Below are 56,990 nucleotides of genomic sequence, written 5' to 3' on the forward strand. Positions count from 1 at the left end.
AGCGTCGTGGTCTGGGGCACCGGCACGCCGCGGCGCGAGTTCCTCTATGTCGACGACATGGCGGACGCCTGCGTGCACCTGATGAAGACCTATTCACAAGCGGAGCTGATCAACATCGGCACCGGCGAGGACATCACCATCGCCGAATTCGCCCGGCTCGTCGCCGAAATCGTCGGCTACCGCGGCGAGATATCGTTCGACACTTCGCGGCCTGATGGGACGCCGCGCAAGCTGCTCGACGTCGGCCGCCTGGCAAAACTTGGCTGGCGCGCCACGACCTCGCTCGAGGATGGTTTGCGACGCGCTTATGAGGCGTATCGCCGCTCGGCCGAACAGTCCTGAGCGGCGGAATCCTACCGCTCGTCCGCGATCACCTTGCCGTCGTTCGGCAGCGTGCCGGGGCTGACCAGCTCGACTGCGCCGCCGAGTTTTGTCACCGTGCGCAGGCTGGCCGCGATCTCCTCGCGCAGTGCATCGCTCGCCGCCTCGGTTTCCACCTTCAGCGTCATCGCGTCGGTCTCGCCCTGGCGTGTGACGACGAGGCGCAGTCTCCCGAGCGTGGGATGGCGATTGCCGATCTCGGCAACCTGCTCGGGGCGGACGAACATGCCTTTGACCTTGGTGGTCTGGTCGGCGCGGCCCATCCAGCCCTTGATGCGCATGTTGGTGCGCCCGCAGGGACTCCTGTTCGGTAGCGCCGCGGTAAGGTCGCCGAGCGCGAGCCGGATCCAGGGATGATGCGGATCGAGCGAGGTCACCACGATCTCGCCGACGTCGCCGGGTGCGACGGGATCGCCGGTGCCGGGCTTGACGATCTCCATGATCAGATCCTCGTTCACGACCATGCCGTCGCGTGCTGGGGTCTCGAAGGCGATCAGGCCGAGATCGGCGGTGCCGAAGGCCTGGTAGGCGTCGATGCCGCGGGCCTTGATCTCGGCCTGGAGCGAGGGCGGGAAGGCGGCGCCCGAGACCAGCGCGCGCTTGATCGAGGAGACGTCGCGGCCCGCGCTTGCGGCGGCATCGAGCAATATCTTCAAAAAGTCCGGCGTACCGCTGTAGCCGACCGGCCGGTAGGCCTCGATCAGCTCGAACTGCTGCTCGGTATTGCCGGGGCCGGCCGGGATCACCGCGCAGCCGAGCGCGCGCGCCGAGGAATCAAAGATGAAGCCCCCGGGGGTGAGATGGTAGCTGAAAGTGTTGAGCAAGACGTCGCCTTCACGGAACCCGGCCGCGAACAGCGCCCGCGCCCCTCGCCAGGGATCGGCCTGCCGCCCCTCTGGCTCGAAGATCGGACCCGGGGAGGTGAAGAGACGGGCGAACGACCCCGGGGCCGCCGCCACGAAGCCGCCGAAGGGCGTGGAGGCCTTGTGCAGGGCCGGCAGTTCCGATTTGCGCAGCACCGGCAGGCCTGCCAGGGCCGTTCTCGAGGTCACGGCGGCCGGATCGACGCCCTTGAGCCGCGCAGCATAGGCGGGCGCGGCCATCGCGCTGCGCAGCACGCCCGGCAGGCGGGAAAACAGTTCGGCCTCGCGCGCGGCTTGCTCGCGCGTCTCGAGGGCGTCGTAATGGGCGGTCATGGCTGGTCTTTCCGGGTTGGCATCCGTTGCGCGCCGCCGCTGGCATGGGTATCAGACGGCCATTGTCGGGGCGCGGAGAGAACGCGATGGCGGACGAAGGCAACATTGCGGCGGACGAGACGGTTGATGTCGTCGCGCGCCTGAAGCGCCGCATGATCGACGAGGCGCTGCCGCTGTGGTCGACGGTCGGCTGGGACCACGCCGCGGGCGGCTTCATCGACCGGCTGCATCGCGACGGCACGCCGGATGCGGCCGCGCCGCGGCGCGTGTTCGTGCAGGCCCGCCAGATCTGGTGCTACGCCAAGGCGGCGCAGATGGGCTGGTATCCGGACGGCCGCGCCGTGGCGCTGAAGGGGTTGGAGCACCTCCTGGCCAAAGCGAAGGCGCCCGACGGGCGGCCTGGCTACGTGCACCGGCTGATGCCGGACGGCGCGGTCCTCGACGCGCGGCGCGACGCCTACGACCACGCCTTCATCCTGTTTGCACTTGCGACCGTCTACGCGCTCGACAAGGACGCGCAGATTCGCTCCGAGATCGACGCGCTGCTCGCTTTCCTCGATGGCCATCTGCGCTCGCCGCATGGCGGCGTCCACGAAGGCCTGCCGATCTCGCTGCCGCGCCGGCAGAACCCGCACATGCATCTGTTCGAGGCGATGATCGCCTGCTTCGACGCGACCCACGATTTGTCCTTCCAGAACCGCGCCGGCGAGTTCTTCGCGCTTTTCCTCGCCCATCTCTACGACAAGCAGAAGCGCGCGCTCGGCGAATATTTCGAGGAGGATTGGTCGAAGATCGCGCCAGTCAGCGTCGAGCCGGGCCATCAGGCGGAATGGGTCTGGCTGCTGAAGGGGTTCGAGCGCATCACGGGCTGCCCGACCGGACAGCGGCGCACCGAACTGCTGGCGACCGCGCTGCGCTATCGCGACGAGGCGACGGGCTGCCTCATCGACGAGGGCGACGACACCGGCAACATCCGCCGCGGCACGCGACGGCTGTGGCCGCAGACCGAGATGGCGAAGGCGTGGATTGCGCAGGCCGAGTCCGGCGAAGCGGGCGCGGCAGACGAAGCGCTTGCGGCGTTGGTGCGGCTCGAACGGCATTATCTCAGCCATCCAGTGCGGGGCGGCTGGTACGATCAGTTCGATCGCAACGGCAAATCGCTGGTCGACACCATTCCTGCGTCGTCGTTCTATCATGTTCTCTGCGCAGTCACGGAAGCGGAGCAGGTGCTATGAGAATTAGAGCCAGCGCTTGCGCCGCTTGAAGCTCTTGAGGTTCTTGAAGCTCTTGCGCTGGTCGCCGGCGCCGCCGAGGTAGAATTCCTTGACGTCCTCGTTGTTGCGCAATTCGTCCGCGGTGCCGTCGAGCACGACCTTGCCCTGCTCCATGATGTAGCCGTGGCTCGCCACCGACAGTGCGGCGCGCGCGTTCTGCTCGACCAGCAGGATGGTGACGCCGAGATCGCGGTTGATCTTCTGGATGATAGCGAACACCTCCTTCACCAGCAGCGGCGACAGCCCCATCGACGGTTCGTCCATCAGGATCATCTTCGGGCGCGCCATCAGCGCGCGGCCGATCGCGAGCATCTGCTGCTCGCCGCCGGAGAGATAGCCGGCCAGACCCGTGCGCTCCTTCAGGCGCGGGAAATAGTTGAAGACCATGTCGAGATCGGCGCCGACCTCGCGGTCCCTGCGGGTGAAGGCGCCGAGCTTGAGGTTTTCCAGCGAGGTCATGTCGGCGACGATGCGCCGGCCCTCCATCACCTGGAAGATGCCGCGGCGGACGATCTTGTCGGGATCGATGCCATTGATACGCTCGCCCTCGAACAGGATCTCGCCGCGCGTGACCTCGCCGTCCTCGGTCTTGAGCAGCCCGGAGATCGCCTTCAGCGTCGTCGACTTGCCGGCGCCGTTGGCCCCTAACAACGCCACGATCGCGCCCTTGGGCACGTCGAGGCTGAGGCCGCGCAGCACCAGGATGACGTCGTCATAGACAACCTCGATGTTGCGCACGCCGAGGAGCGGCGGCGCGGGCACGATGCTGGGCGAGGGGCGAGCTGCTTCGTGAATTTCGGTCATTGGGTGTGCCGTCAATTTTGGTACTCCCGTCATGCCCGGGCTTGTCCCGGGCATCCACGTTCTTCGTGCCAAGTGGTCAGACGTGGATGGCCGGGACATCTGCGCGAAGACGCGCTTCGCGCTTTTGCCCGGCCATGACGTCAGAGATTGCCATCACCACCCCAGCAATTCCGGCTTGCGCGGCAGCTCGACGGTCTTGACCTTCTCGAGCTTGATCACGCCCTTGGCCATGAGGTCGTTGAGGTCGCCGTCGGTCGCCCCTGTGATCTTGGTGCGATAGAGGTCGACCTTCAGCGTGCCGCGATGGTCCTTGTCGGTCCAGGTCGAGGGATTGCAGACGCCTTCCATGCCGGCCGGCACCCAGTCCTTCTTCTGGTAGAAGCCCTTGGCGACGTTGTCGCCGGTGGCGCCACCGTTCTTGGCAGCCCAGTCGATCGCTTCCTTCATGTAGAGCGCCGAGCAGACGGCCGCGATGTAGTGCACGGGGCGATAGACCTTGCCGGTGGGATCGGACATCTTCGAGATCTCCATCACCGTCTTCATGCCGGGCGCATCGCCGCCCCAGCTCACCGCGGTACGCAGCGGGAAGATCACGCCGTTGGCGGCATCACCTGCGGTCTTGGCGGCGTTCTCGTCCATGCCCCAGACATTGCCGAGGAACTGCGCCTCGGCGCCGGCGGTTTTGCAGGCCTTCATCACCGAGATGTTGGAGGCCGCGGTGTTGCCGAGATAGGCGTAGTTGGCGCCTGATGACTTCAGGCTCAGGCACTGTGCGCTGTAGTCACCCGGCGCCAGCGCGAACACCAGCGGCGGCAGCACCTCGAAACCGAGCTCCTGCGCCATGGCTTCGCCGGCGGCCTTCGGTGCGTTCGGATAGGGGTGGTTGGCGCCCATATGCACGAATTTCGGCTTGCCCGGCTTGCCCTTGGCCTTCCAGTCCTCGGCCGCCCACATCAGCATCGCGCGGAGCGAGTCCGAATAGCTCGGGCCGTAGAAGAAATTGTAGGGCGCGGGCTTGGCCTTGCCGCTGGTGCCTTCGGGATCGGTCAGCGCGGCGGCGTAGGAGCCGGACATGTCGGGGATCTTGTCCTGGGCGAGGAAGCCGGTCAGCGCCTCGGTGTCCGCGGTGCCCCAGCCCATGATCGCGGCGACCTTGGAGTCCGGCGCCGACCACTTCTTGTAGAGCGCGATCGCGCGCGGCACCTGGTAGCCGTAATCGTTGGTGTCGACGCTAAGCTGCTTGCCGCCAACGCCGCCATTCTTGTTGACCCAGGCGAAGGTATCGGCGACAGCCTGGCCGTAGGGCGTGCCGACGTCGGAGGTGCCGCCGGAATAATCGGCGAGATGCCCGATCGCGATCTGTGCCTGCGCGCTCGCCGAGAATGCGGCGATTGCCAGCGCAAGCGATGCGGTGCTCAAAAGGGACTTTGTCTTCATTGGTTGCATCCTCCTGTTTATTGTTTAAGTGACGTTGCCGCGCTCAATGCGAGAACGGGTAGAGTTTCCAGTAGGCCTTGATCTGCCGCCAGCGATGCGCGAGCCCGTCCGGCTCGAACATCAAAAACGCGATGATGATCACCCCGATCGCGATCTCGCGCAGGAAGGTGATGTTGTTGTTGAGCGAGAGCGCCTTGTCGATCGCGCCGCCCTTCAGGGTCACGCTGAGGAATTCCATCGATTCCGGCAGCAGTACCACGAAGGCGGTGCCCATCAGCGTGCCCATGATCGAGCCGGTGCCGCCGATGATGATCATGGCCAGGAACAGGATCGAGCGCTCGATGCCAAAGCCTTCCTGGGAGACCACGAGCTGGTAGTGCGCATAGAGCGCGCCGGCAATGCCGGCGAAGAAGGCGGCGAGGCCGAACGACAGCGTGCGGTATTTCGTGAGGTTGATGCCCATGATCTCGGCGGAGAGATAATGGTCGCGGATCGCCACCAGCGCGCGGCCGTCTCGCGTGCGCATCAGATTGGTGACAAGGATGTAGCTTGCGAGCACATAGGCCAGCACGACGTAGAAATATTGCCGGTCGCCGCGCAGCGCGTAGCCGAAGATCGAGAAGGGCGCGGCGCTGGCCGGCACCGAGCCACCTGAAAACCATTCAGCGCGGGAGAAGAAGTCGAGCAGGATGTATTGCGCGGCGAGCGTCGCGATGACGAGGTAGAGCCCCTTCAGCCGCGCCGCGGGAATGCCGAAGACCAGCCCGACCAGTGCAGTGACGACACCCGCGAGCGGGATCGCGAAGAACACCGGGATCGGTGCATTGTTGGAGATGTAGGCCGAGGTGAAGGCGCCGAACAGGAAGAAGGCGGCGTGGCCGATCGAGATCTGGCCGGTGAAGCCGACCAGAATGTTCAGCCCCAACGCCGCGATCGAGAAGATGCCGATCTGGATCAGGATGCTGAGCCAGTATCCGCCAAGGAATTGCGGAACGAGGCAAAGCAGCAGCATCCCGGCGATCGCAAAGTTGCGGCTGGTCGTGGTCGGGAAGATGGTGGTGTCCGCGGCGTACGTCGTGCGGAAATCACCAGCAGGGATAAGGGCAGGGCCGGCCATGGGTCAGATCCGCTCGATGTCGTGGGTGCCGAACAGGCCGTAGGGCTTGATCATCAGCACGATGATGAGGACGTAGAACGGCGCGATCTCGTAGAGATTGCCCCAGTGCAGATACTCGCTGTCGACATATTGCGCGATGTTTTCGAGCAAGCCGATGATGATGCCGCCGAGCACGGCGCCGCCGACAGAATCGAGCCCGCCGAGGATCGCCGCCGGAAACACCTTGATGCCGTAGGCCGCGAGCCCCGAGGACACGCCGTTCACCACCGCGACAACGACGCCCGCGACCGCCGACACGGTCGCCGAGATCGCCCAGGCCATAGCGAACACGCTTTTGACGGAAATGCCGAGCGACTGCGCCACCTGCTGGTTGAACGCGGTGGCGCGCATCGCAAGGCCGTATTTTGACGCGCGGAAGAACCAGGCCATGCCGATCATCATCGCGACCGACACCACGAGGCTCATGACGTAGACGGTCTGGATCTGGAGCCCGAACAGGCTCACCGACTGGCTCTCGAACACGCGCGGGAACGGCTGCGGATTGACGCCGAACATCCATTTCAGCGTCGCCTGGAGCACGGTCGAGAGGCCGATCGTCACCATGATCACCGAGATGATGGGCTCGCCGATCATCGGTCGCAGGATCAAGACCTGGATCGCGATGCCGAACACGAACATGAACACCAGCGTCATCGGCATGCCGATCCAGAACGGCACCTGGTATTTTGCAAGCAGCGTCCAGCACACCCAGGCGCCGACCAGCAACAACTCGCCTTGCGCGAAATTAACGACCTGCGTCGCCTTGTAGATCAGCACGAACGACATCGCGACCACGCCATAGAGCGTGCCGACCACGAGGCCGTTGACCAGGAGCTGGATGAGGAAGGCGGTGTTCATGTCGGCTGACCCAGCTCGTCATTGCCGGGCTTGACCCGGCAATCCATCAATGTGGACGGAAGCTTGTTCGGAAGAGGATGGATGCGCGGGTCAAGCCCGCGCATGACGATCAGGTGTATCACTCCGCCGCCTCCGCCATGGGGCCGTGCCCGCCCAGATCCACCACCCGCAGCGTCGTTCGCACGCGCTGCGTGGTGCCGTCCTGGAAGCGGATCATGGTGTCGACGGGGATGTCGGCGTCGCCGCGGTAGATCGCGTCGATGATGCCGGCATATTTCTCGTTGATAACGCTGCGGCGGACCTTGCGGGTGCGGGTGAGCTCGCCGTCGTCGGCATCGAGCTCCTTGTAGAGCAGCAGGAAGCGCGAGATGCGCTGCGCCGGCGGCAGTGTGGCGTTGACGGTCTCGACCTCTTTCCGGAGCACCGCATAGACCTCCGGCCGCGAGGCGAGATCGCTGTAGGTCGTGAACGAGAGGCGGTTCTTCTCGGCCCATTTCGAGATGATCGAGTAGCGGATGCAGATCATCGCCGCGAGCGCGTCGCGCCCCGAGCCGAGCACCACGGCCTCGGCGATATAGGGCGAGAATTTCAGCTTGTTCTCGATGAACTGCGGCGAGAAGCGCTCGCCGCGCGAGGTCTCGGCGAGATCCTTGATGCGGTCGATCACGACGAGCTGCTGGTTGTCGTTGAAGTAGCCGGCATCGCCCGAGAGCATCCAGCCATCCCTGATGTCGGCAACGCTCGCCTCCGGGTTCTTGTAGTAGCCGAGGAACATGTTGGGATGCCGCACCACGATCTCGCCGACGCCGTGGACGTCGGCGTTGTCGATGCGGATCTCGACGCTCTCGGCCATCGGCACGCCGGTGGTGTCAGGATCGACCTTGCCTTCGGGATGCAGCGTGTAGGCACCTAACAATTCCGTCTGGCCGTAGAGCGTACGCAGCGGCACGCCCATCGCCTGGAAGAACTTGAAGGTGTCGGGACCGAGCGCCGCGCCGCCGGTTGCGGCCGAGCGCAGCCGGGTGAAGCCGAGGCGGTCGCGTAGCGCGCGGAACAGGATCGCATCGCCAAAGCCCGAACGCTTGCCTTGTTCGAGCGCGGCCAGCCCGCTCTTCATGCCGACATCGAACAGGCGCTGCTTGAACGGCGTTGCGTCCATCACTTTGGCGCGGACGTCGGCCGCGATCGATTCCCACACGCGTGGCGCAAACAGCACGAACGTCGGCGCGATCTCGCGCAGATCGTTCATCATCGTGTCCGGCTCTTCGACGAAGTTGATCTTCATCCGGCAGAGCAGGCCTTTGCCGAGGACATAGACCTGTTCCATGATCCACGGCAGCGGCAGCACCGAGACATATTCGTCGTCCGGCCCCTTGGGGTCGAACGTGAGATAGGTTGCGCAATGGCCAAGCACACGGCCGGCGGCGAGCATCGCAAGTTTCGGATGTGAGGTGGTGCCCGACGTGGTGCAGAGGATCGCGACATCCTCGCCTTTGGTGGCGTCTACCAGCTTGTCGTAGAGCTTCGGCTCCCGCACGGCCCGCGCGCGGCCAAGCTCGGCGAATTTTTCCGCCGACATCAGCCGTGGATCGTCATATTTCCGCATCCCGCGCGGGTCGGAATAGATGATGTGCTTGAGCCGCGGCACGCGTTCGGCCAGCACCAGCAGCTTGTCGACCTGCTCCTCGTCCTCGGCAAAGACGAGCTGCGCCTCGCCATAGTTGAGGAGATAGGAGGCCTCTTCATCGAGTACATCGCGATAGAGCCCGAGGCTCAATCCGCCGATCGCATGGGTGGCCACTTCCGCCGCGACCCAGTCCGGCCGGTTGTCGCCGATGATGCCGACGACATCCTCGCGCCCCAGGCCCAATTCGATGAGGCCAAGTGCAAAATCGCGCACGCGTGTCTGATAGTCGTTCCAGGTGAAGATGCGCCACAGCCCGAGATCCTTCTCGCGCAGCGCGATTTCGTTGCCGTGCTCCTTGGCATTGAGCCGGAGCATCTTTGGATAGGTATCGGCCCGGGCGACGCGGCCTGCGTAATCCATCATGCCGCGCTCTCCTGCGCCGGCGGAGCATCGTCGGGATCGACCAGCACCTCGTCTTCTTCGCCGAGATAGGCGCGCCTGACGTGGGGATCGGCAAGGACCGCAGCCGGATCGCCTTCGGCGATCTTGCGGCCGAAATCCAGCACCATGACGCGATGGGAGATGTCCATCACCACGCCCATGTCGTGCTCGATCATCACCACCGTCATGCCGAACTCCTCGTTGAGATCGACGATGTAGCGGGCCATGTCCTCCTTCTCCTCGAAATTCATGCCGGCCATCGGCTCGTCGAGGAGGATGAGGCGCGGCTCCAGCGCCATGGCGCGCGCGAGTTCCACGCGCTTGCGCAGGCCGTAGGAGAGGGTGCCGGCTGGCGCCTTTCGCACCGACTGGAGGTCAAGGAAGTCAATGATCTCCTCGACCTTGCGGCGATGCGCGAGCTCTTCCTTGCGTGCGCCGGTGAACCAGTACAGCGAGCCCGTGAGGAAATTGTTCTTCAGGAGGTGATGGCGGCCGACCATGATGTTGTCGAGCACGCTCATATGGTGGAACAGCGCCAGATTCTGGAAGGTGCGGCCGATGCCGAGCGAGGCGCGGGCGTTGGGCGTCAATCCGGTGATGTCGCGGCCCTGGTAGAACAGCTGGCCTTCGGTCGGCTTGTAGCGGCCGGAAATACAGTTCACGATCGAGGTCTTGCCGGCGCCGTTGGGGCCGATGATCGAGAACAGCTCGCCGTCCCTGATGGCGAAGCCGACATCGGTCAACGCACGGACGCCGCCGAACCGCAACGACACGCCGCGCACTTCAAGACTGGTGGCCACCAAACAAAATCCCTCCCCGGTGATGGCGCTTGATTGGCGCTCTTCGTCCGTTCCTGTCGGGCGATCCTAGTACGGTCGCGCCGGTGAGGCCATGCAGCAGATGGTCTCGACCGGGCCGCGCAGCTCTCATTCCCGATCGGGATCAAAAGCCGCATCGCCCGAGGTGGTCCTCAATAGGGGAAAGCGCTATTTTGAAATGTCTCCCGCCTGACAATTCTGCGACAAAGTTTTTCGGGCGGCAGCGGCCTTCATCTTTCGTCGGAGGGTGGCTGAACTGGTCATGTTGCGGTGCAGCACAAGGATGGAGTGACGAAACGGTGCGGCTGGCTTCGGGATCATGATTTCAGAGGATCAACTGAAGCGCGTCGCCGCCTGGTCGCGCGAGCTCACCGAGCGGGAGATCGAGGTCGCTCGTGCCGGAATCACCGAGCGGTCTTACGGCACCGGCGAGACCGTGTTCATGCGCGGCGACAAGTTCGACTATTGGGCCGGCATGGTGGGCGGCCTTGCCCGGATGGGCGGGGTCTCGCGCGACGGCAAGGAGACGAGCCTTGCCGGGCTGACGGCCGGCGCCTGGTTCGGGGAGGGCAGCGTGCTCAAGAACGAGCCGCGGCGCTACGATGTCGTCGCACTGCGCGACAGTCGCCTCGCGCTGATGGAGCGGACCGCCTTCATGTGGCTGTTCGAGAACAGCGTCGGCTTCAACCGCTTCCTGGTGCGCCAGCTCAACGAGCGGCTCGGCCAGTTCATCGGCATGCTCGAGGTCAACCGCACGCTGGACGCCACCGCGCGCCTCGCGCGCGGTATCGCCTCGCTGTTCAACCCGATCCTCTACCCGGAATCGACCGCGCATCTGGAGATCACCCAGGAGGAAATCGGCGCGCTCTCCGGCATGTCCCGGCAGAATGCCAATCGCGCGCTGAACCGGCTGGAGAAGGAGGGACTGCTGCGGCTCGAGTATGGCGGCGTCACTATTTTGGATATCGAGCGGCTAAGGCGATACGGGGAGGAGTGAAGCCGCGTTCGCGGCCGCAACTGCGAGCGCCCAACCACCGCTTGCTCTTCCGGCGCGACGAGCCCATCCTTGCCAGAGATCCTGGGCTCATCTAGCCGGGTCCAGCAGACCGCGCCATCGCGGCTCCCGCGGGGTCTCGACCCATGAACTGCTCTTGTTGCGGTTCCGAGGTTCAGAGCAGCTTTGCCTTCTGCCCGAAGTGCGGCACGAAGCAGCCGAACGCGTGCCCCAGCTGCGGCTATGTGTGCGCACCGGATTTCGCATACTGCCCGAAATGCGGCGCCCTCGTCAGTGAGGCCCCCAAAGCCGGCGGGCCGGCGACGATGCGGACGAGCCCGGTGACCTTCCCGATCAGGGCCTCCTCACCACAGCCGGTGCCGAACGCAACGGTCGACGCGCAACAAGCATTTCGATCGCAGCCGGACAAGATCGACAGCGAAGCAAACCGCCGCACCATCACCGTGCTGTTTGCCGACCTTAGCGGCTTCACCACGATGAGCGAGCGGCTCGATCCTGAAGTCATGCAGACGCTTCAGAACGAATTGTTCGAGGAACTGACGGCAGCGGTGCAAAGCTTTGGCGGCTTCGTGGACAAATTTATCGGCGATGCGCTGCTTGCGCTGTTCGGGGCGCCGGCCGCGCACGAAGACGACCCTGAGCGGGCCGTCCGCGCGGCGCTCGACATGATCGGCCGAACGGCGCACCTCAGCGAACGTGCGAAGGCGTATGCCGGTTCACCGCTCCTGCTCCATGTCGGCATCAACACCGGGCACGTGGTTGCGGGCGGACTGGGTGTTGGAGTTGCCAAATCCTATTCGGTCACGGGCGATACGGTGAATACCGCTCAACGATTGCAGTCGATGGCTTCCCCGGGCGAGGTGCTGGTCGGGCCGCTGACCTACCGTCTTACGCGGCATGCATTCTCATATGAATCGCTTGGCGAGGTCTCGCTCAAGGGCAAGATGGGCAGCGTCCTGGTCCACCGTCTGAACGGACCGCTCGACACACCGCGTGCGGCCCGCGGCCTCGATACGCTGGGCCTGAGTGCGCCGGTGATTGGGCGCGACGCCGAGCTTGCCCGTCTGGTCGACAGTCTTGATCTCGCGTGTGGCGGTGCGGCCCAACTGGTGCGGCTGGTCGGTGAAGCCGGCATCGGCAAAACGCGTCTGGTGAACGAATTCGTTGCCCGCGCCCGCGATGAAGACCGTTTCGCAGGCGTGGCGATCCGGCGCGCTGTCTGCTCGCCGCTGGGCGAACAATCCTACGGCACCCTTGCCGCTGTGCTGCGCAGCGCCTACGGCATCGCGCAGAAGGCGACCGTCGCAGAGGCCCAGGCCAAGCTGGCTGCAGCACTGTTGGAGCTTGGCCTTGCGGTCGAAGAGGCCGATCGCCTGATGCCCCTCTATTTCCACGTTTTCGGCCTCGGCGATCCGGGCGCCGCGTTGCAGCACGTCGAGCCCGAGCAGCTTCGGCGGCAGATCTTCTTTGCGATTCGCACCGTCTTCGAACGGCGCCTGGTCCTGTCGCCGCTTCTGATCATTGTCGAGGATCTGCACTGGGCCGATGCCGTGTCTCTTGAAGCGCTGCGGTTCCTGATGGACCGGCTGGAGCGTACGCGGCTGATGCTGTTGTTTACGCATCGACCCATGCTGGAACTGGATCAGTTCGGTTCGGGTCGGATCAGCCATACAACCCTTCGATTGCCTCCGCTTGGCGATGCTGACGGACAAAGGCTGCTCGCGGCCTACTTCAGCCACGGCTGGAGTGAACCGCCGGGAAATCTGTTCAGTCGAATCCTTGAGCGCGCGAGCGGCAATCCGCTCTTCTTTGAGGAAATCATCCGCGGTCTCATCGAAGCTGGCGCCTTGGAGCGTGACGGCTCACGGTGGCGGATCAAGTCAGATGAAGTCGCTGCCGATATCCCGGCAAGCATTCAGGCCCTGTTACTGGCGCGCCTGGACCGGCTGCCGCATGAGGTGCGCCGTTTAGCCCAGGGGGCCGCGGTGATCGGTCCGTGTTTCGATGCGGCTCTTCTCGGTGCGACGGCACCTGAGCGGACGAAGGTGGAAGCGGGGCTCGAACTGCTGTGCGATGCCGAGATTGTCGAGGAGGTCGCGGGCCCGAACTCGATCTCGCTGCGATCCTATCGCTTTACGCAAACCATGCTTCAGGACGTGATCTATCAGAACCTGCTCTTGCAGCGCCGGATCGAGCTCCATGGAAAAATTGGCGCCGCGCTGGAGCAGCTCTATGGCAACGAGCCCGAGCGGCTCGAAGACCTCATACTGCTCGGACATCATTTCAGTCTGAGCGCGAGCAAGCCGAAAGGTGCGCGCTATCTGCGCGCAGCCGGCGATCGCGCCCGCGCGACCTATGCCAATGACGATGCCATCCGCTTCTACCAGCAGGCGCTTGCCGTGTTGTTGACCGGCGGGGAACGGGAGCCCGAGCGCCTGGTCCTGTACGAGCGGATCGCGGAGCTGTGTGCCGCGGCCGGCCGGAGAGTCACGGCCGAGGAGCACTACCAGAGTGCACTGGAAGGTCATCGCAGTGCGGAGGACCGCATCGGCGAAGCGCGAATTCTCCGCAAGCTTGGCCGATTGTTGTGGGACGCCGGCAAGCGGATCAAGGCAGAGGCGCATTACGCCGAGGCGGCCGAGCTGCTTGGAGGGACCGACGCGCCCATCGAGTGGGCGCACCTCCTGCAAGAGCGCGGCCGTCTCGCGTTTCGCACGGGCGATCACGTGGCCGCCGCGAGATGGGCGGACGAGGCGCTTGGCTACGCCCGAAGCGTGCCGGCGGACGCCGACAGGCAAGCCGGACTCGAGGCGGCGCGCGCCATTGCGGAGGCGCTCAACACCAAGGGGGTTGCACTGGCACGGCTTGGACGACACCAGGAGGCGGTGCGCGAGGTGGAGCAAAGTGTCGCAGCAGCCGAGGCCGCCGGTCTCCTCAACGTGGCCTGCCGCGGCTACACCAATCTCGGTGTGCTCTACACGATCGTCGACCCGGCGAAATCCGTGGAGGTTTGCCGGCGCGGAATCGATGTCGCGCGTCGAATCGGCGATCTCGGGTTCCAGGCGCGCCTTCTTGCCAATTTTGCCGTTGCCTGTTGCACCTTCACGGACAAATGTACCGAGGAGGGGGTGCCGGCTGCCGAAAAGGCGATCGAAATCGACCGTGCGCTTGATCAGCGCGAGCATCTCTCCGTGCCCTTGATTGTGCTCGGGCAAATCCATCAATGCCATTTCAGGCCCGATCTGGCCGCTCGCTGCTACAATGAGGCAATCGAGGTGGCGAGCGAAACCGGCGAGCCGCAGCAGCTCTTTCCGTGCTATGATGGTCTTGCGACGCTGAACCTTGATCGAGGCGATATGCCCGAGGCCGAGCGATATTTCGCGCTGGCACAGGACGTCTGCACGCGGCACGGGCTTGATCCTGCAGGGCTGATCGTACTGCCGTTTCTTGACTAGGTCATGTGAAGGAGTTCAATCATGTCTGAACGTCACGTCGATGGACCGCTTCAACCGGGTGATCGTGCACCGAACATCGTGCTGGACGCGATCACACGCGACGGAAAGGTTGCGCTCGAAGACTTTCGCGGACAAAGCCCGATATTAATCGGCTTGTTTCGGGGGCTGCATTGCCCGTTCTGCCGCCGCCATATCGCGGCACAGGCGCAACTTGACGCCGCCCTGCTCGAGAAAGGCGTCGAAAGTCTCACGGTAGTCAACACGCCGATCGAGCGTGCGCGACTCTATTTCCGTTACCATCCGTTGCCCAACCTGCTCGCCGCGTCCGATCCCGAGCGGATCTCGCACCGCGCGTTCGGCCTGCCCACTCTCGAGTTCACGGAGAATGAGACCGAGTGGCCGCATAAGGTGGGTATGGACGTGGTGATGAGCATGCAAGTGGACATTCCCGGAGAATTGTCCGGGCCGATGAATCGATTGGCGGCTGCCGAGCAGCTCAACAAGAAGGATGGCTACGAGATGATGGACGCCGATCAGCGCATGGCGGCAACCGGAGAGGGCCAGCTGTTCGGCCAGTTCCTGCTCGATCGGGAAGGGATCGTGCGCTGGACCTTTACCGAGGTGCCCGAAGGCGGCCAGCGCATGTTCGGGATGCCGAGCCCGCAGGAGTTGATGTCGGCTGCCTCGCAGGTGGCAGGTTAGGCATCGTCGCTTGGTTGGCGTGCTGCCGTTGGCTGCAGAAAGCACGAGCCTGTGCGCTTGTAGTTTTGCCGCCATTTCCCGATCACGCCTGCATATGACCAACGTATGACCTGGGTGCACAATGACCGACATTCAGGAAAGGCTCCTCGAAAGCAAGATGACCGAGATAGAGCAGGCCCGATCCTGGAGCCCGCGCGTGATCTCAAAATTCGAAACGCTGATCAGGAGTGGTGACGATTTATCCCTCTACCGCGTCAATCCTCTGGCGTTCGCGCGCGACCGCGCCATAGCAGAGCCGGAAAGCATAGACCTGTTTCTCTATGCGACGAGAAGCGGGCTATTCGAGATGAGCTGGGACGTTGTTTGTCCCCAATCCGGCATGGTGCTCGATAGCTTCGGCGCCTTGCGTACGCTCAAAACTCACTACGTTTGCGGTTTGTGCGACGTCACTGGTGAAACCAATCTCGACGACTTCATAGAGGTCACGTTTACGGTATCGCCGCAACTCCGGCGACTTCCGTTTCATGATCCTGGCTCCCTCTCGGTCGAGGATTTCCATTGGAAGCTTCGATTTCTGAATGACGCGTGGATACCAGGCCAACGGATCCGATTTCTCGACTATTTGCATGGGTTCGTTCGCGGCCTTTCGTTCTTGCCGCCAGGCTCCGCCACGACCATTCGCTGCGAACTCGGTCCTGGTGCCCTGGCGGGGGTCAATATTCAAACCCAGGCTGCGTTCGTCGTTTCGGTGGCCGGCGAGCCGACAACCACCCCGACGGTCTTGCGAATTAGATACGATGGGCAGCGCTTTTCTTCTTCGCTGGCCGCCGTGCCGCCCGGCCCCGCCGTTATCGAGGCGGAGAACCCCGGAGCCGTGCGAGGCTCCTTGCTCCTGATCAATTGGCCACCTGAAGTATTGGCTCAAGCGATCAAGCCGCCCCTTGATTTCGAGCCCTACATGTCTGGCGGAGCCTTGCTTGCGAGACAGACGTTCCGCCGCCTGTTCCGGTCAGAACGCGTGGACGAAAGTGAGGGCCTCGGTATCCGGCAGGTGACCTTGCTGTTCACGGATCTCAAAGGTTCGACCGCCATGTACGAACGGCTCGGTGATCTCAATGCCTACGCGCTGGTCCGCGAGCATTTTGCCTTGCTCGGTGCAACCGTCCAGGAACATTGCGGGGCCATCGTTAAGACGATTGGCGACGCGGTCATGGCTGTCTTCTCCCGCCCAACGGACGCGGTTTCGGCGGCGCTACACATACTGGGGGAAATTGAACGCTACAATTCCGAGCATGGCGATCCGAGCATCATCCTGAAGATTGGAGCCCATTGCGGCCCTTCCATCGCCGTAACCCTGAACGACAACCTGGATTATTTCGGTCAGACCGTAAATGTTGCCGCACGTGTGCAGTCGCTGGCGGACGCGGGCGAGATCTGTATCTCGGAAGCGTTGTATTCAACGCCAGGAGTGAGCGATCTCCTTTCCGGGCATACAATCGCGGAGTTTGACGCTCCTCTGCGCGGCGTTGAAGGAAACGCCAGCGTGTATCGTGTTGTGCGCGCGTAGGACGCTTACGTTTCTTGCGAGGGCAGCTTCTCCGCGAGCGCTGCCGCCATCGCCGAGATCAGTGGCCGCATGAAATAGGCCTCGTCGGCCGGCGAGATGTCCGTACGCAAGCCGTGCGCGGCGAGTTCGCCCGACACCGCCGGCCCGACTGACGCGATCAGCGTGCGCTCGAATCCTGTACGCAACTTCGCCTCGCTGCCATGGGCCTTTGCCGCCTCGATCAGGCGGCGGACTTGCCCGAGATTGGTCAGCGCAATGGAATCGATCCGTCCCTCCGCCATGTCGTCGATGGCGGCGACGATGTTGGCATCCGCCGCCTTTGAATCATAGGCGTAGGGCAGCACGGTATCGGCCTCGGCGCCTTGCGCCGAGAGCGCGCCGATCAGCGCGCCGTGGTCCTTGTCCGGATAAAGCTGAAGGCCGAGGCGATGTCCCTTCAGGTCGAGCTTGCCCAGCATCTCGATCACACCCTCGGTGGTCGGCTTCTCCGTGGTCTGCTGTGCCTCAAGCGAAATCTCGCGCAGCGCCTTGCCCGGCTTCGGCCCGCGGGTGAATTTTCGCGATTTGGCGAGGGCTGCGACAAAAGCCTGGTCGAGCCCGCGTGCCCGCGCGAGCTTCATCATCCGCCGCAGGCCTTCGCCGGTCATCAGCACGAGATCGTCAAAGGGCCTGTCGATGGCGCGACGAATCCAGGCTTCGACCGGAGCCGAGTCCGGCGCATCGCAGATGGTGAACATTGGACATTGCACGACCTCGGCGCCCTGTTCGGCCAAGAGCTTCGAAAATTGCGCCTCCTCGCGCGTTTCCAGAATCAGGATGCGGTAGCCGTTCAAGCGGTCGGCCATGGGTGTGCTCCGGTCAGAGATGGCAATCGTCCGTTCATCCTGACTCCGCGGTCGGGATTGGCGCAAGGGTGGGTCGGTGATAGAGCAGGGCGCAAATCGCGGGTCGTTCCGCACCCCTTGCACAAACCTTCATCAAGAGCCAATGCCCGATCATCAATATGTTCTGACCCTGTCCTGTCCGGATCGTCCCGGCATCGTCTCGGCGGTGTCGACCTTTCTGGCCCACAACGGACAGAACATTCTCGATGCCCAGCAGTTCGACGACATCGAGACCAAGAAGTTCTTCATGCGAGTGGTGTTCACCGCGGCGGACCTCGCGGTGGAACTGGCGGCGCTCCAGACCGGCTTTGCCGCGATCGCGGAACGCTTCGGCATGGAGTGGCAGATGCGCGACCGCGCCGCGCATCTCAAGGTGATGCTGCTGGTATCGAAGTCGGACCACTGCCTGGTCGACATCCTCTATCGCTGGCGCACAGGTGAATTGCCGATGACCTTGGCTGCGATCGTCTCCAACCATCCGCGCGAGGTCTATGCCGGGCTCGATTTCGGCGGGATCCCGTTCCACTATCTGCCGGTCACCAGGGAGACCAAGCGCGAGCAGGAGGCGCAGATCCTGGATCTCGTTGCGAAGACCGGGACCGACCTCGTGGTGCTCGCCCGCTACATGCAAATCCTGTCGGATGATCTGTCGGCCAAGCTTTCCGGCCGCTGCATCAATATCCACCACTCGTTCCTGCCGGGCTTCAAGGGCGCAAAGCCCTATCACCAGGCCCATGAGCGCGGGGTGAAGCTGATCGGCGCCACCGCCCATTACGTCACGCGCGACCTCGACGAGGGCCCGATCATCGACCAGGACGTCGAGCGCATCAGCCACCGCGATACGCCGGAAGATCTCGTCCGCAAGGGCCGCGACATCGAGCGTCGCGTGCTGGCGCGTGCGATCCGCTACCACCTCGACGACCGCGTCATCCCCAACGGCCGCAAGACCGTGGTGTTCATGGATTAGCCAATGGCGAGGGGCGAATAGAAGGGGCCCTTATTCGCTACTCCCCATTCGCCATTCGCCATTCGCCTCTTCAGCGCACCGCGTCGCCTGACGTGGAGCCCGTGGTGCCCTTCTGCGCCTGCTCTTCCTTCTCGCGATCGGCCGCCGGCAACAGCCGCTTGCGCTCACGCTCCTTCAGATAGGCGTCGTATTGCGGCGTGCCCGGCCGCGGCGGGGCGTCCGCCGGCAGACCGCCGGCCCATTGCGGGACGTAGTCGCCCATGCCGGCCGAGAGCTTCTCGTTGACCGTGCCGCAGCCGGATAGTCCCGCGGCGAATGCGAGGAGGAGCAGGAGAGAACGGTAACGTATGGGCATCTGATGGGCGCCGGAATCGGAACGGGATGGTCGGACGCCGGGTAGCACCAGCGGCGAGGAACACTAGCCTTCAACAAGGTAAAATTGGCTTATTCGAGGTAGGTACATTGATACCAAAGACGGTTGCCTGCCTTTGCTGGCCGATGTTCAAATTCTGCAAATGAAAGACGAAATCCTCCATCCACCCGGCGGGGCGTAGTCTTGAGACTGCGGCCGTCGGCTCGCGACAAAGTGGCTTGGTCGGCGAGGGGGCTTTTTCGTTGACAGGTCCATTTTATTTGTACAATCGTACAAATAAAAGTTGTTGCGATCGCGGTGCTCGGGTTACTCCGACGTAACCGAGGCATCGCTCTCCACGTCGGCCACAGGAACGCTCGGCTTGCGCCGAATCGTCGCCAAACGTCCGATTGACAAGGAGGGCACGAAAGACGCCATGTGGCGCGCGATATCGCTCGCGCGTGAGCTAAAGTGAGGCAAGGACCGGGCACTCGGTCCGGCGCACAAGAGGTCAGGAATGAAGGGGAGGGACATCTGATGTTCGAACGCAAACAGTTTTCTTGGGCCGCGATGGCGGCGATCGCGGGCCTGGTGGCCGTCGCGCCGGCGAACGCCGAGGACACTGTCAAGGTCGGCCTGATCCTGCCGATGACCGGCGGCCAGGCCTCGACCGGCAAGCAGATCGAGAACGCGATCAAGCTCTATATGCAGCAGAAGGGCGACACCGTCGCCGGCAAGAAGGTCGAGATCATCCTCAAGGACGACGCTGCGATTCCGGACAAGACCAAGACCGCCGCACAGGAATTGATCGTCAATGACAAGGTCAATTTCATTGCCGGCTTCGGCGTGACGCCGGCCGCGCTCGCGGCCGCGCCGCTGGCAACCCAAGCCAAGATCCCGGAAGTCGTGATGGCGGCCGGCACCTCGATCATCACCGAGCGCTCGCCCTATATCGTGCGCACCAGCTTCACGCTGGCGCAATCCTCGACCATCATCGGCGACTGGGCGGTGAAGAACGGCATCAAGAAGGTGGCGACGCTGACCTCGGACTACGCGCCGGGCAATGACGCGCTCAACTTCTTCAAGGAGCATTTCACCGCGGGCGGCGGCGAGGTGGTCGAAGAGGTCAAGACGCCGCTCGCCAACCCCGATTTCGCGCCCTTCCTCCAGCGCATGAAGGATGCAAAGCCCGATGCGATCTTCGTATTCGTGCCGGCCGGCCAGGGCGGCAACTTCATGAAGCAGTATGCCGAGCGCGGCCTCGACAAGGCCGGCATCAAGGTGATCGGACCGGGCGACGTCACCGACGACGATCTCCTCAACAACATGGGCGATGCGGTGCTCGGCACGGTCACCGCACATCTTTATTCGGCAGCGCATCCTTCGCAGATGAACAAGGACTTCGTCGCGGCTTACAAGAAGGCCTATGGCAGCCGTCCGGGCTTCATGGCGGTGAGCGGCTATGACGGCATCCACCTGATCTACGAGGCGCTGAAGAAGACCAATGGCGACACCGACGGCACCAAGTTGATCGAGGCCATGAAGGGCCAGAAGTGGGAGAGCCCGCGCGGCCCGATCTCGATCGACCCCGAGACCCGCGACATCGTGCAGAACATCTACATCCGCAAGGTCGAGAAGGTCGACGGCGAGCTCTACAATGTCGAGTTCCAGACCTTCGAGGCCGTCAAGGATCTCGGCAAGACCAAGAAGTGACGCGCGCGAACGCGCGTCATCCCGGGGCTGCTAAACTGCTCCTCTGCGTCATGCCCGGGCTTGACCCGGGCATCCACGCGAGAGCCAACCAGGAACGTGGATGGCCGGGTCAAGCCCGGCCATGACGAGCAATCCTAAGCGGAGACGATGACCTCCATCCTCACCAACCTGTTCGATGGCGTTGCCTACGGCATGCTGCTGTTCGTGCTGGCCTGCGGGCTCGCGGTCACGCTCGGTCTGATGAACTTCGTCAATCTCGCCCATGGCGCCTTCGCCATGGCCGGCGGCTATGTCTGCATGGTGCTGGTCAACCGGATGGGCTGGCCGTTCTTTGCCGCGCTGCCACTCGCCTTCGTCTCCGCCGCCGCAATCGGCATCGTGCTCGAACGCCTGCTTTATCGCCACCTCTACGCCCGCAGTCATCTCGACCAGGTGCTGTTCACCATCGGTCTCACCTTCATGTCGGTCGCGGCCGTCGACTACATCCAGGGCTCGTCGCGGGTCTTCATCAATCTGCCGGCCGCGCTCCAGGGCCAGTTCGACCTGTTCGGCGTCGGCATCGGCCGCTACCGGCTGATGATCATCGTGATCTGCGGGCTGCTCACGATCGCGCTCCAGATGGTGCTGGCCAAGACCCGCTTCGGCAGCCGGCTGCGCGCCGCGGTCGATGATCCCCGCGCCGCGAGCGGCCTCGGCATCAACGTGCCGCAGGTGTTCGCCTTCACGTTTGCATTCGGTTGCGGGCTCGCCGGCCTCGGCGGCGCGCTGAGCGCCGAGATCCTCGGCCTCGATCCGTATTTCCCGCTGAAATTCATGATCTACTTCCTGATCGTGGTCACGGTCGGCGGCTCGTCCTCGATCACCGGGCCGTTCCTGGCCTCTCTCCTGCTCGGCATCGGTGACGTCGCCGGCAAATATTACGTGCCGAAGATGGGCCCCTTCGTGATCTACACCATGATGATCGTGATCCTGATCTGGCGCCCGAATGGCCTGTTCGGCCGCACGGCTGCGCGTTGAGTTCGCCGATGAACGCTTCTTCCGACGTCGGTTATCACGCCCAGCGCCAGGCGCGCTGGCACTACGGCGAGGTCGCCTTCTGGCTCGTCGTGCTGGCCTGCGGCTTCGCATTTCCCACGCGCTATCTGATCATGACCGACATCCTGCGGCTGGCGCTGTTTGCGATGTCGCTGGATCTCATCCTCGGCTACGCCGGCATCGTCTCGCTCGGCCACGCCGCCTTCTTCGGCGTCGGCGCCTACGCCGCGGGATTGCTTGCGCTGCACGGCATCATCAACGAGCCCGTGCTCGCACTGATCGTCGCAGGGTTGGCCGCGATGGTGCTCGGCTTCGCTACGAGCTTCCTGGTGATCCGCGGCGTCGACCTGACCCGGCTGATGGTGACGCTCGGCATCGCGTTGCTGCTCGAAGCGCTTGCTGAACGCTTCTCCAACATCACCGGCGGCACCGACGGCCTGCAAGGCATCGAGATGCCGCCGATCTTCGGCGAGATCCCGTTCGACATGTTCGGCAAGACCGGCTTCTTCTATTCGCTGGCGGTGCTGTTCCTGCTGTTCCTGTTCGCCCGCCGCGTCGTGCATTCGCCGTTCGGCCTGTCGCTGCGCGCGATCAAGAACAATCCGCTGCGCGCTGCCGCCATCGGTATTCCCGTCAACCGCCGGCTGATCGCGATCTACACGCTCGCGGCGTTCTATGCCGGCATCGCGGGAGCGCTGTTCACCCAGACCACCGCGATCGCGTCCCTCGACGTGTTCGCCTTCGATCGCTCCGCCGACCTGATGCTGGTGCTGGTCATCGGCGGCACCGGCTATCTCTATGGCGGGCTGATCGGCGCGGTGCTGTTCCGCTTGCTCCAGGAATTGTTCTCCACCATCACCCCGCAATATTGGCAGTTCTGGATCGGCCTCGTGCTGGTCGTGATCGTGCTGGTCGGCCGTCAGCGCCTGCATCGCTGGGTGCTGTACGTGCCGAACCTCGTGATCAAGCAGATTGCCGGGCGCAAGGCCGTCGTCGCGGTGCCGGAGAGCGACGCATGACCATCGCGCTCGAAACCCAGAATCTCGAAAAGCAGTTCGGCGGCCTGCGCGTCACCCGCGACCTCTCCCTGAAGATCGAGCAGGGCGCCCGCCACGCGCTGATCGGCCCGAACGGCGCTGGCAAGACTACGGTGATCAACCAGCTCACGGGCGTGCTCAAGCCGAACTCGGGCCGCATCCTGCTCGAAGGCCAGGACATCACTGATCTTCCGGTGCACAAGCGCGTGCTGCGCGGCCTGTCGCGCACCTTCCAGATCAACCAGCTCTATCCGGACCTGACGCCGCTCGAGACCATTGGCCTCGCCGTCTCCGAACGCCTCGGCCATGGTGGCGACTGGTGGCGGCGGATGGGAACGCGCAACGACGTCAACGACGAGATCGCCGGTCTCCTCGCGCGCTTCCATCTGCTCGACGTCATGAACGAACAGACCGTGACGCTGCCTTACGGCAAGCAGCGCCTGCTCGAGATCGCGGTCGCGATCGCCGCCAAGCCACGCGTGCTGCTGCTGGACGAGCCCGCGGCCGGCGTACCCGAGAGCGAGCGCCATGATATTCTCGCCGTCGTAGGCGGCCTGCCACGCGACGTCACCGTGCTGCTGATCGAGCACGACATGGACCTCGTGTTCTCCTTCGCCGACCGCATCTCGGTGCTGGTCTCGGGCGCGCTGCTCACCGAAGGGCCACCCGACCAGGTCGCGCGCGATCCGCAGGTCAAGGCGGTCTATCTCGGCGAGGAGGCGGTCAATGTCTGACCTGCTCGCAATTGACTCACTTCGCGCCGGCTATGGCGAGGCGGTCGTGCTGCCGAACATGTCCCTGCGCCTCGCCGAGGGCCAGGTGCTGGCGCTGCTGGGGCGCAACGGCACCGGCAAGACGACCTTGATCAATTCCGTCGTCGGGGTCACCCGCCGCTTCTCCGGCTCGGTCGCGCTTGCCGGCAGCGATGTCACGACCTTGCGGCCCGACCAGCGAGCCCGCGCCGGCATCGGTTGGGTGCCGCAGGAGCGCAACATCTTCCGCTCGCTGACTGTGGAAGAAAACATGACCGCGGTGGCGCAGCCCGGCCCCTGGACCGTCGAGCGGGTCTACGAGATGTTTCCGCGGCTGAAGGAACGGCGGAGCAACTTTGGCAACCAGCTCTCCGGCGGCGAGCAGCAGATGCTGGCGATCGGCCGCGCGCTCACCCTCAACCCGAAGGTCCTGCTGCTGGACGAGCCGACGGAGGGACTTGCCCCCATCATCGTCGAGGAGCTTCTGAAGGCGATCGGGACCATCACCCGGGCCGGCGGCATCTGCTCGATCATTGTCGAGCAGAATGCGCAAAAGATTCTGGGGCTCGCCGACCGTGTTGTGATATTGGAGCGCGGAACGATCGTCCACGACGCCCCGAGCGCCGCGCTGAAGGCCGACCCATCGGTCCTGGAGCGCCATCTCGGCGTCGCAGGGGCGGCGGCCCACTAGAATTTCGGGAGAGACAAGAAATGCAGCGAACCAAAGCCCCCTTCCGCGCCGACGAGGTCGGCAGCCTCCTGCGTCCCGCCAAGATCAAGGAAGCCCGCGCTAGGCTCGAGAAGGGCGAGATCTCGGCCGACGATCTGCGCAAGATCGAGGACATGGAGATCGAGAAGGTCGTGCACAAGCAGGCCTCGGTCGGCCTGAAGCTTGCGACCGACGGCGAGTTCCGTCGCTCCTGGTGGCATTTCGATTTCCTGGCGAAGCTGACCGGCTGCGAGCTGTTCCACCCCGACACCGGCATCCAGTTCGCGGGCGTGCAGACCCGTCACGACGCGGTCCGCGTGATCGGCAAGCTCGACTTCCCCGACAACCACCCGATGCTGGATCACTTCCGCTTCCTGAAGAAGTACACCGACCAGGCCCACGTCACCGCCAAGATGACCATCCCGTCGCCGGCGGTGCTGCACTTCCGCGGCGGGCGCCAGGCGATCTCCAAGGACATCTATCCCGATCTCGACGCCTTCTACGAGGATCTCGGCAAGACCTACCGCAAGGCCGTGAAGGCCTTCTACGATGCCGGCTGCCGCTATCTCCAGTTCGACGACACCGTGTGGGCCTATCTCTGCTCGCCGGACGAATTGCAGAAGGCGCGCGAGCGCGGCGACAATCCGGACGGCCTCCAGCAGATCTATGCGCGCATCATCAACTACGCGCTGGCCGAGAAGCCGGCTGATATGGTGGTGACGACCCATGTCTGCCGCGGCAATTTCCGCTCGACCTGGATCTCCTCGGGCGGCTACGAGCCGGTCGCCGAGACCATGCTCGCCGGCACCAATTACGACGGCTACTTCCTGGAATACGACAGCGACCGCGCCGGCGGCTTCGAGCCGCTGCGCTTCCTGCCCAAGGGCAACAAGGTCGTCGTGGTCGGCGTCATCACCTCGAAGTTCGGCGAGCTCGAGAAGAGGGACGACATCAAGCGTCGTCTGGAAGAAGCCGCCAAGTTCGTGCCGCTGGAGCAGCTCGCGCTGTCCCCGCAATGCGGCTTCGCCTCGACCGAGGAAGGCAACATCCTCTCCGAGGAAGAGCAGTGGGCCAAGCTCGGCCTCGCGGTCGAGATCGCCAAGGAAGTGTGGGGCAACTGACGCGCAGCTAGCCTCGCTTGTGTCCCGGACGCGCCGCAACGCTCTTGCGTTGCTGCGCAGAGCCGGGATCCATGCCGCTAGATTTGTTCGTCAATGATATGGGCCCCGGCTCTGCAGCGCACCGCTGAAGAAGCGCTGCGCCGCGTCCGGGGCACGAGACTATCTCACTTCTCCGCCAGATAGACCTCACCCAGCAGCGACGAGTTCGACCACGGCACCTGCTTGTTCTTCGTGGTCGAGACCACCTCGGCCCGCACCCGCGTCAGCATCTGCTGCACCTCCAGCCCCGGTGTGCCGAGGTGACGGGAGAGGGCCGCGGAGAACGGCGAGTTGGCGCCTTCGCCGTCGAGCGCGACCTGGCCCGGTGCTGTGGCGAACGCGATCAGCGTACCGGCGCTGAGCGTCGCGCCGGCGCCCAGGATCGTTGGCGCGGCGAGGCCCGAGGCGCCCTCGATGCCGCGATTGGTGCCGGCGGCGGCGACCTGTTGCGCCATCGGATTGTTGCGGCAGGCATCGAAGATCAAAATGTTGGTGCGGACCTGGTCATCGAGGCCGGCCATGATCGTCTCCATGTCGATCATCGCCTCCGTCATGCTCGCGCCCGGCTTGAGCTCGACGTCGACTGGAATGAGATAGTTGCGGCCGTCGACCTGCACGCCATGGCCGGCATAATAGACCAATGCGACTTGCGCCTCAGAGAAGAAGCGCTTGTTTGTTGCTCGGGGTTGCGCCGGGGTTCATCACCGCCGTCATCGCGAACGCAGCAGGGGAGGGAATTCAGTCCCCTATATCCCCAGTGGGCAGAATTTGCTAAGAGGCTGTCCCCAATTCCTCTGCCCACTCCTGTCCCACCGATGAAAAACGACGAAATCCTGAGCCAAATCACCGAGTTCTGCCGCAAGGCGGACATGGCGGAATCGACCTTTGGCCGGCGCGCGGTGAACGATGGGAAGCTGGTGCACCGCCTGCGCGAGGGCAAGCGCATCACCATCGACACGCTGGACCGGATCCAGGCCTATATGGCCGCATCGACCGGTGGCCTGCCGCAGCCGCGGGGACTTCAGGTGCCGCCGGAAAAGCGCGATCCGCGCGGCAATTTCCGTTTCTTCGAGAACCGGCAGAAATATCTGCTGTTCGTGCACACCTGCAGCGAGAAGCGCGTGGTCGCCGAGCGCGTGGCGCTCGAGCTCGCCAGCATCCATCCGCGCCCGCCGGCGCTGCGCGTGTTCGACGCCGGTGTCGGCGACGGCACGGTGCTGGCGCGCGTGCTGCGGTCGATGCATCAGCGCTTCCCGCACATGCCGTTCTATGTCGCCGGCAAGGAGCTGAGCCTCGAGGACGTTCGCCTGACGCTGGAGAAGGTACCGGACCGTCTGTTTGAGCACCCGGCCTCGGTGTTCGTCTTCACCAACATGCTCTACGCCGAGGCGCCCTGGCTCACGCCGGCGTCGCCTGCGGCCGCTGCCGCCACCGTCTGGCACGATGTGCCGCTAAGGGGCGCCTCGTCCGGCGACTTCGAGGCGCAGATTGCTGAGCTGAAGCCGTTCCTGGAGCAGAACTGGCGCGCGGCCATCAGTCCACGCACGGGCATGCCATTGTACGAGCGGCCGGTCGTGCTGGTGCTGTACCGCGAGGACCAAAGGTTCCTGCTGGATTCGACCATTCCCCGGCCGGGCCAGACCGAGGCCAATTTCGACCTCGTCATTGCATCCCAGCCATACCGCGCCCTGTCCTCAGTCAATTTCAGGGCAAAGCGGATCATTGCACCTCTGGCGCGGGCCTTGCGGCCAGGCGGCCGCCTGATCGGAATTCACTCCCACGGCCAGGATCCGGGCATGGAAATGATCCAGGCGATCTGGCCTGGAGAAAATCCTTTCGCCGTCAGCCGCCATGAGCTATTGCGCGCAGTTAAGTATGAGCTCGGATCGTTGGGACGCGATCTAAATTTTAATGTTTATGCGGATAACCGCTCGATCTTCAGGTATGATATGGAAGCTCTGCCCAACGAGGTGACCGGCACGATCGGAACCTCGACGGCCTTTGCAGCGTGGAATGCGGCGGTGTATGTCGCTCAGATTGAGGACGACCGGTTGGCGGATATGACTCAAAACGGCCGCACTCTGGATGCCGCCAGGGACGTGCTGCGAAAGTACAACGGGCTCTGGTTTCTTGACGAATCCTACGTCATCTCGCGCCGGCGCGATTGACATAATCCAAAGGTAAACATCGCAAACGACCGCTCAATGGGGCGGAACAAGGGGTTACTGATGCGCGCGTCCTATCTCTTCACCAGCGAGTCCGTGTCCGAGGGCCATCCCGACAAGGTTTGCGACCGGATCTCCGATGAGATCGTCGATCTGTTCTATCGCGAAGGGCCGAAAGCCGGCATCGATCCTTGGGCTATTCGCGCCGCGTGCGAGACGCTCGCGACCACCAACAAGGTGGTGATCGCGGGCGAGACCCGCGGTCCCGCATCCGTCACCAACGAGCAGATCGAAGGCGTTGTCCGCAACGCGATCAAAGACATCGGATACGAGCAGGACGGCTTCCACTGGAAGACCTGCGACATCGAGATCCTCCTGCATCCGCAGTCGGCCGACATCGCCCAGGGCGTCGATGCGCTTCAGCCGGGTGAGGTCAAGGAAGAAGGTGCGGGCGACCAGGGCATCATGTTCGGTTACGCCACCAACGAGACGCCCGACCTGATGCCGGCGCCGATCTTCTATGCCCACAAGATCCTGCGTCTCATTTCTGAGGCGCGCCACTCCGGCCGCGAGAAGGTCTTGGGTCCGGACTCCAAGAGCCAGGTCACCGTGCAGTACGAGAACGGCAAGCCGGTCGGCGTGCGCGAGATCGTGGTGTCGCACCAGCACCTCGTCGAGGACATCTCCTCCAGCCAGATCCGCGACATCGTCGAGCCCTATGTGCGCGAGGCGCTGCCGGAGGACTGGATCACGCCGAAGACCATCTGGCACATCAACCCGACCGGCAAGTTCTACATCGGCGGTCCCGATGGTGACTCCGGCCTGACCGGCCGCAAGATCATCGTCGACACCTATGGTGGCGCAGCCCCGCATGGCGGCGGCGCGTTCTCCGGCAAGGATCCGACCAAGGTCGACCGCTCGGCGGCTTACGCCGCGCGCTACGTCGCCAAGAACATCGTCGCGGCAGGCCTCGCCGACCGCTGCACGCTGCAGCTCGCCTACGCGATCGGCGTGGCGCGTCCGCTGTCGATCTACATCGATACCCACGGCACCGGTAAGGTGTCGGAGGATCAGCTCGAGAAGGCCGCCGCCAAGGCGATGGACCTCACCCCGCGCGGCATTCGCAGCCATCTCGATCTGAACCGCCCGATCTACGCGCGCACCTCCGCCTACGGCCATTTCGGCCGCACGCCCGACAACGAGGGCGGCTTCTCCTGGGAGAAGACCGACCTGGTTGAGCCGCTCAAGCGCGCGCTCTAGTTTTCTTGCGTCATTCTGGGGCGCCGCGACAGCGGCGAACCCGGAATCTCGAACCATCGGATTCCGGATTCGTTCGTTTCACGAGCGCTCCGGAATGACGAGTCAAACGAACAGGAACCTCCTATGAACGCGAAGCCCGGCTTCACCGATTACATCGTCAAGGACATGTCGCTCGCCGATTTCGGCCGCAAGGAGCTCTCGCTGGCCGAGACCGAGATGCCCGGCCTGATGGCCACCCGCGAAGAGTATGGCCCGAAGCAGCCGCTGAAGGGCGCGCGCATCGCGGGCTCGCTGCACATGACGATCCAGACCGGGGTGCTGATCGAGACGCTGGCAGCGCTCGGCGCTGACATTCGCTGGGTCTCCTGCAACATCTATTCGACGCAGGATCACGCCGCCGCCGCGATCGCCGCCGCCGGCATTCCGGTGTTCGCGGTCAAGGGTGAGAGCCTTACCGAATACTGGGACTACACCGCCAAGCTGTTCGACTGGCACGGCGGCGGTCACCCGAACATGATCCTCGATGATGGCGGTGACGCCACCATGTACGTCCATCTCGGTCTGCGCGCCGAGAACGGCGACACCAAGTTCCTGGACAAGCCGGGTTCGGAAGAAGAGGAAGTCTTCTTCGCGCTTCTGAAGAAGCAGCTCAAGGAAAAGCCGAAGGGCTACTTCGCCGAGATCGCCAGGAGCATCAAGGGCGTTTCCGAAGAGACCACCACGGGCGTGCACCGTCTCTATGACATGCAGAAGGCCGGCACGCTGCTGTGGCCGGCCATCAACGTCAACGACAGCGTCACCAAGTCGAAATTCGACAACCTCTATGGCTGCCGTGAATCGCTGGTCGACGGCATCCGCCGCGGCACCGACGTGATGATGTCCGGCAAGGTCGCGATGGTTGCGGGCTTCGGCGACGTCGGCAAGGGTTCGGCCGCCTCGCTGCGCCAGGCCGGCTGCCGCGTCATGGTGTCGGAAGTCGATCCGATCTGCGCGCTGCAGGCGGCGATGGAAGGCTACGAAGTCGTGACCATGGAAGACGCCGCGCCGCGCGCCGACATCTTCGTCACCGCGACCGGCAACAAGGACATCATCACCATCGAGCACATGCGCGCGATGAAGGACCGGGCCATCGTCTGCAACATCGGTCACTTCGACAACGAGATCCAGATCGCGGGTCTGCGTAACCTGAAGTGGACCAACATCAAGCCGCAGGTCGACGAGATCGAATTCCCCGACAAGCACCGCATCATCATGCTGTCGGAAGGCCGCCTCGTGAACCTCGGTAACGCGATGGGCCATCCCTCCTTCGTGATGTCGGCGTCCTTTACCAACCAGACGCTGGCGCAGATCGAGCTTTTCGCCAACAACAAGGACGGCAAGTACAAGAAGGAAGTCTACGTGCTGCCGAAGTCGCTCGACGAAAAGGTCGCGCGCCTGCACCTCGCCAAGATCGGCGTCAAGCTCACCGAGCTGCGCAAGGACCAGGCCGACTACATCGGCGTCAAGCAGGAAGGCCCGTACAAGTCGGACCATTACCGGTACTGATCCACTGATCTGACTGATCATCGACGCGAAGCCCCGGAGCGATCCGGGGCTTCGTTGTTTTGATGGCGGCGTGCGCGTCTCCTTGCGGTTGTATCAGGGGTCGATTGCCAGTTGACGGGCGGTCTTCCCAGTCGGACAATCCTCCTTGGCGGAGGAAACCATGCAACAAGAACATTTCGACGTGCTGATCGTCGGTGCCGGCCTGTCCGGCATCGGCGCGGGCTATCATTTGCAGCAGAAGTGCCCGACCAAGAGCTACGTCATTCTCGAGGGGCGCGACTGCATCGGCGGTACCTGGGATCTGTTCCGCTATCCCGGCATCCGCTCCGACAGCGACATGTTCACGCTCGGCTATTCCTTCAAGCCGTGGACTGATCCGAAGGCGATTGCCGACGGCGCGCAGATCCTCGACTATGTGCGCGAGACCGCGGCCGAGAACGGCATCGAGAAGCACATCCGTTTCCACCATCGCGTCAAGCGCGCGGCGTGGTCGACGTCTGAGGCGCGCTGGACCGTCGAGGCCGAGCGCATGACGGGCGAGGGTGCGACCGAGCTCGCGCGCTTCACCTGCAATTTCCTGTTCATGTGCGCCGGCTACTATAAATACGAGCAGGGCTATACGCCGGAGTTCAAGGGTGCGGCGGAGTTCGCAGGGCGCATCGTGCATCCGCAGAAATGGACCGAGGATATCGACTACGCGGGAAAGCGCGTCGTGGTGATCGGCTCGGGCGCGACCGCGGTGACGCTGGTGCCGGAGCTTGCGAAAAAGGCCTCGCAGGTCACCATGCTCCAGCGCTCGCCGACCTATGTGGTGTCGCGGCCGGCGCAGGATCCCGTCGCCAACAAATTGCGCCGCAACCTGCCGACCACGCTTGCCTATCACGTCATCCGCTGGCGCAACGTGATGTGGGGGATGTTTTTCTTCCAGCTCAGCCGGCGCAAGCCCGCCAAGGTCAAGGACCTGATCCTCAAGGGCGTACAGATGGCGCTCGGTCCGGACTACGACGTCGCCACCCATTTCACCCCGCGCTACAATCCCTGGGATCAGCGGCTGTGCCTCGTGCCTGACGGCGATCTGTTCAAGGCGATCCGTGAAAAGCGCGCCTCGGTCGTCACCAACGAGATCGATACGTTCACGCAAAACGGAATCCGCCTCAAGGACGGCAGCGCGCTGGAGGCGGATATCGTCGTCACGGCCACCGGTCTGGTGCTGCAAGTCGTTGGCGGACTCGAGGTCAGCGTCGATGGCCGCGCCGTCGATTTTTCAAAGACCCTGACCTACAAGGGCATGATGTATGCGGATGTGCCGAACATGGCTTCGGCCTTCGGCTACACCAACGCGTCCTGGACGCTGAAATGCGATCTGACCTGCGAATATGTTTGCCGGCTCATCAACTACATGGACCGGCACAATTTTCGCCAATGCGTGCCGCACAATGACGACGCGACGGTCACAGCGCAGCCCTCGCTCGATTTCACCTCGGGCTACGTGCAGCGCTCGGTCGCGAAAATGCCAAAGCAGGGCTCGAAACGGCCGTGGCGGCTGCACCAGAACTACGCCCTCGACATCGTCTCCCTGCGTTTCGGCAAGATCGACGACGGCGTGATGCAGTATTCCTGAACGCCGCCGCCGTCGCGACTATTGCTTGCGCATGGTGAGCGCGAAGGCGAGATCGATCGCGAGTGCCAGCACCACGGCGCCGCCGCCGAGGCCGAACAGGACGAGATAGTCGCCACCCGTGTGCGCGTAGATCCAGGAGAAGCCGTGAGCGGCCGCCGCCAGGAACAGCGCAAAGCTCGTGGTCGCGTGGCTCCAGGTGGCGCGCTGCTGCTCCGTGCCCCGGCTGAAGAAGCATTTCGCGCTCCTGAAGAGAAGAGCATCGGCGCGCGCTGAGCGTCGCGGGGGCATCGCCAATGCGTTGTTTTGCGTATTCGGCCACCGGAGTGAATCGGCCATGCTGCTCAGACGGTTAACGCCGAATTAACGGATGAGTCCTAGCCTGTCTCGGCCGGGGTTACTCGCAAGGCCGAGGTGAGCCCAATGGAAGCCCAGAAGATCGCGGTCGACGCTGTCGTCGCGCTGACCGATTGCGACCGCGACGCCGTCATCGCGTTCATCCGCAGGCTCTATCTCGCCGGCGTTACGGACCCCAAGCGCCTGACCTTCAAGGGTCTCCAGGCGCTGTCCCGGGCGTGATTCGGCTCGTTTCGGCCGGTTTCAGCCCAAGTTCCATCCCAGCGCTCTCCCCAGATTGGCCGCAACCCACCGGTGAATATCTTGCCGCTTGGGCCGGACGGGGGTAGATGACGTCCCCGGCTGGGTCACTCGGGAACCGGGGATATGCTGAAACAGCTTTTTGCGCCGCAACTTGTCATCCTTTATGTGCTTGCGGCATCGACGATTTACGTTCACTTCCGCGGCAAGCAGCGGCTGCGTTTCGCTCGCCAGCTCGGCGACCACTCGACCTATCTCGCGCCCTACAACGTGCTGATGTATGCGGGTTCGGCCGTGCCGAACAGGCCGGTCATCGCGGTCGAGAACTTCCCTGAGCTCAAGCCGCTCAGCGAAAATTGGGAAACAATCCGCGACGAAGCCGTGCGCCTGTTCGACGAAGGCTTCATTCGCGCCGCCACCAAGAACAACGATTGGGGTTTCTACTCGTTCTTCAAAAGCGGCTGGAAGCGCTTTTACCTGAAATGGTACGATGACTTCCTGCCGTCGGCGCGTACGCTGTGCCCGAAAACGGTGGAGCTATTGAACGCGATTCCGAACGTGCACGGCGCGATGTTCGCGATGCTGCCGCCGGGCGGCAAACTGGGAGCGCATCGCGATCCCTTCGCGGGCTCGCTGCGCTATCACCTCGGGCTCGTCACGCCGAACTCGAACAAGTGCCGGATCCTGGTCGACGGCGTCGAATGCGTCTGGCGCGACGGCGAGGCCTTTATGTTCGACGAGACCTTCATCCACAGCGCGGAGAATGCGACCGAAGTCAATCGCATCATCCTGTTCTGCGACGTCGAGCGCCCGATGAAGTTCGGCTTCATGACCGCGATCAACCGCTGGGTCAGCCATCACATCGTCAAGGCGTCGGCGACCCAGAACGTCGATGGCGAGAGCGTCGGCGTGCTCAACAAGGTGTTCGGCAAGCTCTACGAGATCCATCTCGCCAGCCGCAGGGTCAAGGCGTGGAACCGTAACGTCTACTACACGCTGAAATACTCGCTGACGGCGCTGATCCTCGGCCTGATCGTGATATCGGCGCTGAGGTGATCGTTCGGCTGCGTTGAAAATCAAAAGCCCCGGAGCGAACTCCGGGGCTTTGTTTTGCCGACCTGGCCGAGGCGTTACGCCGGCTTGGCACCGGTGTGGATGATCGACCCGACATGCTGACCGCGCAGCGCTGCGGTGATCCGGCCCGGAACGAGGCCGTTCACGACCTGCACGCGTGCGATGTGCCGCGCGTTGGCCATGACCTCGATCAGCGCGCGATCGATTGGCAGCGTGCCCTTCAGCTTCGAAAGCTCCGCAAGGCTGGCCTCTTTCAGCAGCTCCGCTCTCTTCCCATCGGCGCCGTTGGGATCGCTGGTGTAGACGCCGTCGACATCCTCCACGATCGTCAGTCCCGCGGCGCCCAGCGCGTCGGCGAGCAGGAAGGCGCCGGTGTCGGCCCGATGCAGCGGGATGCGCGAGGTCGGGAATTCATGATGGTGATAGGGCGGGAAGGCGCTGCCGACGACCGCGCGGGCTGCGGTCAGATGAATCGCAAGCTGGCTCGCGATGGTCGGGTGCTCGATGTAGGAGACGCCCTCCGGTGCGAGCAGGCTCGCGAGGATATGGCCGTTCTGGCCGGCCTCGCTTGCGGCAAGTGGGGCGAGCGATCCGACTGGAAGTCCGAGGTCGAGGCCAACGCTGTAGAGATGGCGCGCGCGGATCCCTGCGCCGGTCAGGATCAGCAGGCGATGCTCCGGCAGCAGCGAGCGCAGCTCGTCAACGAGCGGGAGGATCGCCTCGTGGCCGCGATCCATCAGGCGGCCGCCGATCTTGATGACTTGCACCCAGGGCAGCAGCTTGATCGGGCGGTTGCCGGCAACGGGGCGGGTGAGGTCGCCGTCGAGAAGCGTCTGGCGCGCGAGCGGCGAGGCGACGTGCTTGATCTGGTTGGTGTCAGCCATGGCGGTGCTCTCTTCAGCTCGCGGTGATGATGGTGCCGATATGCTCGCCCGCGAGCGCGCGGGTGAGATTGCCGGGGACGAGGCCGTTGACGATCTGCACCTCGCGCACGTAGCGCGCCGAGGTCAGGAGATCGAGCACCGGGAATTCCAGGATCGAGTCCTGGAGGCCCTTGGCCTTCATCTCGGCCACCGAGATCTTTGGAATGAAGGTCGCGCTCTTCGCCGTCTTCGGGTTTGCGGTGTAGAGGCCGTTCTCGTCCTTCACATAGATCATCGCCTTGCAGCCGAACTGCTCGGCGACGAGGAAGCATCCGGCATCGGTGCGGTAAGGCGGGATCACGCCTTCGGGCGCGGGGCGCATCCACAGGCTATAGGGCGGCATACCGCTGAAGATCACCGCGTTCACTTCGGCAAGGAAGAGCGGCACGGAGGAGAGCGCGGCGCCGCCCACGGCGGAGATGCCGTACTTGGCCAGCAGCTGTCCCAGCATCGCGGCGTTCTGGTCGGCGACGGAGGCGCCGAGCTGTGAGAGCACGCCGGCCGGCAAGCGCAGCCCCGCCGCGATCGAGTAGAGATGCCGGGCGCGGGTGCCGGCGCCGGTGCCGATCAGGAGCTTGTGGGTCTTGCGCGCGGAGACGATCTCATCGACCAGCGGATAGACCGCGGCGCGGCCGCGGTCTATCACGCTCTGGCCGCCGATCTTGATGACGGTGGCCTCCGGCAGGATCCGGAAATCCGAGGCTGCTTCTGCGGCGGCGAGAAGCTGTGGGTCGGTGAGCGAGCGCTGCATGAGCAGCCCCTCGAGCTCAGTGATGGTGTTCGACATCCGAGACATCCTCTCGTTTTCTGATGCAGTCGTGACGGGGATCCTCCGATCCTGACCGTGGCGCGAGTCTTGCTGGATAGTTCGGCCCATGGCAACAAGGTTGCCGCGATTTAGTGGCCTAACATGGAGCAGGCAATGGCCCCTTTGCCAATGGCGAACACCGAGATAGCGCAGTTCTTCCGCCGGTGGCTGGAAACCTTCGCAGGCTATGTCCGCGAGGTCGACTACGCCTCGGCAAGGCCGCTCTTTCACCCCGATGTGCTTGCCTTCGGCACGCATAACGACGTCATCCCCGGCCTCGACCAATGGGTCACGTCGCAATGGAATAACGTCTGGCCCAAGACGACCGACTTCCGATTCGTCCTCGATCAGACCGCCATTCTGGCGTCAGCCGATGGCGCGACAGCGACCGTGATCGCACCGTGGACGAGCACGGGTTATCATCCCGATGGTAGCTCGTTTCCGCGGCCGGGCCGGGCGACGATGGTGTTCTCCAAGAATGCCGATGGTTGGCTGTGTGTGCATTCCCACATGTCGCTCAATCGCGGGGTACCGCAGGTGAGCCACGCCAATCGGCCGGTGAAGGCCTGGTAGAGCGAACTCGCACGACAGCCTAGCCTTCTGCCCCTGCCGACCGACAAAAGTACTAGACGGCATTTGCGGTTTGCCGGGACCCTTGGGCGCGCAAGATAGTTTGTAGTCAAACGACCCAGTCAGGGTCCGGGGGGCGCGTCAGAAGGAGACGTTCCCATGACAACGCTCGGCCTCGACGTCAGCCAACTGTCCCCATCCGAACATCGGCTCCAGCTTCGTCGCGCCGTCATCGCCTCCACGGTGGGAACTGCGATCGAATGGTATGACTTCTTCCTCTACAGCACGGTTACGGGTCTGGTCTTCGCAAAGCTGTTCTTCCCGCATTCCGACCCCTGGGTTGGCACGCTCGAGGCGTTTGCCATCTATGCGGTCGGCTTCGTCGCGCGTCCGATCGGTGCCGCGATCTTCGGACATTACGGCGATCGCATCGGCCGTAAGTCGACGCTGATTGCGACGTTGCTGCTGATGGGACTGGCGACCGCGGCGGTGGCCGTTGTGCCGACCTATTCGAGCATCGGCATCTGGGGCGCGGTGATCCTGACCGTGCTGCGCTTCGTCCAGGGCATCGGCGTCGGCGGCGAATGGGGTGGCTCGGTGCTGATGTCGATGGAATGGGCGCGCAACGACCGGTCCCGCGGATTGATCGCGTCCTGGCCGCAATTCGGAGTGCCCTGCGGCCTGTTCCTTGCCAACCTCGCCGTGCTGGCATTCAGCCAGATGGCGGGCGATCGGTTCCTGGCTTGGGGCTGGCGCATACCGTTCGCGCTCAGCCTCATCCTGGTCGGCGTCGGTCTTTACATCCGGCTCGGCATCCTGGAAACGCCGGTATTCTCCAAGCTGCTGGCCGAGCGCCGGCTCGACCGCACGCCGATGCTGACGGTGATCAAGCAGCATCCGAAGGAAATCCTGCTCTCGGCCTTCGCGCGCATGGCCGAGCAGGCACCGTTCTACATCTTCACCGCGTTCGTCTTTTCCTACGGCATCGGCACGCTGCATCTCTCGCGTGACTTCCTGCTGACAGCGGTGCTGTCGGCCTCGGTGGTGTCGTTCGTGACGATTCCGGTTTGCGGTCATCTGTCCGACCAGATCGGCCGCAAGAACATGTATATGGCCGGCGCGCTCGTCACCGGCATCTTCGGCTTCATCTACTACGCGATGCTCGATACCGGATCGGAGGTGGTCGTCTTCCTCGCGATCGTCCTGTCGCTGATTCCGCACGACATGATGTACGGTCCGCAAGCCGCGTTGATCGCCGAGAGCTTCACCGGACGCCTTCGCTACAGCGGCGCGTCGCTTGGCTATCAGTTTGCATCCGTGATCGCGGGTGGCCCCGCGCCGTTGATCGCAGCCTGGCTGTTCGGCACGTTCCACTCGGCGACGGCCATTGCGGTCTATATTGCGGCCTGCTCCGTCATCACGCTGATCGCGACCGCGCTGATGACCGACTACACTGGTAAGGACATCAGCGCCGTGGGCGCGCACGGTTCGCACGCCTGAGAGCGAGAAGGCCCATCGTAAAAAAGCCCCGGACGCTACGTCCGAGGCTTTGGCAATGTCGCGAATTGCGAGGCCGGCCTATTCCGGCTGGCCGATCGATACCTTCAGCGTGCCGACGCCATCGACGCCGCATTCGAGCTTGTCGCCGGGCTGGAGCTGCGACACGCCGGCTGGCGTGCCCGTCATGATGATGTCGCCGGCGGCGAGCTTCACCTGCTGCGAGAGCTGCCAGATGATCTCGGGCACGTTCCAGATCAGCTCGGTGAGATCGCCCTTCTGGGCTTCCTTGCCGTTGACCGTGAGCCAGATCTTGCCCTTCGAGGGATGGCCGATCTTCGAGGCCGGCTGCACTGCGGAGCAGGGCGCGGAGCCGTCGAACGACTTGCCGATCTCCCACGGGCGCTCCTTCTTGCGCGAGGCGATCTGGAGGTCGCGGCGGGTGAGGTCGATGCCGACGGCATAGCCGTAGACATGGTCGAGCGCCTTGTCGGCGGGAATGTTCAGCCCGCCGCTCTTCATCGCGACGATCAGCTCGACCTCGTGATGCAGATCCTTGGTCAGCGGCGGATAGGGGATGGTGGCGCCATCGGGCACCAGCATGTCGGCGTGCTTGGCGAAGAAGAACGGCGGCGCGCGCTCGTCATTGCCCATCTCGCGGATGTGCTCGAGATAGTTGCGGCCGACGCACCAGATGCGGCGGACGGGATAGCGGCCGCTCTCACCGACGACGGGAAGCGACGCTTGGGGCGGAAGCGGAATGACGTAGGAGGCGGCGTTCATGAAGCGGTCTCGCTGCTCTTGAGGTGACCTTGGGGTGGAAACGATCCTAGGCGGTTGCACTGATCGGCGCCAGCGCCAGGGCGCCGGTGTCGTGGTTTTGAAGGCGGAAGAACGAGGCATAGCGGCCGGAGCGGCGCAGCAGCTCGTCGTGCCGGCCCTGCTCGACGATCTCGCCACCCTCGACCACCAGGATCGCGTCGGCGCGCATGATGGTGTGCAGGCGGTGCGCGATCACGATGGTGGTACGATTCTGGCAAAGATGCTCGATCGCCTCCTGCACCTGCTTCTCGGACTCGGAGTCGAGTGCGGCGGTGGCCTCGTCCAGCAAGATGATCGGCGCATTCTTGAGCAGCGCGCGCGCCACCGCGATGCGCTGGCGCTGGCCGCCCGACACTTGGGTGCCGTGCTCGCCAACCGGCGTGTCGTAGCCGAGCGGGAAGCCCATGATGAAATCATGCGCGCAGGCCGCTTTTGCCGCATCGATGATTTCGTCCTCGGTCGCGCCGGGCTTGCCGAAGGCGATGTTGTTGCGGATGGTGTCGCGGAACAGGTAGACGTCCTGGCCGACATAGGCGGTCTGCGCCCGCAGCGACTTTCGCGAGATCGCGCCGATCGACTGGCCGTCGATCACGATGTCGCCTTGCGTCACCTCGTAGAAGCGCAAGAGCAGCGCCAGCACCGTCGACTTGCCGCCGCCGGAGGGGCCGACCAGCGCGGTGACCTTGCCGGGCTCGGCAACAAAACTCATGCGGTTGAGGACGGTCTCGCCGGCCCGGTAGGAGAAGCTGACGTCGTGCAGCTCGATGCGCGCGTCGGTCAGTTTCAGTGCCGGCTTGTCGTCGTCGGAATGCTCGCTCGCGGGGCTGTCGACGACTTCGAGCAGCATGCGCGCGCCGACGAGCTGGCTGTTGAGGTCGATGTTGAGCCGCGCCAGCCGCTTGGCCGGCTCGGTCGCCATCAGGAACGCCGTCATGAAGGAGAAGAACGCGCCGGGCGTGGCGTTGAGCGCGACCACGCTGTAGCCGCCATAGAGCAGGCAGCCGGCGACGGCGAAGCCGCCGAGCATCTCCATCAGCGGATTGGAGCGGTTCGCGACGCGGGCCATCTTGTTGGCGTTGCGCTCGACGATCGCGATGTTCTCGTCGATGCGGTTCTGCATGGTCTCTTCAAGCGTGAACGCCTTGACCGTGCGGATGCCCTGCAGCGATTCCTGCATGGTCTCCATGATGTCGGCGGTGCCGGTGAACTGGTTGAAGGCGAGACCCTTGATGCGCTTGACCAGCTTGCGCAGCACCAGCATCGCCGGTGGCACCACGACGAGGCCGATGAACGACATCACCGGGTCCTGCCACACCATCACGCCGATCATGGCGAGCAGCATCATGAGGTCGCGCCCGATGGCGTTGACCAGCATGTTGAGGACGTCGGTGATCGATTTTGCGCCGGCCGTCAGCCGCGCCAGGAATTCAGACGAATGCCGCTCGGAGAAGAAGCCGACACTTTCGCGCATTAGCTTGGCGAACAGTTGCCGCTGGTTGGTGGCAAGGATCGCGTTCGAGATCTTGGTCAGGATCACCATGTGGCCGTAGGTCGCCACGCCTTTGATGAAGAGCAGGATCACTGTCAACCCTGAGAACATCGCGATGCCCGGGATGTTCTTGTCGACATAGGCCTGGTTGATGACCTGGCCGAGCACGTAGGTCGCGGCCGCGGTCGATCCGGCGGCAAGCGCCATCAGTGCGAACGCGACGAGGTAGCGCCGCCAGTAGATAAACCCCTGTTCCGTGACCAGACGGCGAATCAGGGCCGCTGCCGCATAGGGATCGTCGGTGATTTTCTTAGGAAACTGGGCCATCCGTAGTCCATTGACGGCGCAGGGAAAAGCCTGCCCACGCGTCAGGGATTGAAGGGCCTCTGTGCCCGCTAAAGCGGGGTTTTTCAAGCCCAATTAAGGGCTTGCGTCCGGATGGAATCTAGGCCGAGACGGCGTGGCGAAGTTCGCCATGGCGCTCGCGGAACAGCTTGTCCTCCCAGGCGAGCGCATGCGCCGCGATGGTCTCGAGGTCGTCGTATTGCGGTTTCCAGTCGAGCAGGCCGCGGATCCGGCTGGTGTCGGCGACCATGGTCATGATGTCGCCGGGCCGTCGCGGGGCGTATTGCACGGCGAAGCTTCGGCCCGAAACCCGGCGTACCGCGTCGATGGTCTCCAGCACCGAATAGCCGCGGCCATAGCCGCAATTGAGCGTGGTCGAGGCGCCGCCATTGCGCAAATAGGCCAGCGCCGAGCGATGGGCCTGGGAGAGGTCCGTGACATGGATGAAGTCGCGGATGCAGCTGCCGTCCTCGGTCGGATAGTCGGTGCCGAACACGTCGATCTTGGCGCGCTGGCCGGTCGCAGCCTCGACCGCGATCTTGAGCAGATGCGTGGCGCCGACGGTGGCAAGCCCGATGCGGGCCTGCGGATCGGCACCCGCGACATTGAAGTAACGCAAGGTCACATATTGCATGTCGTAGGCGGCGGCGACGTCGTGCAGCATGATCTCGGTCATCAGCTTCGACGAGCCGTAGGGCGACAGCGGCCGCGTCGGCGCGTGCTCGGGCACCGGCACCAGGTCCGGATTGCCGTAGACGGCCGCGGTCGAGGAGAAGATGAAGCGGTTGATGCCGCGCTTGACTGCGACATTGAGCAGGTTGCGCGCAGTCATGAAGTTGTTGCGGTAGTAGCCGAGCGGATCGCGCATTGAATCCGGTACGACCACCGAGCCCGCGAAATGGATGATGCTGTCGATGTTGTGCTGGGCGATCACGCCTTCGAGCAGGTTCTCGTCGCCGGCGTCGCCAATGAACAGCGGCACGCCTTCGGGCAGATAAGCCGAGAAACCGGTGGAGAGATCGTCGATCACGACGACGTCCTCGCCGGCTTCCGCCAGCGCCAGGACCGTGTGACTTCCGATATAGCCGGCGCCGCCGGTGACTAGCACAGTCATCATCTCACCCGTCTTCGATCAACGCGCCAAGTTAACGTTTGCGCGGTGAAGAGGGGGTTTCAGCGCGGCTGAACTGGCCACTATGCTTAATGTTGCGTATAGGGACCTTTCGAAACGGAGCATGACGTGGCGAATTCCCCGGGCGATCTGCAAGTGATCGTGCCAAATCTGCACAGGCGCTATTCCGGGGTCACCGCGACCAACCGGATGGTGGCGCCGCGGCTGGCAAAGCTGTTTCGCGCGGCGTGGTTCGGTTCGGACGCGCCGGAGGGGATCGCGCGCTTGAGCGGCGCCGATGTCCTGAAATTTTGGCGCCGCAAGGCGCCGTTGATCTGGCATGCGCGCCGCAACAACGAGATGATCGCAGGCGTCGTGCTGCGCGCGCTCGGCTGGCCGCTCAAACTGGTCTTCACCTCGGCAGCGCAGCGGCATCACAGCTGGATCACGCGCTGGCTGATCCGGCGCATGGACGCGATCATCGCGACCTCCGACATCTCGGCCTCGTTCCTGAAGGTGAAGCCGACAGTGATTCCGCATGGCGTCGACACCGACGTCTATGCGCCGCCGACAGATCGCGCCGCGGCCTTCGCGGAAGCCGCGCTGCCGGGCCGCTACGCGATCGGCTGTTTCGGCCGCGTGCGTGCGCAGAAGGGCACCGACGTTTTTGTCGATGCGATGTGCCGATTGTTGCCGCGCTATCCGGACTTCACCGCCGTTGTTGTCGGTCAGGTCACGACCGAGCAAACTCCCTTTGCGAACGATCTGAAAAAGCGGATCGAGGCTGCCGGCCTGCAATCGCGCATCGTCATCACCGGCGAGTTGCCGATCGAAGCGGTGCAGCGCTGGTATCAGCGGCTGACGATCTATGCCTTCACCTCGCGCAACGAGGGCTTTGGCCTGACGCTGATCGAAGCGATGGCAGCAGGCAGCGCGCTGGTCGCCGCGCGCGCCGGCGCGGCCGAGCTCGTGGTCGAGGATGGCGTGACGGGTGTGCTGACGCCGCCGGGCGATGCGGACGCACTGGTTGCGGCGCTCGAGCCGCTGATGCGGGATGTGGCTGCCGCGGCGGCGATGGGGGCGCGCGGGCGGGCACGGGTGCTTGAGAAGTTCAGCCTCGATGCCGAGGCGGCGCGGATCGGGGACGTCTATCGTCCGCTGCTCTGAACCTCGCTTTCGCGACGGCCAACAAAAAACTCGAAAACAACCCCATGCACAGTAGCCGGCGATAGCAGAATCAATGGCTTGCCGGCCCGGTGCGATGCCTTGCGGATTTTACAGATACGGTTTGCCTCGTCGGGCAAAACACTGGCACGATGTCATCATCGGCGCAGCCTCGACGGCCTCTACCCGGATCATCTGTCCACGTTCCTTCAAGCCGTTGCGGTCGACTTCACATTGGGCAGCGCACGTACATCATTTGCACTGGCACCGGCTCCTTGGAGCTGAGTGTGATATTATTCTCTCCGGAGAATGTCAGGTCGAATGCCACGTCCGAAATCGAGACGCCGTCCGAGCACGACGCGATCAGTCGCATATTCGGCCCGTCATCGTGCAACGATTTGACTGTGCATTTTTCAAATGTGCCGGTTATTTCCCTTCCCTGCACGATTAGACCGCCTGCATGAAGATCAGCATCTTTCTTGAGGGCAATCCTGTTGTTCTCTTTGGTGAATATTTGGCCACAGGCCGAGGCGTCAACGGTCCAAGCTCCGTTCAAATCCGCAGCCTGTATCGAGGCCGATTGCGTCACGAGAAGTGCCAACGTCACCAAGGGATTGAAGATCTTCATGAAACTCTCCGACTAAATGGTCAATACCGCCAAATCAGCCTCTTCGGCGCCCACGGGGTCGCAGCAAGACGTGGCCCTTCGTATCGGTTTTGAGCAGCATCTGGTGCGCGAACTGGCGAGCCCATCGTTGATCTAAGTCAATAGGCTCTGCAGAGCACTCGTCCGCTTGAGGCAAAATGTCGTCCTTTCTCGCCGAATGAACTGACAATGTCACTGATTAAAGCAGGTGGACGGAATCGAGGCCTGCTGTTGGATTTCGCTGACAGTTGCTGGTCCTGACGAGAACAGCACCGAAACCCGGGCAGGTCCGTTGATCTGGATCAACCCAGAGGTTGCCACTCCGCTTTCTGTGCTCATGGGCCTCCACGAAAGCCCGTTGTGCGCGAGGTGCCTTAAGGCGGCTGGCATCTTTGCTCTCCCGATCACAGCCGTCGCTATCGTCCGGGCGCGCGCAATGCCCGAACCGGTCGACACCACTGCAGGCCAAGTCGGCTTCAAGTGCGTGCCAGGAGGATCATGTCATGAGTCACGATAGGATTCCGGCAGAGTCTGAGACGAGCTCACGACCAACCGGCCCAGGATTGAAACGCCGCGATCTCTTGTTGAGCGGTAGTTCTCTCGTCGCGGCTTCGGCACTCTCCGCCGTCGGTGCGATCAGTCTTGCGCAAGCGCAGCAACCAACAGCGGTCCCGGTACCCGCTCCGGCCGGGCCGCGGCCCAATATCGTGGTGATCATGGGCGACGATATCGGCATCTGGAATATCGGTGCTTACCATCGCGGGATGATGGCCGGACGGACACCGAACCTCGATAAGATTGCGGCCGAGGGCATGCTGTTTACCGATTACTACGCCGAAGCGAGCTGCACCGCGGGTCGCGCCAACTTCATCACCGGCGAGCTCCCGATCCGCACCGGCATGACCACGGTCGGTCAGGCCGGCGCCCCCACGGGCTTGCCTGCGGAGGCTGTGACGATTGCCACCGCGCTGAAAGGCATGGGCTACGCCACCGGCCAATTCGGCAAGAACCACCTTGGCGACAAGAACGAGTTTCTGCCGACAGTGCATGGCTTCGACGAATTCTTCGGCTATTTGTATCATCTCGACGCGATGGAAGACCCGGCCCATCCGGCCTATCCGCAGGAGCTGTTGAATACAGTCGGTCCGCGCAACATGGTTCATTCGTGGGCGACCAATGTGGACGATGCCACCGTGGATCCGCGTTGGGGCAAGGTCGGAAAGCAGAGGATTGAGGACGCCGGAACGCTCTATCCCAAGCGGATGGAAACCGTGGACGATGAAATCCGGGACCTTGCCTTGGGCTTCATTGAAAGGGCGAAGGCCGAGAACAAGCCGTTCTTCCTGTGGCTCAATCCAACCCGCATGCACATCGTCACGCACTTGTCGCCGAAGTACCAGGCGATGCGCAATTCCAAGAACGGCTGGTCGATTCATGAAGCCGGCATGGCGCAGCTCGACGACGATATCGGCATCGTGATGCAAAAGCTCAAGGACATGGGCGTGGATGACAACACCATCGTCGTCTTCACCACCGACAACGGCACCGAGGTCTTCACCTGGCCGGACGGCGGGCAGACGCCGTTCGCGCAGAGCAAAGGCACGGTCATGGAAGGCGGCTTCCGCGCGCCGGCGATGATCCGCTGGCCGGGCAAGGTACCCGCCGGCAAGGTCGAAAACGGCATCATCTCCGGGCTGGACTGGTTCCCGACCTTGCTGGCCGCTGCCGGCAACCCGAACATTGCCAACGAATTGAAGAACGGCAAGGTCATCGGTGACCGCAGCTACAAGTGCTATCTCGACGGTTACAATCAGATGGACATGATCACCGGCAAGGGGCCGTCGAACCGGCACGAAATCTGGTACTTCGGCGAAAGCGAGCTGGGGGCCGTACGCATCGACGACTACAAGTATCGTTTCATCGACCAGCCCGGCGGATGGCTAGGCGAAAAAAGCAAGGTAGACGTGCCCTACCTGATCAACCTTCGCCTGGATCCGTTCGAGCGAACGGGCTGGCCCGATAGCGGGACCAAATACGGCGCGCAAGAATACTTCGACTGGTTCAAATATGAGTTCTGGCGATTCGTATTCGTCCAGCAGGAAGTCGAGAAACTGGCCATGACCGCCGTCGAGTTTCCACCAATGCAGAAGGGCGCGAGCTTCAACCTCGATGCTGTGAAGGCGAAAATCGAGGCCGCAAGGACGGCGATGGCAAAATAAGCTGTGTCCATGATCGTCATGATGGGACGGCCCCGCATCCGGGCCGCCCCGGCCGGCGCGACGGAATACGGATTTTACGAATCCGTATGACGCGTCGGGCAAAACACCGGCACCATGTTATCGTCTCTAAAATTCTTGGAGCGCCCGCCCCCATTGTTCCTAGCAGCGCATATCGCGGGGCCAATAACTCATCGTAGAGGACAAAAGTTCGGGATAAGTCGGCGCCTGCAGGCTTACTCCGACTTGCGGCGGCTCAAATCCACAACTAGCATTGTGCCCGTTGGTAACCGTTTCTTGCCTCAAACGACCTCCTAGACGGTGATTTGTCAGGAGCCGAGCGGGTCGCGCGATATCGCGCCAGCCGCAAAGCTCCAACTGCCAGAAGATCGGTCTGTGACCATCGGTTGGCGCCACAAATCAACGGAGGGTCCAATGCCTGCGGTGCATAAGAGACAGAGCCAGGCCAAGGACCTTTACAACGGAGCCGGCAGAGGCCGGGGGCGGCCCGCTAACAATGATCGTTCATGGTTTGTTCTCGCTGCTTTGGCGACCGTGAACATCACCGTCGGAGCTTCCCTTGAAATCCGAACGGCAACATGTCAGGTGCCGAGCGGGTCGCGCGATATCGCGCCAGCCGCAAAGCTCCAACTGCCAGAAGATCGGTCTGTGACCATCGGTTGGCGCCCGTTCAATCAGGCTTAGGTGCACCCGTGCTCGACCCTACGCCTGGGAGAACTGAATCTCATCGTTTCCCAAAGCCTGTTAGAATACTTTCTAAGTCTAATTTGTTTGCCGCATGGAAGAAGTCGCGCGACGCTACGTCCGATCCTGGGCGCCCTGGTATTGATGGGCTAACTGCCGAGCAGTTTGCCTTTCGGATAGATGAACGGCTTGTTGCGCTCGCTGCTGAACTTCGCGCTGGTGAATACCGCCCTGCAAGATTAAAGCCGGTTTTCATCCCAAAACCGAACTCTTCCAAAGACAGGCTTATCTGCATTCCGGTCATTCGTGACCGGATCGTTCAGAAAGCAATCTTGAATCATCTCGTTACAAAGCAAAGACTGCCTGTTGAAAATGAATTTTCGTTTGGTTTCCTAAAAGGAAGAGGGACAGCGAACGCATTGGACCGAGCTGTTGAATTGCGGCGCAGATATGATTGGTGTCTGAAAACAGATATCGAGGCGTTTTTCGATCGCATACCTCGTTCAGACGCTAAACAGCGTGTCAGCAAATCGCTTGGGAGAAGCAGCCTTGTTCCTCTAATTCACTCGTTCATTGATTGCGAAATAAAGCACACCAAGTTCACTCGTCCCAAACTTGATAAGCAAGGGATCAAAGCGGGACTAGGCGTGCGACAAGGCATGCCTCTTTCTCCATTGCTCGCCAATCTGGTCCTTTCTGATTTTGATGCTTCGTTTCGAGCGGCGAAAATCGAAATGATCCGCTATGCGGACGACCTGTTGGTATTCTTTCATTCTAAAGCTGCCGCACAGCAAGGCTTTGAATTTGTGAAGTCGCAGCTCGGTGCACAGGGGCTAACTATTCCTGAATTGGGCGGCGACACCTCGAAGACGCAAATCGTCGCTCCCAAACAGCCGGTAGATTTCTTGGGCCTTGAATTGGTCCATTCGGATAAGGCCGGTGACTATGTGAAGAGAGTGGGTCGAAAGCAGATTGCCAAGATAGAGAAGCGACTGGAGGAGGAATATAGCTACGAAAATCTTCGCAAAGAGCGTGTCACCTTTCAGCAAGCAACCGTCGATTTGTGGAGATCGATAGCGTCTTACTTAGGCATATACCGCAACACTTATGATTGGACGACGTTGGACAGCGAGCTTAGGCGCATCGGGCGCAAAGTGATGGAAGGAATCTTCGAGGATGTTTTCGGCTCCGGCGTTCTCAGACGCGTTACGCCTGAGGGAAGAGAGTTCTTAGGTTTAGGTACTTTAGACATTCCGGACGTTGCTAATGATGTCGGCGCAGTAGAGGATGCATGAGCCTCAAGTGGTGACGTAAGACCGAGGCCTCTCGGACCTTGCGGAGGGCTGCTAGTGCTCGGAGTAGACCCCTGCTTCACTCAGCACCCTCTCCGCAATCGCCACCACCTCCGACGCTGCAATATCCCGCATGCAGCGGTGGTCGTTCATCCGACAGATCGTGCTCTGGCAGGGCTGGCACGACAGCACGCTCTTGTCCTGGACCACGGTCGCGGCGAGGCCGTTGAGGGGGGCCCAGAGATAGGGGCTGGTCGGGCCGAAGATGCCCATGGTGGGCGTGCCCAGCGCGGCCGCGATATGCATCAGGCCGGAATCGTTGGAGATGGCGACGCCGGCCGCGGCCATGGCCAGCACACCGTTGCGCAGGTCCGTGCCGGTGAGGTCCCGCACGCCCGGTCCGCCCGCCGCGACGATTTCCTTGGCGAGCCCCTTTTCAGCGGGGCCGCCGACCACCCAGACCTCCAGGCCGCGTTCGGCCAGCAGCCGGGCGGCTTCCGGATAATAGGTCCAGCGTTTTGACACCCCGACCGAGCCGGGGGCGAGCGCGACGGCCGCTCCTCCGCTCAGGCCGTTGGCCTGCCGCCAGCGGACGATGTCCCCGGCCGGGACCCGCAATTGCGGCACCGGCCATTCCGGGGGCAGCGGCGCGCCGTCGGGCTGGGCAAGGGCGGCGTTCTTGTCGATGAACCGGGGCAGCCGCTTCTCGCCCCAGCGCCAGCGGTTGAGCAGGCCGAACCGGAACTCGCCGACGAAGCCGACCCGCTCGGGGATGCCGGCCAGCGCCGGCGCGATGGCCGCTTTCCAGGTCCGCGGCAGCACCAGGGCGGTGCCATAGCCCCGCTCGCGCAGGAGTTTTGCCAGGCCGAACTGGCGGCCCACGGCAAGCCGGCTGCGCGGCAGGTCCCAGACGATCCCCTCGCGCACGCCCGGCATGTAATCGACCAGCGGGGCGCACAGGGACGTGGTCAGGAGATCGACCGGTCGGTTGGGCCAGCGCTCGTTCAGCACTCGCACCACGGTGTGATTCCGGACGAAATCGCCGATCCACATATAGGGGACGATCAGGATCGGGCTGGTGTTGGCCCGGTCGTCATTCCCGCTAAGTTGCGAATCATTATTCATTCGTTATTAGGACCGAAGGTGCCTGATGTGGCGGTTCGGTTAGCCGCTCCGGGCCGGCAGGTAAAGCCGGTCGAGCACAGATCCCAAAACCGCTTACACTTTGGCAGATCATGCGCTAGGGCAGGACCGGGCTGTAAAAAATCGGGCAGGGATTTCGGAATGTTGCTGGTGACCGGCGGGGCCGGTTTTATCGGATCGAATGTCGTGGCTGCGTTGAACGACGCCGGCCGCAGCGACGTCGTGGTCTGTGATCTCCTCGGCACCGACGGCAAGTGGCGCAATCTCGCCAAGCGGCAGCTTGTGGATATCGTCCCCCCGGCTGAACTGCTCGACTGGATGAAGGGGCGCAAGCTCGACGCCATCATCCATCTCGGAGCGATTTCCGAGACCACGGCGACCGACGGCGATCTCGTGATCGAAACCAATTTCCGCCTGTCGATGCGCCTGCTCGACTGGTGCACGGCGAATGCGGTGCCGTTGATCTACGCGTCCTCGGCGGCGACCTATGGCGACGGCGCGGAAGGCTTTGACGATGACGCCTCGCTGCCCGCGCTGAAGAAGCTGCGGCCGATGAATCTCTACGGCTGGAGCAAGCACCTGTTCGATCTCGTCGTCGCCGAGCGCGCAGCGAACGGCGATCGGCTCCCGCCGCAATGGGCCGGGCTGAAATTCTTCAATGTGTTTGGCCCGAACGAATACCACAAGGGCTCGATGATGAGCGTGCTGGCGCGACGCTTCGACGACGTCAAGGCGGGTCGCGTCGTACAGCTGTTCAAGTCGCACCGCGACGGCATCGCTGACGGCGATCAGCGCCGCGATTTCATCTATGTCGACGACGTCGTGCGCGTCGTCATGTGGCTGCTGGCGACGCCCTCCGTCTCCGGCCTCTTCAATGTCGGCACCGGCAAGGCGCGCAGCTTCAGGGATCTGATGTTGGCTGCTTATGCGGCGCTCGGCACCAGGCCCAACATCGAATACATCGACATGCCCGAGACGATCCGCGGCAGCTACCAGTATTTCACCCAGAGCAAGGTCGAACGTCTCCACCGCGCCGGCTATAACGGCGGCTTCACGACGCTCGAGGACGCGGTGAAGGCCTATGTCGGGGATTATCTCGACCGGCCCGATCGCTTCCGCTAAGGCCTTTGATCATGGCGACGCCCATTCTCGATTTCGATGCCCTCGCGCAAGCCATCAGCGGCCGCACGGTGCTGTGCATCGGCGACATCATGCTGGACGAGTTCGTCTATGGCGAGGTGTCGCGGATCTCGCCGGAAGCGCCGGCGCCGGTGATCGCGGCCCAGCGCAGCGAGATCCATATCGGCGGTGCCGGCAACGTCGCGTGCAATGTCGCCTCCCTCGGCGCGCGCTGCATCTTCGTTGGTCTCGTCGGCGAGGATGACGCCGGTGCACGGCTCAAGGCCGCGCTGGGTGAGCAGGACGGTATCGAAAGCGTGCTGGTGTGCGATCCGTCGCGGCCGACCACGCGAAAAGTCCGATTCGTCTCCGAGCATTTCTCCACGCACATGCTGCGCGCGGACTGGGAGCAGGCTCAGCCTGCCTCCGATGCGGTCGAGACCAGGCTGATCGAGGCGATCCTGCCACAGATCTCGCGTGCCGACATCGTGCTGTTGTCCGACTACGCCAAGGGCGTGCTGACCGCGCGCGTGATCCGCCACACAATCGATGCCGCGCGAAAACTCGGCAAGCCCGTGATCGTCGATCCCAAGAGCCTGAACTGGGCGATCTATCGGGGCGCCACGTTGCTCACGCCCAACCGCAAGGAGTTTTCGGAGGCCACACGAGGTCGCGCCGACACCGTGCAAAGCATTGTCGATGCCAGCGAGGATGTGATGCGGCTCGCCGATTGCGAGGCGATCCTCGTGACCCAAGGCGAGCACGGCATGACGCTGGTGCCGCGCAATGGCGATGCCCTTCACGTTCCGGCTGTCCCTGTGAAAGTGCGTGACGTCTCCGGCGCCGGCGACACCGTCGCAGCCGCGCTCGCGGTCTCGCTTGCGACGGGCGCTGACTGGGACACGGCGTTGCGGATGGCGAATGCGGCAGCCGCCGTCGCCGTCGGCAAGCAGGGCACGGCCAGCGTGAGCGCGGCCGAGTTGCGGCGAAAGATCCTGCCACATGCTTATCTCGCGGCCGAGGAGAAGATCGTGCTCGAGCCGGCCGCACTCGATGCCCAGCTTGCCGAATGGCGCAGGCAGGGCCTGCGGGTCGGCTTCACCAATGGCTGTTTCGACATCCTGCATCCCGGTCACGTCAAGGTGCTGACCGCGGCGCGCGCCGCCTGCGACCGCCTGATCGTCGGCCTCAACAGCGACGCCTCGGTACGGCGCCTGAAGGGCGCCGACCGTCCGGTCCAGGACGAACGCGCGCGCGCCGAGGTGCTGGCGGCGCTCGAAGCCGTCGATCTCGTCGTTATCTTCGAGCAGGACACGCCGATCGACCTGATCACCCGGATCAAGCCGAGCGCGCTGGTGAAGGGCGGCGACTACACCCGTGAGCAGGTGGTCGGCCACGAGGTCGTCGAGGCCGCGGGCGGTACGGTCGTGCTGGTCGACATCCTCCAGGGCTTCAGCACGACCGCGCTGGTCCATCGCGCGCGGGGAGGGGGCAAGTGACGGCACTCGCGCGGGAGACGACCGCCCAGATGCTGTGGCGGCGCTTCCGCAGCCCGGCAGCCTGGGGCGAGACTGTCGACCTGTTCGCGATCCTGACCGTGGCCTCGCTGCCCTGGTCGACCTCGCTCGCGGCGATCTTCAACGCCGCGTTCCTGGTCTGCATGGTCCCGTTTCTCGACGTCCGCGCGTTCCTGCAATCGCTGACGCGTCCGATCGTTGCGGCGCCGATCGCGCTGGTCCTGCTCGCGCTGGTGGGAATGCTGTGGTCGGATGCGGCCTGGGGCGCGCGCCTCTATGCGCTCAGTCCGACCGTCAAGCTGCTGGTGCTGCCCGTCCTGCTGTATCATTTCGAGCGGTCCCCGCGCGGGCACTGGGTGTTCATCGCCTTCCTGGTGTCCTGCGCGCTGCTGTCAGTGATGTCGTGGCTGGTTGCATTCTACCCTGGCCTGTCGCTGAAACCCGGCGATCCTCTTGAGCGGGGCATCTTCGTCAAGAATTATATCGACCAGAGCCAGGAATTCACGCTGTGCGCGGTCGCGCTCGCTTATCCGATCGTGATGCTGTTGCGTGAGGGGCGGTACTGGCTCGTCGGTCTGTTGACGGCGCTCGCGCTGAGCTTTTTCGTCAACATGGCCTTCGTGGTAGTATCGCGCACCGCGCTGGTCACCGTGCCGATCTTGCTCGCGGTGTTCGCGTTACTTCACCTGAGGTGGCGCACCATCGCGATTATCTCCGCCGCACTGGTCGCAGCCGGAGTGCTTGCCTGGCAGGCCTCGCCGCAATTGCGCAAGACCGCCGACACCTTTTCTCGCGACTATCGCCTCTACACGCAGGAGAACGTCCCAACGTCGATCGGCGAGCGTCTCGAGTACTGGCGGAACGCAATTCAGTTTTTCGAACAAGCTCCGCTTGCGGGGCATGGCACGGGCTCCACTCAGGGATTGTTCGACAAGGTCGCCAAGAGCGGCGAGTGGGTCCCCGGTGTCAGGGTCTTTCCAAATCCCCACAACCAGACTCTCGCCGTCGCCGTGCAATGGGGTGTCATCGGTATCGTCGTTCTCTACGCGATGTGGATCCTGCATCTCCTGCTGTTCCGCCGCGATGGACTTGCCAATTGGGTGGGCCTCCTGGTCGTGGTGCAGAACATCTTCACTTCGTTGTTCAATTCCCATCTGTTCGACTTCCACGAGGGCTGGATGTACGTCATCGGCGTCGGCGTTGCCGGCGGCATGGTGATCCGAGCACAACAGGCCGAGCCGAGGGTTGGGGGAAGTCGGTTCCTGAATGGCCGCGCGGCTGGCAAGTCTTGACGAGATGGGCTATCAGCGCGGTCAGGTTGCACCTAACTGGATTTCATCGGTCGGCGGATGACGCGTCTTTCGCATCTCACCTTGCGCAATTTCATGATCGCGCTCCACGACCTGCTGGCAACCGCGGCGGCGCTGTTCGCCGCCTTCTATTTGCGCTTCGAGGGCGGTGACGGCTTCTATGACCGTCTGCCGCTGCTGTTCCAGATCCTGCCCTACTTCCTCGCCTTCAGCGTGGTCGTTTTCTTCATCTTCAATCTGACTACGACGAAATGGCGTTTCATTTCGTTGCCCGATGCGCTGAACATCATCCGCGTCGCAAGCGTGCTAACGGTTACGCTGCTCGTGCTCGACTACATCTTCGTCGCTCCCAACGTCCGTGGGGCCTTCTTCCTCGGCAAGGTGACGATCGTCCTCTACTGGTTCCTCGAGATCTCCTTCCTCAGCGCGCTGCGCATGACGTACCGCTATTTCCGCTATACGCGGGTGCGGCGTCACGCGAGGGGCGAGGACGCCGCGCCGACACTGCTGATCGGCCGCGCCGCGGATGCCGAGGTGCTGCTGCGCGGCGTCGAGAGCGGCGCCATCAAGCGCATCTGGCCGGTCGGCGTGCTGTCGCCGTCGAGATCCGATCGCGGCCAGCTCATCCGCAACGTGCCGGTGCTGGGCGACGTCGACGACATCGAGGACGTCATCGCCGACTTCGCCAAGCGCGAGAAGCCGATCGCGCGCCTGGTGATGACGCCGTCCGCGTTCGAGCCCGACGCTCATCCGGAATCAATCCTGATGCGCGCGCGCAAGCTCGGCGTGATCGTCAACCGCATGCCCTCACTCGAGAGCGGCGATACGCCGCGGCTGACCGCCGTCGCCGTCGAGGATCTGCTGCTGCGGCCGAGCGAGACGATCGACTATGCACGGCTCGAAGCCCTGATCAAGGACAAGGCGGTGATCGTCACCGGCGGCGGCGGCTCGATCGGCTCGGAGATCTGCGAGCGCGTCGTCGCGTTCGGCGCCGCCCGTCTCTTGATCCTGGAACATTCCGAGCCGGCGCTCTACGCGGTCACGGAAGCGCTAGCCGCGCTCGGCACTGGCGCTGCGATCGAGGGGCGGATCGCCGACATCCGCGACCGTGAGCGCATCATGCGCCTGATGGCCGAGTTCAAGCCGGACATCGTGTTCCATGCCGCAGCCCTCAAGCACGTGCCGATCCTCGAGCGCGACTGGAGCGAGGGGGTCAAGACCAACATCTTCGGCTCGATCAACGTTGCCGATGCCGCGCACAGCGCCGGCGCCGAAGCCATGGTGATGATCTCGACCGACAAGGCGATCGAGCCGGTGTCGATGCTCGGTCTGACCAAGCGTTTCGCCGAAATGTATTGCCAGGCGCTCGATCATGACCTTGCGGCCGGGGCCGGAAGCGCCAAGCCGCCGATGCGGCTGATCTCGGTTCGATTCGGCAACGTGCTGGCGTCGAACGGCTCGGTGGTGCCGAAGTTCAAGGCCCAGATCGAGGCCGGCGGCCCGGTGACGGTGACGCATCCCGACATGGTCCGCTACTTCATGACCATCCGCGAGGCCTGCGACCTCGTGATCACGGCGGCAACGCACGCGCTCGGCACAGCGCGCCCGGACGTTTCCGTCTATGTGCTCAACATGGGCCAGCCGGTGAAAATCGTCGATCTCGCCGAGCGCATGATCCGCCTCTCCGGCTTGCAACCCGGCTACGACATCGAGATCGTGTTCACAGGCATGCGGCCGGGTGAACGCCTGCACGAGATTCTGTTCGCCTCCGAGGAGCCGACCCGTGAGATCGGTGTCGCCGGCATCATGGCCGCGCAGCCCAACGAGCCGCCGATGCAGACCCTGCGCAAATGGATCACGGCGCTCGAGCAGGCGATCGCGCGCGACGATCGGGCCACAATCAGGACCATCCTGAAGGACGCGGTTCCGGAATTCGGGTCGACCGCGGCCTGATCATGCAGTCTCAAGGCAAGATCGTCGTCGCGAGTCAGCACTACCCGCCGGACCCGAGTACGACAGCGGCGATCATGGCCGAGATCGCTTGCCGCCTCGCCGCAGACCACGAGGTCGTCGTGCTCTCCGGCTCGCCCGGCGCGCTGCCGGCGTCGCAGACCGGTTCGGGCAAGCCGCGCGTCGTTGCCATCAAGAACCGGATGGCGGGAAAGGCAGCGCTGGTGCAGCGCGGTGTGTCCGAGCTGCTGTTCGTGGCGCGTACGTTCCTGGCGCTGATGAGGGAGCTTAATCCCGGCGACGTGGTGCTCACGGTCACCGCGCCGTTCATGCTCCCTTACGCGGTCGCAGCGGCGGCAAAACTCAGGGGCGCGCGCTCGGCGCTGATCCTGCACGACCTCTTTCCGGACGTGCTGGTGATGGCTGGCCTCCTGAAGCCCGGTTCGATCGTAGCGCGGGCAATGCGCGGTGCGAACGCGCTGATGTTCCGCGCGCTCAATGCCGTCATCACCATCGGCCGCGATGCCGAGCGATCACTGCTGAGCTATTCCGGCATGACGCGGAACAAGATCCGCTTCATCCCGAACTGGGCGACGCTCGAGCCCGCGCCACGGCCGGTGACGCCGGACAATCCGTTCCGCAAGACGCTCGCGGCCCGCTTCGTCGTCGGCCTGTCGGGCAATCTCGGCTTCACCCATGATCCGGAGATCGTGTTCGAGGCGGCGCGGCTTCTGAAGGACGAGCCGGATATCCATTTCCTGCTCTCCGGCTGGGGCATCGGCTTCGAGCGGCTGAAGCAGTTGCAGGCGGATGCGAGCCTGCCCAATGTGTCATTCGTGGTGCGCGTCGAGGATTCCGAGCTCGAGGCGTTTCTGGCTGCTGCCAATCTCTGGATCATTCCGTACCGGAAGGACGTGGCGGGGGTGTCGGTGCCGAGCCGTTTCTATAATTTGCTGGCGGTCGGCCGTCCGGTCGTGCTGGTCTCCGAGCCGGAGGCGGAGGCCGCGCTGACCGTGGTCGAAAACGGACTCGGGTGGGTCGTGACGCCGGGCCGTGCCGATCAACTGGCCGAGGCGATCCGTACGGCGTCTGGCCCCGACGATGGCGCCATGACGGAGCGAGCGGTGAAGGCGGCTTCGAAGTTCGATCGCGCCATCGCGATGAACGCCTATGCCGCCCTGATCGACGAATTGTTGCGCAATCCGGACCTGGCGGAGCAACGATGAGCGAGAACAAGCCGGTCGTGCTGGTGACGGGAGCGAGCGGCTTCGTCGGCCGTCATGTCGTGCCTGCGCTGGTGCGCGAGGGATGGTCGGTCCGCCGCGCGGTCCGCAGCCCGGAAGGCATTGCCGACGAGGTCGTCGTCGAGACGATCGGCCCCGATACCGACTGGACAGCCGCGCTCGAAGGCGTCGATGCTGTCGTCCATCTCGCCGCGCGGGTGCATCACAAGCATGAGGAGCACGCGGTTCAACTTTACCGCAACGTCAATATCGCCGGCACGCTGCACCTAGCGCGCTGCGCGGCGACGGCCGGCGTGCGCCAGTTCATCTTCGTCAGCACCGTTCTCGTGCATGGCCGCAGCAACGATGGCCGCGCCCCGTTCAGCGAGGACGACATCCTCACGCCACGCGGCCTCTACGGCATGTCCAAGGCTGCGGCCGAGGCGGGACTGCGGACGCTCGCGCGCGACAGCGACATGAAGATCTCGGTGATCAGGCCGCCGCTGGTCTATGGCGCGGGCGCCAAGGGCAATTTTGCGCTGCTGACGCGCGCGGTGAACCTGGGACTGCCGCTGCCCTTTGCCGCGATCCGCAACCACCGTGCCTTCCTGGCAGTGCAGAATCTCTCGTCGTTCATCCTGCGCCGGCTCGCCCATCCCGACCCCGCGAGCAATTTCGAGATCTTTCTGGTGGCCGACAGGGAGCAGGTCTCGACGCCCGATTTCATCGAGCGCCTGGCCAGGGCGTCCGGCAAGAGCCCGCGGCTATTCGGCATGTCGCCGGACCTGTTGAGCTCGCTTCTCGGCGTGATCGGCCGGCAGGATACGCATGACAGCCTGATCGGCTCGCTCGAGCTCAACGTCTCGAAGGCGATCGCGACCGGGTGGCAGCCGCAGGTCTCTCTCGACGAGGGGTTGCGGCTCGCGCTGGCGGCTCAGGACGCCTGAGGGCGGGAGAACCGCCGCAGCACGAAGCTGATCGCGATCGCGCCGGCGAGCAGCGCGAGCAGCGTGATCGTCATCGAGCCGGCGCGAACGGTGACGATGGCAAGCCCCGCGAGCACCAGATTGAGCGCCAACACCTCGCCGATCACGCGGTGGACGGTGAAGCTGTTGTCGGTGGCGCGCTGGTAGAAATGCGAACGGTGCGCCGACCAGAATTGTTCGCGCCTTGAGATGCGCCGGAACAGCGTGACAGTGGAATCCACGAGGTAGTAGGCCGGCAGCAGCAGCGCCGCGGCCGGCTGCTGATGCCAGGCAAGATCGAGCAGACACCAGCCGAGCAGAAGCCCGATCGGCAGGCTGCCGACGTCGCCCAGGAAAACCTTTGCGACCGGTTTGTTGAACGGTACAAAGCCGAGCATGGCGCCGCACAGCGCCGTGGCGATCAGCACCGCCGGCCAGGACAATTCACCGAGCAGTCCCAGCAGCAGCAACGCCGCGGTGACCGGCACGACCTCCGCCACCGTCATCAGGTCGAGCCCGTCCATGAAGTTGACAAGATTAACGAACCAGATGCCGGCGAGCAGGATGAGGCCGCGC

The 56,990-nt window shown here is 63.6% G+C and carries 48 protein-coding genes and 1 pseudogene (1 of these 49 running past the window's edge); 30 read left to right on the forward strand and 19 right to left on the reverse strand.

From position 1 onward, the window contains the following. On the forward strand, window positions 1-342 hold a 342-nt coding region (locus ABIB73_RS30450; protein WP_354230115.1), incomplete at its 5' end, for an NAD-dependent epimerase/dehydratase family protein. 11 nt (window positions 343-353) lie between these two features. On the opposite strand, the gene ABIB73_RS30455 is transcribed toward ABIB73_RS30450, so the two are convergent. Continuing rightward, complete coding sequence (locus ABIB73_RS30455; RefSeq protein ID WP_354230117.1) at window positions 354-1,577, reverse strand: phenylacetate--CoA ligase family protein; 1,224 nt, start codon at window positions 1,575-1,577, stop codon at window positions 354-356. An 86-nt stretch (window positions 1,578-1,663) separates the two neighbouring features. Here ABIB73_RS30455 and ABIB73_RS30460 point away from each other — a divergent pair, with 86 nt between their 5' ends. Further along, window positions 1,664-2,812 (forward strand): AGE family epimerase/isomerase, encoded by a 1,149-nt coding sequence (locus tag ABIB73_RS30460; protein ID WP_354230119.1) that lies wholly within the window; start codon window positions 1,664-1,666, stop codon window positions 2,810-2,812. 3 nt (window positions 2,813-2,815) lie between these two features. On the opposite strand, the gene ABIB73_RS30465 is transcribed toward ABIB73_RS30460, so the two are convergent. The 6 genes from ABIB73_RS30465 to ABIB73_RS30490 form a co-directional block, all read right to left on the reverse strand. Beyond that, window positions 2,816-3,655, reverse strand: a complete 840-nt coding sequence (locus tag ABIB73_RS30465; protein WP_354230121.1) for an ABC transporter ATP-binding protein — start codon at window positions 3,653-3,655, stop codon at window positions 2,816-2,818. A gap of 153 nt (window positions 3,656-3,808) precedes the next feature. Beyond that, on the reverse strand, window positions 3,809-5,092 hold the full coding sequence (locus tag ABIB73_RS30470; RefSeq protein ID WP_354230123.1) for an ABC transporter substrate-binding protein: 1,284 nt from the start codon (window positions 5,090-5,092) through the stop codon (window positions 3,809-3,811). A 43-nt stretch (window positions 5,093-5,135) separates the two neighbouring features. Next, entirely contained in the window at window positions 5,136-6,209 is a 1,074-nt protein-coding gene (locus ABIB73_RS30475; RefSeq protein WP_354230125.1) for a branched-chain amino acid ABC transporter permease, read from the reverse strand. A gap of 3 nt (window positions 6,210-6,212) precedes the next feature. Continuing rightward, complete coding sequence (locus ABIB73_RS30480; RefSeq protein ID WP_211398398.1) at window positions 6,213-7,106, reverse strand: branched-chain amino acid ABC transporter permease; 894 nt, start codon at window positions 7,104-7,106, stop codon at window positions 6,213-6,215. 118 nt (window positions 7,107-7,224) lie between these two features. Continuing rightward, a complete protein-coding gene (locus tag ABIB73_RS30485; protein WP_354230127.1) occupies window positions 7,225-9,156 on the reverse strand; it encodes a long-chain fatty acid--CoA ligase in 1,932 nt (643 codons plus the stop codon). After that, window positions 9,153-9,974, reverse strand: coding sequence for an ABC transporter ATP-binding protein (locus ABIB73_RS30490; protein WP_354230129.1), 822 nt, complete (start codon window positions 9,972-9,974; stop codon window positions 9,153-9,155). The genes ABIB73_RS30485 and ABIB73_RS30490 overlap by 4 nt, the downstream gene beginning before the upstream one ends. A 337-nt stretch (window positions 9,975-10,311) precedes the next feature. On the opposite strand from ABIB73_RS30490, the gene ABIB73_RS30495 reads away from it, so the two are divergent. From ABIB73_RS30495 to ABIB73_RS30510, 4 genes are all read left to right on the forward strand, one after another. After that, the gene (locus ABIB73_RS30495; protein ID WP_354230131.1) at window positions 10,312-10,989 is read left to right on the forward strand and encodes a Crp/Fnr family transcriptional regulator; all 678 of its coding nucleotides are present in this window, start codon (window positions 10,312-10,314) and stop codon (window positions 10,987-10,989) included. A gap of 143 nt (window positions 10,990-11,132) precedes the next feature. Further along, complete coding sequence (locus ABIB73_RS30500) at window positions 11,133-14,462, forward strand: adenylate/guanylate cyclase domain-containing protein (RefSeq protein ID WP_354230133.1); 3,330 nt, start codon at window positions 11,133-11,135, stop codon at window positions 14,460-14,462. A gap of 21 nt (window positions 14,463-14,483) precedes the next feature. Continuing rightward, complete coding sequence (locus ABIB73_RS30505) at window positions 14,484-15,164, forward strand: redoxin family protein (protein WP_354230135.1); 681 nt, start codon at window positions 14,484-14,486, stop codon at window positions 15,162-15,164. A 121-nt stretch (window positions 15,165-15,285) separates the two neighbouring features. Further along, window positions 15,286-16,731: an adenylate/guanylate cyclase domain-containing protein gene (locus tag ABIB73_RS30510; RefSeq protein ID WP_354230137.1), complete on the forward strand. Its 1,446-nt coding sequence runs from the start codon at window positions 15,286-15,288 to the stop codon at window positions 16,729-16,731. Between the two features lie 5 nt (window positions 16,732-16,736). Here ABIB73_RS30510 and ABIB73_RS30515 read toward each other — a convergent pair whose 3' ends face one another. Continuing rightward, on the reverse strand, window positions 16,737-17,576 hold the full coding sequence (locus ABIB73_RS30515) for a uroporphyrinogen-III synthase (protein WP_354230139.1): 840 nt from the start codon (window positions 17,574-17,576) through the stop codon (window positions 16,737-16,739). Between the two features lie 142 nt (window positions 17,577-17,718). On the opposite strand from ABIB73_RS30515, the gene purU reads away from it, so the two are divergent. Beyond that, window positions 17,719-18,582, forward strand: a complete 864-nt coding sequence (gene purU, locus ABIB73_RS30520; RefSeq protein ID WP_354230140.1) for a formyltetrahydrofolate deformylase — start codon at window positions 17,719-17,721, stop codon at window positions 18,580-18,582. A gap of 70 nt (window positions 18,583-18,652) precedes the next feature. Here purU and ABIB73_RS30525 read toward each other — a convergent pair whose 3' ends face one another. Then, entirely contained in the window at window positions 18,653-18,937 is a 285-nt protein-coding gene (locus ABIB73_RS30525; RefSeq protein ID WP_354230142.1) for a hypothetical protein, read from the reverse strand. A 534-nt stretch (window positions 18,938-19,471) separates the two neighbouring features. On the opposite strand from ABIB73_RS30525, the gene ABIB73_RS30530 reads away from it, so the two are divergent. The 6 genes from ABIB73_RS30530 to ABIB73_RS30555 all read left to right on the forward strand — a co-directional run bounded on the left by ABIB73_RS30530 (window position 19,472) and on the right by ABIB73_RS30555 (window position 25,301). Next, the gene (locus ABIB73_RS30530) at window positions 19,472-20,647 is read left to right on the forward strand and encodes an ABC transporter substrate-binding protein (RefSeq protein ID WP_354230144.1); all 1,176 of its coding nucleotides are present in this window, start codon (window positions 19,472-19,474) and stop codon (window positions 20,645-20,647) included. Window positions 20,648-20,794: 147 nt separating this feature from the next. Next, entirely contained in the window at window positions 20,795-21,664 is an 870-nt protein-coding gene (locus tag ABIB73_RS30535; protein ID WP_045001484.1) for a branched-chain amino acid ABC transporter permease, read from the forward strand. A gap of 8 nt (window positions 21,665-21,672) precedes the next feature. Further along, window positions 21,673-22,701: a branched-chain amino acid ABC transporter permease gene (locus ABIB73_RS30540; RefSeq protein WP_354230146.1), complete on the forward strand. Its 1,029-nt coding sequence runs from the start codon at window positions 21,673-21,675 to the stop codon at window positions 22,699-22,701. Beyond that, window positions 22,698-23,453 (forward strand): ABC transporter ATP-binding protein, encoded by a 756-nt coding sequence (locus ABIB73_RS30545; protein WP_354230148.1) that lies wholly within the window; start codon window positions 22,698-22,700, stop codon window positions 23,451-23,453. Before ABIB73_RS30540 ends, ABIB73_RS30545 begins: the two co-directional genes overlap by 4 nt. Beyond that, window positions 23,446-24,162: an ABC transporter ATP-binding protein gene (locus tag ABIB73_RS30550; RefSeq protein WP_354230150.1), complete on the forward strand. Its 717-nt coding sequence runs from the start codon at window positions 23,446-23,448 to the stop codon at window positions 24,160-24,162. Before ABIB73_RS30545 ends, ABIB73_RS30550 begins: the two co-directional genes overlap by 8 nt. Window positions 24,163-24,182: 20 nt before the next feature. After that, window positions 24,183-25,301, forward strand: a complete 1,119-nt coding sequence (locus ABIB73_RS30555) for a cobalamin-independent methionine synthase II family protein (RefSeq protein ID WP_354230152.1) — start codon at window positions 24,183-24,185, stop codon at window positions 25,299-25,301. A gap of 164 nt (window positions 25,302-25,465) precedes the next feature. Here the strand turns inward: ABIB73_RS30555 and ABIB73_RS30560 are convergent. Beyond that, a pseudogene (locus tag ABIB73_RS30560) lies at window positions 25,466-25,999 on the reverse strand (caspase family protein); the annotation flags it as partial. Between the two features lie 156 nt (window positions 26,000-26,155). Between ABIB73_RS30560 and ABIB73_RS30565 the strand changes: the two are divergent. From ABIB73_RS30565 to ABIB73_RS30580, 4 genes are all read left to right on the forward strand, one after another. Continuing rightward, window positions 26,156-27,508 carry a hypothetical protein gene (locus ABIB73_RS30565; protein WP_354230311.1) on the forward strand — a complete coding sequence of 451 codons (1,353 nt, stop codon included), beginning with the start codon at window positions 26,156-26,158 and terminating at the stop codon, window positions 27,506-27,508. A gap of 60 nt (window positions 27,509-27,568) precedes the next feature. Next, the gene (gene metK, locus ABIB73_RS30570; protein WP_354230154.1) at window positions 27,569-28,765 is read left to right on the forward strand and encodes a methionine adenosyltransferase; all 1,197 of its coding nucleotides are present in this window, start codon (window positions 27,569-27,571) and stop codon (window positions 28,763-28,765) included. 123 nt (window positions 28,766-28,888) lie between these two features. Continuing rightward, window positions 28,889-30,310 carry an adenosylhomocysteinase gene (ahcY, locus tag ABIB73_RS30575; protein WP_354230156.1) on the forward strand — a complete coding sequence of 474 codons (1,422 nt, stop codon included), beginning with the start codon at window positions 28,889-28,891 and terminating at the stop codon, window positions 30,308-30,310. 160 nt (window positions 30,311-30,470) lie between these two features. Beyond that, window positions 30,471-31,931, forward strand: coding sequence for a flavin-containing monooxygenase (locus tag ABIB73_RS30580; RefSeq protein ID WP_354230158.1), 1,461 nt, complete (start codon window positions 30,471-30,473; stop codon window positions 31,929-31,931). Between the two features lie 18 nt (window positions 31,932-31,949). Here ABIB73_RS30580 and ABIB73_RS30585 read toward each other — a convergent pair whose 3' ends face one another. Further along, window positions 31,950-32,219: a YbfB/YjiJ family MFS transporter gene (locus ABIB73_RS30585; protein WP_502918469.1), complete on the reverse strand. Its 270-nt coding sequence runs from the start codon at window positions 32,217-32,219 to the stop codon at window positions 31,950-31,952. Between the two features lie 132 nt (window positions 32,220-32,351). On the opposite strand from ABIB73_RS30585, the gene ABIB73_RS30590 reads away from it, so the two are divergent. Next, window positions 32,352-32,507: a hypothetical protein gene (locus ABIB73_RS30590; RefSeq protein ID WP_014493894.1), complete on the forward strand. Its 156-nt coding sequence runs from the start codon at window positions 32,352-32,354 to the stop codon at window positions 32,505-32,507. 144 nt (window positions 32,508-32,651) lie between these two features. Then, a complete protein-coding gene (locus ABIB73_RS30595) occupies window positions 32,652-33,581 on the forward strand; it encodes an aspartyl/asparaginyl beta-hydroxylase domain-containing protein (RefSeq protein ID WP_354230160.1) in 930 nt (309 codons plus the stop codon). A gap of 74 nt (window positions 33,582-33,655) precedes the next feature. Here ABIB73_RS30595 and ABIB73_RS30600 read toward each other — a convergent pair whose 3' ends face one another. After that, window positions 33,656-34,483 carry an amino acid kinase family protein gene (locus ABIB73_RS30600; RefSeq protein WP_354230162.1) on the reverse strand — a complete coding sequence of 276 codons (828 nt, stop codon included), beginning with the start codon at window positions 34,481-34,483 and terminating at the stop codon, window positions 33,656-33,658. A 13-nt stretch (window positions 34,484-34,496) separates the two neighbouring features. Next, the gene (locus ABIB73_RS30605) at window positions 34,497-35,309 is read right to left on the reverse strand and encodes an amino acid kinase family protein (protein ID WP_354230164.1); all 813 of its coding nucleotides are present in this window, start codon (window positions 35,307-35,309) and stop codon (window positions 34,497-34,499) included. 135 nt (window positions 35,310-35,444) lie between these two features. Between ABIB73_RS30605 and ABIB73_RS30610 the strand changes: the two genes are divergently transcribed. Beyond that, window positions 35,445-35,903, forward strand: coding sequence for a YybH family protein (locus ABIB73_RS30610; RefSeq protein WP_354230166.1), 459 nt, complete (start codon window positions 35,445-35,447; stop codon window positions 35,901-35,903). Between the two features lie 156 nt (window positions 35,904-36,059). Next, window positions 36,060-37,400, forward strand: a complete 1,341-nt coding sequence (locus tag ABIB73_RS30615) for an MFS transporter (protein ID WP_354230168.1) — start codon at window positions 36,060-36,062, stop codon at window positions 37,398-37,400. A 78-nt stretch (window positions 37,401-37,478) separates the two neighbouring features. Here ABIB73_RS30615 and ABIB73_RS30620 read toward each other — a convergent pair whose 3' ends face one another. The 3 genes from ABIB73_RS30620 to galE form a co-directional block, all read right to left on the reverse strand. Then, window positions 37,479-38,180, reverse strand: coding sequence for a fumarylacetoacetate hydrolase family protein (locus tag ABIB73_RS30620; RefSeq protein ID WP_045001507.1), 702 nt, complete (start codon window positions 38,178-38,180; stop codon window positions 37,479-37,481). Window positions 38,181-38,226: 46 nt separating this feature from the next. Continuing rightward, window positions 38,227-40,035, reverse strand: a complete 1,809-nt coding sequence (locus ABIB73_RS30625; protein WP_354230170.1) for an ABC transporter ATP-binding protein — start codon at window positions 40,033-40,035, stop codon at window positions 38,227-38,229. A gap of 118 nt (window positions 40,036-40,153) precedes the next feature. Then, window positions 40,154-41,167 carry a UDP-glucose 4-epimerase GalE gene (galE, locus tag ABIB73_RS30630; protein ID WP_354230312.1) on the reverse strand — a complete coding sequence of 338 codons (1,014 nt, stop codon included), beginning with the start codon at window positions 41,165-41,167 and terminating at the stop codon, window positions 40,154-40,156. A gap of 126 nt (window positions 41,168-41,293) precedes the next feature. Here galE and ABIB73_RS30635 point away from each other — a divergent pair, with 126 nt between their 5' ends. Further along, window positions 41,294-42,331: a glycosyltransferase family 4 protein gene (locus tag ABIB73_RS30635; protein ID WP_354230172.1), complete on the forward strand. Its 1,038-nt coding sequence runs from the start codon at window positions 41,294-41,296 to the stop codon at window positions 42,329-42,331. 226 nt (window positions 42,332-42,557) lie between these two features. On the opposite strand, the gene ABIB73_RS30640 is transcribed toward ABIB73_RS30635, so the two are convergent. Continuing rightward, a complete protein-coding gene (locus ABIB73_RS30640) occupies window positions 42,558-42,956 on the reverse strand; it encodes a hypothetical protein (RefSeq protein ID WP_354230174.1) in 399 nt (132 codons plus the stop codon). 521 nt (window positions 42,957-43,477) lie between these two features. Here ABIB73_RS30640 and ABIB73_RS30650 point away from each other — a divergent pair. Beyond that, complete coding sequence (locus ABIB73_RS30650) at window positions 43,478-45,193, forward strand: arylsulfatase (protein ID WP_354230313.1); 1,716 nt, start codon at window positions 43,478-43,480, stop codon at window positions 45,191-45,193. A 710-nt stretch (window positions 45,194-45,903) separates the two neighbouring features. Continuing rightward, window positions 45,904-47,190, forward strand: coding sequence for a reverse transcriptase domain-containing protein (locus ABIB73_RS30655; RefSeq protein ID WP_354230176.1), 1,287 nt, complete (start codon window positions 45,904-45,906; stop codon window positions 47,188-47,190). A gap of 51 nt (window positions 47,191-47,241) precedes the next feature. Here the strand turns inward: ABIB73_RS30655 and waaF are convergent, their stop codons facing one another. Continuing rightward, entirely contained in the window at window positions 47,242-48,312 is a 1,071-nt protein-coding gene (waaF, locus tag ABIB73_RS30660) for a lipopolysaccharide heptosyltransferase II (RefSeq protein ID WP_354230178.1), read from the reverse strand. A gap of 159 nt (window positions 48,313-48,471) precedes the next feature. On the opposite strand from waaF, the gene rfaD reads away from it, so the two are divergent. From rfaD to ABIB73_RS30690, 6 genes are read left to right on the forward strand one after another with little or no spacing between them, the layout of a single operon-like run. Continuing rightward, a complete protein-coding gene (gene rfaD, locus ABIB73_RS30665) occupies window positions 48,472-49,452 on the forward strand; it encodes an ADP-glyceromanno-heptose 6-epimerase (protein WP_354230180.1) in 981 nt (326 codons plus the stop codon). An 11-nt stretch (window positions 49,453-49,463) separates the two neighbouring features. Beyond that, complete coding sequence (gene rfaE1 / locus ABIB73_RS30670; protein ID WP_354230182.1) at window positions 49,464-50,948, forward strand: D-glycero-beta-D-manno-heptose-7-phosphate kinase; 1,485 nt, start codon at window positions 49,464-49,466, stop codon at window positions 50,946-50,948. After that, window positions 50,945-52,258, forward strand: a complete 1,314-nt coding sequence (locus ABIB73_RS30675) for an O-antigen ligase family protein (RefSeq protein WP_354230184.1) — start codon at window positions 50,945-50,947, stop codon at window positions 52,256-52,258. Before rfaE1 ends, ABIB73_RS30675 begins: the two co-directional genes overlap by 4 nt. A 57-nt stretch (window positions 52,259-52,315) precedes the next feature. Next, entirely contained in the window at window positions 52,316-54,229 is a 1,914-nt protein-coding gene (locus ABIB73_RS30680) for an SDR family NAD(P)-dependent oxidoreductase (RefSeq protein ID WP_354230186.1), read from the forward strand. 2 nt (window positions 54,230-54,231) lie between these two features. Continuing rightward, window positions 54,232-55,452 (forward strand): glycosyltransferase family 4 protein, encoded by a 1,221-nt coding sequence (locus ABIB73_RS30685; protein WP_354230188.1) that lies wholly within the window; start codon window positions 54,232-54,234, stop codon window positions 55,450-55,452. Further along, complete coding sequence (locus tag ABIB73_RS30690; protein ID WP_354230190.1) at window positions 55,449-56,396, forward strand: NAD-dependent epimerase/dehydratase family protein; 948 nt, start codon at window positions 55,449-55,451, stop codon at window positions 56,394-56,396. Before ABIB73_RS30685 ends, ABIB73_RS30690 begins: the two co-directional genes overlap by 4 nt. Here ABIB73_RS30690 and ABIB73_RS30695 read toward each other — a convergent pair. After that, window positions 56,384-56,990 carry the 3' portion of an MraY family glycosyltransferase gene (locus ABIB73_RS30695; protein WP_354230192.1) on the reverse strand. 401 nt of this gene lie beyond the right edge of the window, so the window shows 607 of its 1,008 coding nt (coding positions 402-1,008); its start codon lies off the right edge, out of view; the stop codon is at window positions 56,384-56,386. The genes ABIB73_RS30690 and ABIB73_RS30695 overlap by 13 nt on opposite strands.

It is taken from the genome of Bradyrhizobium sp. F1.4.3 (assembly GCF_040548375.1).
Lineage (GTDB): Bacteria > Pseudomonadota > Alphaproteobacteria > Rhizobiales > Xanthobacteraceae > Bradyrhizobium.

What these genes read in the sequence shown, in the direction of transcription:
- rfaD (WP_354230180.1), top strand. Translation starts at nt 48,472, where the DNA reads ATGTTGCTGGTGACCGGCGGGGCCGGTTTTATCGGATCGAATGTCGTG.
- ABIB73_RS30480 (WP_211398398.1), bottom strand. Translation starts at nt 7,106, where the DNA reads ATGAACACCGCCTTCCTCATCCAGCTCCTGGTCAACGGCCTCGTGGTC.
- ABIB73_RS30465 (WP_354230121.1), bottom strand. Translation starts at nt 3,655, where the DNA reads ATGACCGAAATTCACGAAGCAGCTCGCCCCTCGCCCAGCATCGTGCCC.
- ABIB73_RS30580 (WP_354230158.1), top strand. Translation starts at nt 30,471, where the DNA reads ATGCAACAAGAACATTTCGACGTGCTGATCGTCGGTGCCGGCCTGTCC.
- ahcY (WP_354230156.1), top strand. Translation starts at nt 28,889, where the DNA reads ATGAACGCGAAGCCCGGCTTCACCGATTACATCGTCAAGGACATGTCG.
- ABIB73_RS30615 (WP_354230168.1), top strand. Translation starts at nt 36,060, where the DNA reads ATGACAACGCTCGGCCTCGACGTCAGCCAACTGTCCCCATCCGAACAT.
- rfaE1 (WP_354230182.1), top strand. Translation starts at nt 49,464, where the DNA reads ATGGCGACGCCCATTCTCGATTTCGATGCCCTCGCGCAAGCCATCAGC.
- ABIB73_RS30590 (WP_014493894.1), top strand. Translation starts at nt 32,352, where the DNA reads ATGGAAGCCCAGAAGATCGCGGTCGACGCTGTCGTCGCGCTGACCGAT.
- ABIB73_RS30680 (WP_354230186.1), top strand. Translation starts at nt 52,316, where the DNA reads ATGACGCGTCTTTCGCATCTCACCTTGCGCAATTTCATGATCGCGCTC.
- ABIB73_RS30500 (WP_354230133.1), top strand. Translation starts at nt 11,133, where the DNA reads ATGAACTGCTCTTGTTGCGGTTCCGAGGTTCAGAGCAGCTTTGCCTTC.
- ABIB73_RS30540 (WP_354230146.1), top strand. Translation starts at nt 21,673, where the DNA reads ATGAACGCTTCTTCCGACGTCGGTTATCACGCCCAGCGCCAGGCGCGC.
- ABIB73_RS30470 (WP_354230123.1), bottom strand. Translation starts at nt 5,092, where the DNA reads ATGAAGACAAAGTCCCTTTTGAGCACCGCATCGCTTGCGCTGGCAATC.
- ABIB73_RS30685 (WP_354230188.1), top strand. Translation starts at nt 54,232, where the DNA reads ATGCAGTCTCAAGGCAAGATCGTCGTCGCGAGTCAGCACTACCCGCCG.
- ABIB73_RS30515 (WP_354230139.1), bottom strand. Translation starts at nt 17,576, where the DNA reads ATGGCCGACCGCTTGAACGGCTACCGCATCCTGATTCTGGAAACGCGC.
- ABIB73_RS30475 (WP_354230125.1), bottom strand. Translation starts at nt 6,209, where the DNA reads ATGGCCGGCCCTGCCCTTATCCCTGCTGGTGATTTCCGCACGACGTAC.
- ABIB73_RS30625 (WP_354230170.1), bottom strand. Translation starts at nt 40,035, where the DNA reads ATGGCCCAGTTTCCTAAGAAAATCACCGACGATCCCTATGCGGCAGCG.
- ABIB73_RS30485 (WP_354230127.1), bottom strand. Translation starts at nt 9,156, where the DNA reads ATGATGGATTACGCAGGCCGCGTCGCCCGGGCCGATACCTATCCAAAG.
- ABIB73_RS30545 (WP_354230148.1), top strand. Translation starts at nt 22,698, where the DNA reads ATGACCATCGCGCTCGAAACCCAGAATCTCGAAAAGCAGTTCGGCGGC.
- ABIB73_RS30690 (WP_354230190.1), top strand. Translation starts at nt 55,449, where the DNA reads ATGAGCGAGAACAAGCCGGTCGTGCTGGTGACGGGAGCGAGCGGCTTC.
- ABIB73_RS30595 (WP_354230160.1), top strand. Translation starts at nt 32,652, where the DNA reads ATGCTGAAACAGCTTTTTGCGCCGCAACTTGTCATCCTTTATGTGCTT.
- ABIB73_RS30585 (WP_502918469.1), bottom strand. Translation starts at nt 32,219, where the DNA reads ATGCCCCCGCGACGCTCAGCGCGCGCCGATGCTCTTCTCTTCAGGAGC.
- ABIB73_RS30600 (WP_354230162.1), bottom strand. Translation starts at nt 34,483, where the DNA reads ATGGCTGACACCAACCAGATCAAGCACGTCGCCTCGCCGCTCGCGCGC.
- ABIB73_RS30535 (WP_045001484.1), top strand. Translation starts at nt 20,795, where the DNA reads ATGACCTCCATCCTCACCAACCTGTTCGATGGCGTTGCCTACGGCATG.
- galE (WP_354230312.1), bottom strand. Translation starts at nt 41,167, where the DNA reads ATGACTGTGCTAGTCACCGGCGGCGCCGGCTATATCGGAAGTCACACG.
- purU (WP_354230140.1), top strand. Translation starts at nt 17,719, where the DNA reads ATGCCCGATCATCAATATGTTCTGACCCTGTCCTGTCCGGATCGTCCC.
- ABIB73_RS30565 (WP_354230311.1), top strand. Translation starts at nt 26,156, where the DNA reads ATGAAAAACGACGAAATCCTGAGCCAAATCACCGAGTTCTGCCGCAAG.
- ABIB73_RS30495 (WP_354230131.1), top strand. Translation starts at nt 10,312, where the DNA reads ATGATTTCAGAGGATCAACTGAAGCGCGTCGCCGCCTGGTCGCGCGAG.
- ABIB73_RS30605 (WP_354230164.1), bottom strand. Translation starts at nt 35,309, where the DNA reads ATGTCGAACACCATCACTGAGCTCGAGGGGCTGCTCATGCAGCGCTCG.
- ABIB73_RS30525 (WP_354230142.1), bottom strand. Translation starts at nt 18,937, where the DNA reads ATGCCCATACGTTACCGTTCTCTCCTGCTCCTCCTCGCATTCGCCGCG.
- waaF (WP_354230178.1), bottom strand. Translation starts at nt 48,312, where the DNA reads ATGAATAATGATTCGCAACTTAGCGGGAATGACGACCGGGCCAACACC.
- ABIB73_RS30505 (WP_354230135.1), top strand. Translation starts at nt 14,484, where the DNA reads ATGTCTGAACGTCACGTCGATGGACCGCTTCAACCGGGTGATCGTGCA.
- ABIB73_RS30530 (WP_354230144.1), top strand. Translation starts at nt 19,472, where the DNA reads ATGTTCGAACGCAAACAGTTTTCTTGGGCCGCGATGGCGGCGATCGCG.
- ABIB73_RS30650 (WP_354230313.1), top strand. Translation starts at nt 43,478, where the DNA reads ATGAGTCACGATAGGATTCCGGCAGAGTCTGAGACGAGCTCACGACCA.
- ABIB73_RS30510 (WP_354230137.1), top strand. Translation starts at nt 15,286, where the DNA reads ATGACCGACATTCAGGAAAGGCTCCTCGAAAGCAAGATGACCGAGATA.
- ABIB73_RS30610 (WP_354230166.1), top strand. Translation starts at nt 35,445, where the DNA reads ATGGCCCCTTTGCCAATGGCGAACACCGAGATAGCGCAGTTCTTCCGC.
- ABIB73_RS30460 (WP_354230119.1), top strand. Translation starts at nt 1,664, where the DNA reads ATGGCGGACGAAGGCAACATTGCGGCGGACGAGACGGTTGATGTCGTC.
- ABIB73_RS30455 (WP_354230117.1), bottom strand. Translation starts at nt 1,577, where the DNA reads ATGACCGCCCATTACGACGCCCTCGAGACGCGCGAGCAAGCCGCGCGC.
- ABIB73_RS30550 (WP_354230150.1), top strand. Translation starts at nt 23,446, where the DNA reads ATGTCTGACCTGCTCGCAATTGACTCACTTCGCGCCGGCTATGGCGAG.
- metK (WP_354230154.1), top strand. Translation starts at nt 27,569, where the DNA reads ATGCGCGCGTCCTATCTCTTCACCAGCGAGTCCGTGTCCGAGGGCCAT.
- ABIB73_RS30620 (WP_045001507.1), bottom strand. Translation starts at nt 38,180, where the DNA reads ATGAACGCCGCCTCCTACGTCATTCCGCTTCCGCCCCAAGCGTCGCTT.
- ABIB73_RS30640 (WP_354230174.1), bottom strand. Translation starts at nt 42,956, where the DNA reads ATGAAGATCTTCAATCCCTTGGTGACGTTGGCACTTCTCGTGACGCAA.
- ABIB73_RS30555 (WP_354230152.1), top strand. Translation starts at nt 24,183, where the DNA reads ATGCAGCGAACCAAAGCCCCCTTCCGCGCCGACGAGGTCGGCAGCCTC.